This window comes from Defluviitalea phaphyphila (assembly GCF_001466305.1).
Taxonomy (GTDB): domain Bacteria; phylum Bacillota; class Clostridia; order Lachnospirales; family Defluviitaleaceae; genus Defluviitalea_A; species Defluviitalea_A phaphyphila.
Genome location: NZ_JWID01000001.1, coordinates 173,015 through 230,685 on the forward strand (window position 1 = coordinate 173,015; position 57,671 = coordinate 230,685).

Below are 57,671 nucleotides of genomic sequence, written 5' to 3' on the forward strand. Positions count from 1 at the left end.
TAGCATATCCATAGGCAATATGACTTACAGGATTCTTTTTATCAGAACCCATAGGGTCAGTAATTGCTGTAAATTCATCATAATATTCTTTTCCTTCTAATTCTTCTAATGAAGCATTTTTCAAATCTTCTTTTAATTTTAACGAAACTCTCCTTGTTGCTTCTCCAGTAATAAGAGTTTGTCTTGAAGCCGTACTTGTCCCAGAATCAGGAGTAATATCTGTATCTGGCTTTTCTACTATTACATCATTAATATTAATTCCTGCTGTCTCACAACATATAGCTCGCATTGTTGAAGCAATCCCTTGCCCCATACATGCTGCACTAGTTCTAAGACTTACCTTGCCATTTACAATTTTAAGTTTAACTCTTCCCGTATCAGGTATTCCAACCCCTACTCCTGTATTTTTAATTGCACAAGCAATACCAGCATTTTTCTCATTACTATAATATATTTCTTTTACAGCTTCTAATGTTTCTACCATAGCTGTCCCTTCATCTGCTATTTGTCCATTGGGCAATTCCTGGCCTGGACGAATTGCATTTAAATGTCGTATTTCATAGTAATCTAATCCTACTTTTTCTGCTAACATATTAATATTACATTCTGTAACAAAAATTGTCTGAGGAACACCAAATCCACGAAATGCCCCAGAAGGTACATTATTGGTATATACTGCTTTCCCTACAATATCTATATTTTGATAATTATAAGGTCCTGCTGCATGAGTACACGCTCTTTGTAATACTGGCCCTCCAAGAGATGCATAAGCTCCTGTATCTGCTATTAATCTTAATTTCATAGCAGTTAATCTTCCTTTTTCATCACAACCAGTAGTAATTTCTATATCCATAGGATGTCTTTTAGGATGTACCATTAAACTTTCATTTCTTGTTAATGTAACTTTTACAGGTCTTTTGCATAAATATGCTAATAAAGCTGCATGATGCTGAACACTCATATCTTCTTTCCCACCAAAGCCTCCACCTACATAAGCACTTTTTATATGGAGTTTTTCAGGTGGTATTCCGAGTAATCTTTGTATTTCTCTATGTTCATCATAAACTGATTGTCCTCCAGTATATACTATAAGTTCATCTCCTTTTGGTATAGCTAAAGCACTTTCTGTTTCTAAAAAAGCATGTTCTTGTGGTGGCGTATGATATGTGTTAGTAACTACATAAGCTGAATTTTTTAATGCTGTATCAACATCGCCACGTTTTATTCTTTCAGTTCTATATATATTACCACTTGGATGAATCTTATAATCTTTAATCTCCATAGCTTCCTTTGCAGAAAATACTGGTTTTCGTTCTTCATAGTCAACTTCTATTAAATCTTTTATTTCTTCTAGTGCTTTTTTAGACTTTGCAGCAACTAATGCAATAGCATCTCCACAATACCTAGTTTCTTCACCTACTTTAATTAATGCAGGCCAGTCGTAAGTTATATGTCCAATAAACCTTTCTCCTGGAATATCTTCTGCTAAAACTATTTTTATTAATTCTGGATGTTTAAGAGCTTTATCAATATTAATTCCCTTTATTAATGCTCTTGGATATTTAGAACGAAGAGCACTACCATATACCATTCCTGGTACCTTTAAGTCATCAACAAATTTACTACGGCCAAGAATTTTATCTATTGCATCTGGTCTAATACTTCTTTCTCCAACTTTACCTTTACCTTCCTCTATAATAGGTTCTTCTTCTCCTCTAAAACATTTTGCTGCTAAATTAATTGCTTCAATAATTTTTTTATATCCAGTGCACCTACAAATATTGCCTTTAATAGCATTTTTAATATCTTTTTTAGTAGGATAAAGATTACGGTCTAATAAAAATTTTGCACTAATTACCATACCAGGAATACAAAATCCACATTGTACTGCTCCAGCTTTTGAAAAAGCATAACTATATACCTGTTTTTCTTTAGAAGAGAGTCCTTCAACAGTAGTAATCTTTTTACCTTGAACTTTTTTCGTTGTAAGTCGGCAAGCTGGGATTTTTTTGCCATCTAATAGAATTGTGCAACTACCACAAACTCCTTCATCACAACCTTTTTTAACTGATGTTATATCTAAATCATCTCTTAAAAAATCTAATAATTTTTTATCTTCATTTGAGGTAACTTCTTTATTATTTACAATGAATTTATACATAACCATCCATTCTCCTATCTTTAAATTAATTTTTATAAGTAATAAAATCATTTAATAAATTAAGGCATGCTTTTTTTCTATATTTTGCTGTTGAACGTTGGTCATCAATAGGAATAATAAGCTTATCATAAAAATTAATTACTGCCTCTTTCTTTTCTTCTATATCACTTATTTTGGTACCAATTAATATTTTTTCTCCTTCCCTACTTCTTAAAGCAGTTGGTCCAACAGCGCCAAAAGCCATTTTTACATCCTTAATTATATTGTTTTCTATTTTCATAAGTCCTACAAAAGAAAGTTTTGAAATAGCTGATGATTTTCTCCCTCCTACTTTTTTATAATAGGAATAAGTCATATTTTTATAAGATTCTTTATCTATTTCAATAGCTATAACCATTTCATTTTTTTCTAAAGCAATTTTTCTTACTCCTAAAATAAAATCACAAATAGGCACACGTGTTATGTATAAATTACCATCTTTATTTATAAATGCTTTTACTATAATTGCATCCATAGCATATAAAACTGGAAGAGTATCTCCAGCTGGAGAGGCATTACATATATTTCCACCTATAGAAGCTATATTTCGTATAGCAGGAGAAGCTATATGTTTAATAGCTTCTCGAAGAACTTCAGGAATTATTTCATTATCAATCATTTCTTTATATACACATCCAGCTCCAATATAAATCTTATTACTATCTTCTTTTATTTCTTTTAATTCTTCTATTTGATTTATAAAAATCATATTTTGAGCAAATTTTTTGGTAACCATTAAATCAGAACCACCACAAATAAGCATATGTTCTTCTTCCATACTTAATATTTCTAATACTTCATTAATCGTTTTGGGATAGTATCCTTTTACCACAGACCTTTCCCCTCCTTTGAAGCTATCATTATAGCATCTACTATCATATTATATCCTGTACAACGACATAAATTTCCTGAAATTGCTTCCCTTATATCTTCATATGTAGGTCTTGATTTTTTAGAAAGTAGTGCATGAGCTGCTAAAATCATTCCCGGTGTACAAAAACCACATTGTACTGCTCCAGCTTTTGCAAACGCTTTCTCTAATACTTTATATTGTTCTGTTTCTCTAAAACCCTCTATTGTCACAACTGTCTTCCCTTTTATAGAACCAATAGCTGTAATGCAAGATGTTACAAGATCTCCATCAATAAGTACTGAACAAGCTCCACATTCTCCCTCTCCACATCCTTCTTTAGTTCCTGTTAAATTAAATTCATTTCTTAAAACATCCAACAGTCTTGTTGTCGCATCACTATTAGTCGAAACTAAATTTCCATTTAAAATAAATTCTATCATTTTTTATGACATGAACTTCTTTAAAGAAGTTCATGTGCCGTTTCACCACCTTTATCATTTAAAGTTTTTCCATTAGTTTTTCAGGAGTTAACGGAATTTCCGTAATATTTTTATTAATTGCATTTTCCACTGCAGCCACATAAGCTGGGGCTACTCCCACAAGAGGAAGCTCTCCTGCCCCTTTTGCTCCAAATGGTCCTCCTTCATATGGATTATCAATCAATTCAATATTAAAAGGTATGGTATCCTTAGCCGTAGGAATCATATAATCTGTCATATTGGCTTGATAAATTTGACCATTTTTATTTTCCATTTTTTCCATAGAAGCATATCCAATACCTTGAAGCATTCCTCCTTGTAACTGTCCCATAATAATATTTTTATCAATCGCCTTACCAACATCAAATATTCCCCAAACTCCAAGTAATTTTGTTGTTGCTAAAAGCATATCTACTTCAACTTCAACAACATTTAATCCATAAGAATAAGCTGGATAAGCATCTCCTTGAAACTTTTCAATATCCCAAGGTATCAAATCAATATGTTTATAATGTTCAATAATCGTCAAAGGTTCATGAGGTTTCCATTGTTCTTTCATTTTTTTTGCTGCTCGTTCTAATAATTTCCCTACAATCATGATAGATCTTGATGCAACTGTTGGACCAGAATTAGGAACTTTATCTGTATCTGGATTGTTAATATAAACTTTCTCTAAAGGTATTCCCAAAGTATTAGCCACAATTTTGCTAAATGTAGTATGCAATCCTTGACCCATATCTGTATTACTAACAAATATTTCTACTGTATCATCTTCATTCTTTACTAATTTTGCTATAGATTTTATATAATCTCTTTCAGCTGAACCCGTAAATCCACAACCATGTAGAAATAATGACATGCCTATTCCTCTTCTATATCTCCCAGTTTGAGGTTTGGAATATTTTTTATATTTTTTAGAATATCCAGATATTTTTTCTGCCTTGTCAATCATTTCATCAAGTGGTACATGGTAATGATATTTTCCATTTGTTGCTGTGGTATCTCCTTTTTTAGCAATATATTTTTTCTTAAATTCTAATGGATTCAATCCTAATTTTTCCCCTATATGATTCATTAACATTTCTATGGCAAAAAATGTTTGTGGTGCTCCAAATCCTCTATATGCCCCATTTGGTACAGTATTAGTTTTCATAGCTGCACCTGATACATATAAATTTTCTATCTTATATACACCTATTGCGGCAATTAATGCTCTTTGTAACACTACTCCAGATAATCCCAAATAGGCTCCAGCATTAGTCCTTATATCTGCTTCTATAGCAGTAATTTCTTTTTTATTATTAAGAGCAACTCTATACTTTAATCGTGCTGGATGACGTTTTGGAGTAACAAGCATATCTTCTTTTCTATCAAGAATTAATGCAACAGGACGTTTTACTTTTTTTGCTGCAACAGCAACTTGACAACCTATCATTGAAGGATAATCTTCTTTTCCTCCAAATCCACCACCAGTAACATTTTGAATAACTTGCACATGTTTATCATCCATACCCATAGTTAACATAACTGCTTCTTTAACATAATAAGGACATTGCATTGAACCATAAATTGTAATTTTATTATTTTCATATATCCCGATTACTCCTTGAGGTTCTATATAAGCCTGTTCTTGATAACCTGTTATAAATGTTTCTTCTAAAATTTCATCAGCATTTTGAAAAGCTTTTTTATAATCCCCTTTTTCATAATGATATGATACAAGTTTTTCATAAGCTTCTTCTATAGTAAAAACTGGTTCTTCTTCTTCGTAAGTAATCTTAATTTTTTCTGATAATTCTTCTATTTTTCTTTTATCTGGCCCTACAATCATCATGATTGCTTCACCCATATATTCGATATTCCCTTCAGAAAAAATAGGTTGTTCACTTTCAACTATTTTTAAAGCATTTTTCCCTGGAATATCTTTAGCATCTATAATATAATAATTATCTGGTATATTAGGTAAACTAATTTCTTTTATCTTTCCTTTAGCAATCGTAGAACGAATTACTTTAGCATAAAACATTCCTTCGAATTTCATATCTGCTACATATATAGCACGACCAGAGGTTTTTATTTCATGGTCTTTTTTCTTAACAGATATACTAATATCTTTCATTTAATGAGCTCACCACCTTATATTTTCTCAAATATTCTACTTATTAACGTTCTTCTCTAAAGTAAGCTTGTCCTAAACTTTTAGGAGGTTGAGATTCTCTTTTATTTCTCATACTTGTAATAATCAAAACAATAATTGTAACGACATATGGTAACATTTTAAATAATTCTTGACTTCCTCTACTTAACCCTTCCATATAAAGATATAATATGTATAATGCTCCAAATAATATTGAGCCCCGAATAGCATTATAAGAATTCCAAACAGCAAATATAACCAACGCAATTGCAAGCCATCCTCTATCTCCAAATCCGTTATTAGTCCATGTACCTCCTAAATATTCCATAACAAAATATAAACCACCAAGGCCTGCAATCCCTCCGCCAAGCATTGTAGACAAATATTTATATTTAGCTACATCTATCCCCGCAGCATCAGCGGCAGCAGGGTCTTCTCCTACAGAACGTAAATTTAAACCTATTTGGGTCTTATTTAAGAAAAAAGTTGTTAAAATCGCTAATATAATCCCTAAATATGTCAAAAATCCATATGAAAATAATGTCTGTCCTATAATAGGAATTTTTGATAATAAAGGAATCTTAGTTTGATATGCACTAGCTGTTACTGCAACAGATATTTGTCCAACTCCTCCTGCAATTTTTGAAATAGAACCACCAAAAAAATTACCAAATCCTACTCCAAAAATTGTAAGTGCTAAACCAACTACATTTTGGTTAGCCCTTAATGTAACTGTAAGAACACTATATAAAAATGCACCTAATACAGCGCAGATGAATGCACAAATAAAGGAAATAATAAGACCTTTAAAAGGGCTTGGATTTTCGACTCCTTTTTCGTACAAAAAAGCCCCCATAAGTCCCGCAATACCTCCCATATACATTAATCCTGGTATTCCAAGATTAAGATTTCCTGACTTTTCAGTGATTATTTCTCCTACTGCTCCAAATAAAATACTTATTCCTTGAGCAATTGCTTTTTGTATAAATATTAAAATTACATTCATCATTCTGCCTCCTAATCTAATCTTTTTTTAACTTGATTTCATAATTAATAAAAAATTCACATCCTATCAAAAAGAAAATGATAATACCAGTAATAATGTCAGATGCATTTTCATTTAATCCATATAAAGAGGCAATTTGAATAGACCCTTTCTCCATAAATATCAATAATCCTGAAACAAATATCATGGCAACAGGATGAAATTTTGACATCCAAGCTACAATAATAGCAGTAAAACCCCGACCTCCTGCTGTTGCAGTAGATATAGTATGACTTGCTCCACTTACAATAATACTTCCTGCTAATCCACAAATTGCTCCAGAAAGTGCCATTGTCCTAATAATAACTTTTTTTACATTAATATTTATATACTTAGCTGTATTTATACTTGAACCAACAACAGCAATTTCATAACCATGCTTTGTGTATTTTAAATATATAAAAACTAAAATTGTTATTATTAATACCAAAATAATATTCATTCCATATGTTAAATTAAATATTGGAGGAAACCACCCTTGCTTAGTGGCACTATTAATAATACCAACAGTATTGGAACCCTTAGGTTTTTCCCAAAAGATAACGCAAAATGCGACAATTTGTATGGCAATATAATTCATCATTAGAGTAAATAAAGTTTCATTAGTATTAAAGTATGCTTTAAATATTGCAGGAATAACTCCCCATATCATTCCAGCAATCGAACTAACAATAAAAATTATTACTAGTAATAGCCAATTAGGAAAATAGTCGCCATAATAAATCATAGCTGCTGCAGTGGCAACTCCTCCCATTAGGATTTGCCCTTCTGCTCCAATATTCCAAAATTTCATTTTATAAGCAGGAACAAGTCCAACTGAAATAATGAATAATATCAAAATGTCTTTAATAGTAACCCAAATACGTCTTTTATTTCCTATAGCTCCATTAATAATCTCTAAATATATTTGTAAAGGATTTAAATGCGTAATAGGTATAATAATTAATGCACAAAAAATCAATGCCATGATTATAGCTATTATTCTTATCCCTATAGACTTTTTCATTGATATTTGATCTCTTTTTTTAAGATATATATAATTCTTTTTTCTTTTCCCATTTATTCTTATATTCATATGAGCCACCTTCTACATTCTTTGTCATCATTATGCCAATTTTTTCTTTAGAAATTGTTTTTGCATCCTCTATTCCAGTTATTTTCCCATTATTCAAAACCATAACCCTATCACTAAGAGCTAGCAAAACATCTAAATCTTCTATAACGCATATAACAATAACTCCTTTCTTTTTTTGTTCATTTAATAAGTTGTAAATCGTATAAGATGAATTAATATCTAATCCCCTAACAGGATACGCTACCATTAATACTCTTGGATTTTGCAATATCTCTCGTCCTACTAATATTTTCTGTATATTCCCTCCGGATAATCTTCTAATAGGCGTTTCTATTCCCGGCGTTACAACCTTTAATTGATCAACTATTTTCTTTGCTATTTTTTTTGGTGAAGAACGATCTAAAAATATAGACCTACCTTTAGAATAATTTCTTAGCATTATATTGTCTGTAATACCCATATCCGCTACAAGTCCCATTCCTAATCTGTCTTCTGGTACAAAGGATATATCTATTTGAGAAATATCTTTTGAATTCCCCTGTTCATCAAAATATTTAATTTTTCCACTTTCTATTTTTTGTAATCCTGCTATAGCTTCTAAAAGTTCTTTCATACCACTGCCAGAAATTCCTGCTATTCCAAGAATTTCTCCTCCTTTTGCAGTAAAGGACACATTATCAACTACTTTTCGACCATCATTGTTAATACAAGTAAGATTATTAACTTCTAATCGAGTTTTTGAATCCTTTACCTCTGCTCTTTTTATATCTAAATTAATTTTTTTTCCCACCATCATCTCCGTTAAATATGATATATTTGCTTCTGATGTTTTTATAGTTCCTATGTATTTCCCTTTTCTAAGTACTGCTATTCTGTCAGATAAATCTAATACTTCCTGCAATTTATGCGTGATAATAATTATAGATTTACCTGCTTTTTTCATATTTCTTAATATAGTAAATAATTTTTCAGTCTCTTGAGGTGTTAAAACTGCTGTTGGTTCATCTAAAATAAGAATATTGGCACCTCTATAAAGTACTTTTATAATTTCTACAGTTTGTTTTTCAGAAACAGACATATCATAAATTTTTTTATCTAAATCAAGTTCAAATCCGTACTTTTTAATTAGTTCTTGTAATTCATTCTTAACTTTAGCTAAGTTCAACATACGATTATTAGGTCTACCAAGAATAATATTTTCTGTCGCTGTAAATATATCAATCAGTTTAAAATGTTGATGAATCATTCCAATTTTAAGTGCAAAGGCATCTTTGGGAGAACGTATAATAACTTTTTTCCCATTTATTAATATTTCTCCTTCATCCGGTGAATATATCCCAGAAAGCATATTCATTAGTGTTGTTTTTCCACTTCCATTTTCTCCAAGTATCGATAATATTTCTCCTTTTTTTACTTTAAGGTTCACATTATCATTGGCGATCACTTTCCCAAACCTTTTTGAAACATTTTTTACTTCAACAGCATAATTTTCTACCATAAATTAATCCTCCTTAATGTAAATGCAGAACTGTATTTAACAATTCTGCATTCACTGTATAATTAAAGGCTATTATATAATTTTGTTACATTATTTATTAATCAGTTGTTAATTCAGTAATACCATCTATCCTAAGGTCAAAGGAAGGTGCTGATTTAAGTTCAGATTCATGAAAATAACCATCAAATACATATTCTTTATATTTTGCATAATTTTCATCTGTTTCCATTAAATCTTCAATTGAAGAACCATTTATGGTAAATGTAGATGTATCAAACACATGTAATTCTCCTGACTTAATTGCTTCTTCCACTTCTGCAACCTTTTCAGCTGTACCTTCAGGAACTATATTTTCATTTAATTCTGTAATTGACACTGCTCCTTCAGCAAATCCTTCAGACCAATCTGCTGGAAGTTTTCCACCTTCCATTACTGTTTTAACTGCATATGTATAATAAACTCCCCAATTATTAGCAGCTGATGTCAAAGCTGTATTTGGAGCAACGGAAGTCATATCTACATTATATCCAACTATTGGAACTCCATTAGCTTCACATGCTGTAGCTCCTCCTGTTGTATCAGCATGTTGACTAATTAATACACAACCATCAGCAATAAGTGCTTCTGCTGTTTCTTTTTCTAATGTCATATCTGCCCAACTATTTGTATATTGTACTTCCATTGTTGCTGTTTCACATACACTTCTTACCCCTAAGAAAAAGGCTGTATATCCACTAACTACTTCAGCATAAGGATATGCTCCAATGTATCCTATTTTACACTCATCTTCTGTAATAATTCCATCTGCAATCATTTCATTCAATTTTAATCCAGCTACAACACCTGCTACATATCGTGCTTCATAAACATCTGTGAAATAATTACATATATTATCCAGTCCACTTGCTGCCGCTTGATAACCTGTCGCATGAGCAAATTGAATATCTGGATATTCACTTGCTGCCTGAATTGTATAATCTTCATGTCCAAAACTTGTAGTAAAAATAATGTCACAACCTTGTTCTGCTAAATCAACTATTGCATCATAACATGTTTCGTTTTCTGGAATATTGGTTTTTTCAATAATTTGTTCATCGCTTAATCCTAAAGCTTCTTGCATACTATCTATACCTTTCATATGCGCTTCAGTATATCCTTCATTTTCATCTCCAATATAAACAACCCCTACCTTAAAATCATTAGAAGAATCAGAGACTTCAGATGAATTATCTGCAACGTCAGATTTTGTTGTTTCTGATGAATCTGATGTTGATGAATCTGACGTTGATGTGCTTGTTCCACATCCTGCTAATGTAATCACCATTAATATAAATATTAAACCTACAGATAAAATTTTCTTTTTCATAATATTTTCCTCCTTTTAATCTTTATAAAAATTCATAAATAAAAAAGGAGTCACGTATTTTTCACACGTAACTCCTTTGTCACTTTGCTACTTATATTTTATTCAAACCTATTTTATTAAAAAGTATTTTATCATTTGATAAAATATTTGTCAATATTTTTATTAATTATTTGTATTTATTACTTTATTTAGATATCTATTTTACTGCTATTGCTTCAATTTCTATAAGTGCATTTTTAGGTAATTTAGAAACCTCAACAGCACTTCTACAAGGATATTCTCCATCAAAAAACTCAGCATAAATCTCATTTATTTTTGAAAAATTATCCATATTAGTCGTAAAAATTGTAGTTTTAACAATATCTTTAGATGTACAATTTGCCTCTTTCAATATTTCCATAACATTTTTTAAGGATTGTCTTGTTTGTTCTTCTATTGTATTAGGCATTTCTCCGTCTATAGGATTAATTGGAAGTTGTCCTGAAACAAACACTAAATTTCCTACAATTTTCCCTTGTGAATATGGTCCTATTGCAATAGGAGCTTTATTTGTCGAAATTATTTTTCTCATAATATATAGCACATGGACTTTAATATACAAAATCCATGTCCATTTTCACTCCTTTCTTTATTTAGTAGACAAATAAGAGTAAGCACCATTCCAAACAACATTTCTATAATTAACGGGATCTGTATCTCCCTCTGTTGAAAAAATTAAAACTTTTGAATCTTTATTTAGTTTAGCTTCTTTTCTAAAAGATAAATATTTTTCATCACTCATTATTGTACTAATTAGTCCCATACCAATTGCTCCGGATTCTCCAGATATAATTTGTTTATCTCCTTTTAATGGAGCTCCTAACATTCTCATTCCTTTAGCTGCTACCCAATCTGGACATGATACAAACAAATCTACATGATTTCTTAAAATATCCCAAGAAATTGTATTAGGTTCTCCGCAAGCAAGTCCTGCCATAATTGTAGATAAATCTCCTTTAACTGTATGTATTTCTCCATCTGCTTTTATTGCACTTTGGTATAAACAATCTGCTGCTTGTGCTTCCATTACAATGAAAATAGGTGGATCATCATAAAATAAATTTGCAAAATATCCTACAACAGCTCCAGCCAAGGAGCCAACTCCTGCTTGAATAAAAATGTGGCTAGGTCTATTAATTTCTAATTCTTTCATTTGTTCATATGCTTCTTTTGCCATAGTACCATAGCCCTGCATAATCCATCCAGGAATTTCTTCATATCCTTCCCAGGCAGTATCTTGAATTACCACTCCTCGTTTACTCATCTTAGCTTCCTTAGCAACTAATCTAACACAATCATCATAATTTAAATCTTCTATAGATACTTCTGCATTTTCTTTTTTTATATTCTCTAATCTTGCTTTTACTGTTCCTTTGGGCATACGTACCACTGATTTTTGTCCTAACTTATTTGCTGCCCAAGCTACTCCTCGTCCATGATTTCCATCTGTAGCGGTAAAAAAAGTAACTTGTCCAAATTCATCTTTTAGTTTTTGTGATGTTAAAAAATTATAATCTACTTCTAAAATATCTTTTCCTATTTCTTTTGATATATATTTTCCTATAGCAAATGAGCTTCCTAATACTTTAAAAGCATTTAATCCAAAACGATAAGATTCATCCTTAACTAATAATTCACCAATTCCTAAGTATTCAGCCATCTTTTTTAATCTTATCAAAGGAGTAGCATTATATTCTGGAAAACTTTTATGAAACTTATATGATATTTCAATATTATCTTTAGACATTAATTTTAAATATTTATCTTCAGTTTTTGGTATAGAATTTTTTACCCACTTTATTTCAGACATTTTGTTACCTCCAAATATAAACACTAATCTAAATAGATTACATTTTTATTTCTAATTTTATCTATATATAACAGACCCATTCCTTTTACCAGTGTGATTACTATTCTCTACTTCTATAATTCCATTTACAAATACATAATCAATCCCAACTGGAAATGCTATTGGATTTTCAAAAGTTGCAACATCAGCTATAGTATTAGGATCAAAAATTACTAAATCTGCATAATATCCTTTTTTTAAATACCCCCTCTTTTTAAGATTAAAAGTATCTGCTGCTTTACCTGTCATTTTTCGAATAGCTTCTTCTAAAGAAATAATTTTTTCTTCTCTATAATATTTTCTTAAAAATCGAGGAAAAGAACCATATACACGAGGATGGGGTTTTCCAGGTCCAAGTAAACCATCTGTACAAAGATTCATCTCTTCACACTTAATAAATAACTTAACATTTTCTTCTGTTCCATAGTAATCTACCATTCCTACGGAATTCTGTTCATCTAATATTAAATCATATGAAGCATTATAAGGATCTTTCCCTTGCATTTCAGCTATTTCTAATAATGATTTCCCTAAAAATTTTTCATTTTCTTTTTTAGTTACACTAGTTATAAATATCTTATCGAATCCTGCAAAATCTATAAAATTATCCCATTCAGTATTAGTTTTTATATCTTCTGTTATCTTTTCTCTTTCTACAGGGTCTTTTAAACGTTCCATTAATTTATCATTCCCACCATCATGTACCCATGGTGGTAAAATAACTCCTAATGTAGTGCTACCTGCAATATATGGATATTGATCAAAAGATACACTTATGCCTTCTTTCTCTGCCTTATGAATCATCTCTATTAAGTATTCTGCTTTATCCCAAAGCTTTTTTGAACAGATTTTAAAATGAGAAAAATGTATCTTAACTCCTGATTTTTCCCCTATTTCAAAAGTTTCTTCCATTGATTTTATAATATTATTTCCTTCACTTCTCTGATGAGTTACAAAAATTCCATCATATTCTTTTACAGCTTTACACAATTCAATTAATTCTTTTGTATTGGCATATGTACAAGGAGTATAAATAAGTCCTGTAGACATACCTATAGCCCCTGATTCCATTTCTCTTCTTATAACATCTTTCATTTTTTCTATTTCCTGTTCAGTAGCCGGGCGATCATCAAGTCCCATAACTTCCATTCTAACATTCCCATGTGGAATAAGATAACATAAATTAGAACCAGGTTTTACATTATATAAAAGTTTAAGATAACCTTTTGTAGTCTTATAGTTCCAATCTATTTTATCTGAGTATCCATTAATTCCAGAAATGTTTCTTCTCCAAACATCGATATATTTTTCTGGTAATGGAGCCATTGAAATTCCATCTTGTCCTAAAACTTCTGTTGTAATTCCCTGCATAATCTTAGGCAATATTCTCGGGTCTTCAAAAACCATTAAATCTGAGTGACTGTGAGTATCAATAAATCCAGGAGAAACCACTTTTCCCTTTGCATCAATTACTATGTCATATGTTAAATCTGGTACATTCCCAACTCCAATAATTAAATCATCCTGTATTGCAATACTGCCTTTATAACTTTTTTCTCCACTTCCATCAATAATTATTGCATTTTCAATTTTTGTTAACACATTATCACCTCTATTTAAGTAACGCTCTCATAATGTGATAATAACAATCAGCAGCTTTCTCTAATTGTTCTATTTCTATATACTCATCTATAGTATGAGCTAAACTTTCTATTGAGGGCCCCATTCCAAGAGTAGGAATTCCTGCTTCTCCTGCATAATGACTACCATTTGTACAGAAATTATATTGAGAAATAGCTGGACTGTATCCATTATTTTCTAATTCTATTTTTACATCTTGTATGAATTTTTCTTCTTTATCATACAGCCATCCAGGGAAAAAACGTTCACTTTCAATTTTGTTTCCTGTATAACACAACTCATTCCCTACAGCATACGAAACCTTTGCCTCTAAATTTTTGTCTTTTTCTTTTAATTTTTTTAATACTTTTTCAATGGGTTCAAGAACACTTTCTTTAGTTTCCCCAACTAATAAACGACGATCATATGTTGCTCTGCAATATTGAGGAACAACTGAAGCTCCCGGATATGGACTTGAAATAATATCAGTTAATTCTAAAATTCCTTTACCTAAAACAGGATGTTCGTTAGGAACAATATCAGAAATAGCTTTTATTACATTCATCATATTATAAACTGCATTTATTCCTTTTTCAGGATTAGCTGAATGTGCAGGTATCCCAAAAGTTTCTACAACTATTTCTGCACGTCCCCTTTGTCCAATTTTAATATCCAAGTTTGAAGCTTCTCCAATGATTACATAATCCGGTTTTACATATTTGCTAATTTCTCTTGCAGCAACTCCTTCAAAACATTCTTCATGTACTACTCCTGCCACATATATTTCTCCAGGAAAATTTCTATTTGTATCTTCTGCAAAATAGCTTGCTGCAGATACAAACGCTGCTACTGCTCCTTTCATATCACTTGACCCTCTACCATATAATTTGCCATCAATGATTTCTGGATTAAACGGGTCATGTTCCCATTTATTTTCTTCTTCTACAGGAACAGTATCTACATGCCCATCAAAAAGAATTTTTTTACCTGGTAATTTCCCTGATATCTTACCTATAATACTTCCATAATCATCAATAATTATTTCATCAAAACCTTTTTTTATCATAAAACTCTTTAGTATATCAATGACATTTTTCTCTTCTCCTGAATAACTTTTTTGGGAAATTAATTTCTTACATAATTCAACTACTTCCTCTTTTCTTTTATTAGAAAGCATCTTTTTCACCTCTAGATTTAATTAAAAAGGAGTAATCTTAGACCTTATCTAAGATTACTCCCTTGTAATCATTTGTTTGACAATCTATTATTACAATATGTCAACTCCAAAACATATAAAAATTTTAAAATAATTTTATCATATAACCAAATTTTTTTCAATATAAACTCTTTAATAATTTTCAAATTTAAATAAATAAATTTATTTTACTTTTTAAAATCAATATTTTTAATCTCTCCATCTAAGTTTATAATTGTTTCACTTGGCTTTGTTTTTGATATAATATTCCCATTTCTAATAGAATAAAGTACTGGTACTTGACGTCTAATTGCATCATATTCATCTTCTGCTGGTAAAATGATAAAGTTGGCTGGTTTACCTTCTTCTATTCCATATTCATTTAAAATATGTAAAGTCTTAGCACTATTATAAGTAATTAAATTTATAGAATTTTTAATTTCTTCATATCCCATCATTTGACATACATGAAGACCCATATGTAATACTTGAAGCATATTAGCTGTTCCAAGAGGATACCAGGGATCAAAAATATCATCATGACCAAAACATACATTCATTCCCGCCTGCATTAATTCCTTTACTCTTGTCACTCCTCTTCTTTTTGGATAAATATCAAATCTACCTTGAAGATGTATGTTAACTAAGGGATTTGCAACAAAATTTATTTCCGAAAGTTTAAGAATTCTAAATAATTTGTAAGCATAAGCATTATTATAAGAATGCATTGCCGTTGTATGACTTGCTGTAACTCGACTGCCCATTTCATATTCATAAGCTTTAGTAGCTACAACTTCCACAAATCTTGATTGTTCATCATCAATTTCATCACAATGAACATCTATTAACTTATCATACTTAGCAGCAAGTTCAAATATTTTTTCAATTGATTTTACTCCATATTCTCTTGTAAACTCAAAATGTGGAATAGCACCTACTACATCTGCTCCCATTTTTAAAGCTTGCTCTAATAATTTTAGTCCTTTAGGATATGAAATAATCCCCTCTTGCGGAAAAGCCACAATTTGAAGAGTAACCCATTTAGATATTTCCTCTTTTACTTCTAGCATTGCCTCTAATGCAGTTAATTTAGGGTCGGTTACATCTACATGAGTCCGTACAAATTGAATACCATTGGCAATTTGCCATTCTAATGCTTTTTTTGCTCTTTTTTTTACATCATCCTTAGATAACATTTTTTTTCTTTCTGCCCAACGTTCAATTCCTTCAAATAACGTTCCGCTTAAATTCCAATTAGGTTCACCAGCTGTAAGCGTAGTATCTAAATGTATATGAGGCTCTACAAAAGGAGGAATAGCGATTCCACTTTTTGCATCAATAATATTTTTGTCATTTGGATTATTTATTTTTCTTGCTATTTGTATAATTTTATCGTTTTTTATTAAAATTTCCCATAAACCATTGCGTTCTTTCAATCTCACATTTTTAACAATCATTTTTTCACCTTCTTTAAGCAATTTTATCTGCTAACTTTTGGTGTTTCATTAATACTATTTTTTTCTAACATTGATATAACCACATAACACAATGCTGCCCCTATAATACCATTTAAAGTTGGTATTCCTGGAACAAATTTTGCAACTATAATACCTAATGCCCATGCAACTAGCCCAGTCCATTTTACATCTTTAAATTGAATTGATGTAAAATCTGGATATTTCATTTTTTTGACAATAAAATAATCTGCAATAATAATACCGCCTATTGGTGGAATTGCAGACCCAAGAAAAGTAAGCCATCCTACAAAATTATTATACAACCACATAGCTCCAACTGTTCCTACAACTCCATTAAAAATAACTAATTTATTTTTAGCTATTTTTGTAATATTAGAAAATCCAAGACTAGACGCATATAATGCATTATCATTTGTAGTCCATATATTTAATCCTAAAACAATAATTGCTGGTAAAATTAACCCTTGCAAAAACATTACTTCTGAGATATCTGATTTTCCCGTAACTGCTGCTCCTACAGCGCCAAATAAAAACATTAGTGAATTCCCTAAAAAGAAAGCAATTACTGTCGTAATAACACCTATTATTTTAGTTTTTGAAAATCTTACAAAATCAGGTGTTAATGTCCCTCCACTTGCAAAAGACCCTACACACATAGTAAGTGCTGTTGCAATAGGTATTGTTTGTGCTGGACTAATACTTAAAAGTCCTTCTAATCCATTAACTGAATCAATTGCTCTAAATACTGAAAAACTTCCAAGCAATGCGATAGAAGGAACCGCAATAAAACTTAATATAGTTAATGTTTTTATCCCAAAATAAGCAGTAGATGTCATTAAGATTCCTGCTATTGCAATTAGTAAATACTCATTAATTCCTGTTACTTTTTGAACAGGAAGAGCAAACATAGCTACCCCAACACCAAACCAACCAACTTGAGTTGCTCCTAATAGAAGCGAAACCACATAGGACCCTTTTTCGCCAAAAGAATATTTAGAGAGCAAATGAGTAGATAATCCTGTTTCAGAAGCAATATATGCCAAAGCACCAGTATAAGCACCCAATATTAAATTCCCAAATAATACAGCAATTATAAATTGTCTAACATTAAGCCCAGTTCCTAATTCTCCTCCAGTCCACATACTTGCTGAGAAAAAAGTAAAACCCATCATTACTACAAACATTGACCAAAATCCCTTTTTTTGATTTTGCGGCACTGACTGCAGTGCATAATCATGATCTTCTATTTTTACATTCGTATTCATATAAATACCTCCATAAACTTAATAATATTTTGTAATCTTAAAATATTTAGGACTAGCTTAATTTTTTAAATTAAAAATTAGACCTTATAAACTTTTTTGTAATTATTTATTTGTTTTTGTTATTTTTTATTTTATCTACCACCTTTTGTATAACAAAAAGGCCTGTTCTATTGCTAGAACAAGCCTCTTTGCCGTATATTTAAATTTTTAAATAATTTAAACACATTATAGCATATAATTTATATAGAACAATTAGCTTTAGCACAAAATAAATTGTACTATCGCACAATATTCTTTTTTAAATATTTACTTATTTACATATAATTTCAAAATCACATTCTTTATTAAATATATCTTTTAAATAAAAAACTCTTTTCTAGGTTAATTTTTTATAACCCTAGAAAAGAGTTTTTGTTTAAGATAGTCCTTGTTAATTATATTATATTGAAAATTTTTAAATAAATCAAATTTTTGTAAATAACCTCTATACCATACATTTAATATTTTCTATAAATCCCTGTCCAATTTCTATAGAAGCACAGTATTTATCTACAAAACAAACTATAAAAGATTCTTTATATCTAGGAGGACTTATTGTAAGTGGCCACATATGCTTAATTATAATATCCTTTTCTATTTCATTTAAGTCAAATAATTTAATGGCATTTTTAAGTGCTATTTCTGGATGTTTAAAAGCATGTTTTCCTTCTTCTAGTGTTTTAGTCCTCCAATCATATAGAAATAAATCATGAAGTAAACCACCTCTTGCAGCAGAAATATAATCTAATCCTAAATATTTACAAATAATGAAACTATGATATGATACGTTTAAACAATGTTCAAAACAGGTCGTTAAAAAATGATGTCTATATCTATCCATCTTTTTTACATTTTCATCTACTACTAAATCTTCAATATAACTTTTATATTCATTATAAATATCATCATCTATTTTCTTTTTTAACTTTAATTTTAATCCCTCTAAATTAATTTTTTTCATGTCTTCTAATCTCCTGATTAAGTTTGTAATTTCAAATCTTAATTTAGAAAATTTTTGAAAAATCCTTTTATATTATGTAATTTAACTATAGAAGTTACACAATGTACACTTTTATATTGTTGCAACACAACCTCCTTTAAATTGATAATTTCTGTTACTGATTTTATAGTATCAAAAATAAAATAAAGAATTATAAATATACTAATAATAACTTTTTTTTGTGTACTTACAAAAGAAATATATTTCATAATTACAGGATGTATAAATGTAATAAAAATATACGATAATATTCCCCAATATATAGAATATTTCAAACATATTCTGCCATGTAAATTTAAAAAGAAGTCACTATAATCCCACCATCTATAATTAAATAATTTTTCTAGAATATATCCCGTATTATACTCAAGTATTGTTGTTAATAACATGGCTACAAATATTTTAATAAATATATTATCTGAAATAAAGTGAAAATTATTATTTAAAAAAATAAATGCTTGAATAATTAATATTGCCCCAAATCCATATATTGGACAAAAAGGACCATTTAGAAAACCCCTATTAACAAATTCTTTTCTATCTATACTATTATAAATTGTTTCAATTATCCAGCCTGAGAAAGAATATAGGGCAAAATATATTATAATATCAACAAAATTTTTTTTCATAATCTTCTCCCCTATAATCTCATATTTTTTAATATCAGATTAATGAATCTCATTACTAAAAATATATGTATCAAATATAATTTTCTGATAAATTTCTTCATCACCCCCTGCTTCATTAGCTATATTATTTCATAAAACATTATCTAAAAAGTATGTATTTAAAAGCAGCAAGTAATATCTTATTATTTTAATTTGCTAATTTTATCTATTATATAATTTATTGCCTTTTTTTATTCATACATCCGAACTAATGAAAAATATATCATACTTACAAAATTTTTTCAAGTTAATGTTTTTTTGACATTAATTTATTAAAAAATATTCTTTACCAATAATTGTTCTATATTTTGTATAATAAATATAAAAATAATCATATTGCTATAACTGGATCTATCGCTGATATCATAGGATTATTACATGGTATGAAATTAAAAAAAACAAAGAAATAGAAATGAAACAGAATCGAATAATAAGAATTGAAACTAAAACAAATCCAGCAGTTAAATTTTAAAAAATTTAACTGCTGTAATATTAAGTAATTTTTTAAATAAATTTTTTTAAATGCTCTATTATATTGCCTTTATAAAGAATATGTAAATAATGCATAGGTCTGGTTACAGCTACATACAAAATTTTTAAATCAAAATCTGTATAACTAAAATTTTTATCAGATGCATTCCATAAAATAACTGCATCAAATTCTAACCCTTTTGATAACACAATTGGAACAATTGAAATTCCTCCATTATACTTATCCGTGGTATCATTTATAAGATTTATATTTTCAAAATTATCTTCTATTTTTAAAAGGGCAGAATAAATAGCTCTACATTCTTTTTCCTTTTTTGCTAAAATTCCTATTGACTTGCAACCTTTATCCTGATAATATTTTATAATTTTTATAACCTTAATTATTCCATCTTTATAAGATAAAAATTTTTCAATAATAGGGTCTTCTCCATTTCTATCAACAGGTATTGCTTTAGAAAAATTTTTAGGTATTAACTTATTTGCAAATTCTACTATTTGCTTTGTAGATCTATAACTATTAAGTATTTCAAAATATTCTGGCTTTAATTCACTATAAATATCTTTAATTAATTCTTCCCAACTTTTTATACCTCTATGAGAATTTATTCCTTGATTCATATCTCCCATAATTGTCATGGAATTATTTTCTAAAACAAGTTTTAAAACAATAAATTCTAATGGACTTAAATCTTGCGCTTCATCAACAAAAATATGCTCATACTTCTTTTTATAATTAATACCATCAAGCTTATATTTTATATAGCATAGAGCAGCTAAATCTTCTCTTTCTACACCCCCTGCTTCTAATATTTTCAATGTATATTGAGCAACAAAAGAGAAATATCTATTTTTATAAAGTATTTTATAAACATAATCATCTTCATATAATTCTTTATAAAGGGAAATTACTTCTATTTCTTTTATATTTTTTAAATAACTATTTAAAAATTTAACAGCCTCTTGTCTTAATTCCTTTTCTTTATTTGTAAAAAATGTTTTCTGTTCAATAAAGACTTTTACTCTAAACTCAATTACCCTTTTTAAAGTCCTAATTTTATTATTTAATGGTTCACTAGTATTTAAACAACTAATTTGCTCATCTTTGCTAATTTTTAATTCTCCTTCAAATAAATCTATATCTTTTAGTTTACTAATAATTTCTTTACTCTTTTTATTTATAATATATTCGATTAAATTAATAAAAGATAAATCCCCTTTAAACTTAGATACATTAATCATTGCTTCCTTTAAAAATTGATAAAGATTCCCTTTCTCATTATTTACAAAAAACTCAATTTTTTCATCTTTTACAACATTTAAATTGATTCCTATTATATTAAATGCAAGTTGTTCAAAAGTTAACTGTTTTATCCCTTGAGCATCTATATCAGGTAAAAATTCTGATATATAATCAAGAAAAACCTTATTAGGAGCAACTACTAATATCTTATTAGGCTTTATACTTCTATTATTATATAATATATATGAAATTCTATGTAATCCAACGCTACTCTTCCCAGAACCAGCAACCCCTTGAACAACTAATACCTTATTTAAAGGTTGTCTTATAATTCTATTTTGTTCTGCCCTAATTGTTTCAATAATATCTTTTAACTTTTTATCAGAATTTTCCTTTAATTTTTCAATAAAAATAGCATTATCATTATCTTTTTTATCTATATTTATATTATTATCTTCTTCCTTAGAAATAATTTTACCTATTTTTTTAGCAATTCTATCTGCAATAAAATCATCGGAAAAAGAAATTAGTTTAGAATTTTTTATTTTATATTGTCTTTTTAATTTAACATCTACTAAAAAAGTTCCTCCAGGTGCTTCATAACTTGCCACACCATTTTCACAATCATAAAATATAGATGCTATAGGTGTTCTCCAATCAATTACTCCATACTTTGACTCCTGATTAAATCCTACTTTACCTATATATAATGTTTCTATCTCATCACTATCTTCTTCCTTAAAATCTACTCTACCAAAATAAGGACTATCAATAGCAGATTTCATATCTTGTAATGTTTTAGATATACCTTTTTGCACATTAGAATATACATTTAAATCCATCATAGCTTGTCTATTATTAGTTGCTAATAATTCCTTTTGCTTTGAATATACTTGACTACTATTGCTTTCAAGATTTTTTATTTCTTGTTTCATTTCATCTATAGTTCTCTCAAGATGCAGCACTTCATCTTCATAATCTGGATGATTTAAAATATTATTATCTACTTGAAACTTCTTATCACTATTTAGAATTTCTTTTTTTATCTCTTGTAGTCTCCCCCTATGCACAAAACATTACCCCTTTATAATTATTATTTAGAGTAAATTTGACTTAGGCTTTTCTTTTAAAAATTATATCATAATTTGTTATACTTTGTAATAATTAATAATATTCTATCATTTTATATTTTCTTCTTTCTTTTATTCCTATATAACCTATGAATCTAGAAAATATAAAATATTCTATTTATATATTAAAATATAATAAATAGTAAAAAATTGAATAATAATATTGCAAATAATCAGTATTATATGTATAATAATGTATAAAATATAATAATTAATAAAATATATAATAAAATGAAAATAAGTAATTTAAAATTATTATTTATTTTATGAAAGGAGAAGAATGTTATTATGGGAGATCCAACGTCTGTAGATGTAATTTATGATTCATTTGTTTATATTATTACATATATTGGTGCATTATTTATTTTTTACTCTGTTTCATTCTTTGGAACAAAACGTTTTGGAATAATACAAGGTATTATATTTTACATATTGTTTTTAATTATATCATTAACAATATTTTATCCGTCCCCATCAGATAGACATATTGCTATAACAGGGTCTATAGCTGCTATCATAGGATTATTACATGGTATGAAATTAAAAAAACAAGAAGATAAAAATAAAAGTATCTCAAATGATAAGAATTGATATAAAAACAAATCCAGTAGAATTAAATTCACTAATATTCTACTGGATTTTATTTTTTATTTTATTATTTGTGTAATAATTCAAACTTCAATCTTTCAAAGGAATATCTTTTATTATTTTTTATATCTATTTCATCTTTGTATATTTTATACTTATTTAACATATTATTTAATTTATTTCCGTCTATAACTTCTATACCATTATAATTTTTAATTTTATCAGGAATTTTAATTACATTAGTTACTATTATAAGCTTATAATCAAAGCCAATGTTTTGTCTATATACATTTTTTGCATAAAGTAAATCTTTAATTGTATTTATACTATCTAATCTTTTTACCTTTTTACATTGTATAAGTATTTTTTCTGTATCTTTAACACATACTACATCAACACCATTATCATTAGATCTTGTGGTTAAATATGTAGTATAACCCTTTTTTTCGTATATCACTGCTGTTAAAGCTTCAAATTCATATTCATCAATTAAATTATCTTGAATATCTCTAAATTGAATTATATTTTTTTCTCTTTTATTTTCATTATCCAACCTGAAAAACTCTTCTTCACTTATATCTCCATTTTCTGCAGCAAGGAAAAAATTTAAAAGCATATTCTTTTTTCTTGCCATCAAAATATTTAACTTTTCTTCTGGAGATAAATTATCTGATTTAATTTCTATATTTTGATTAACATATTCTCTTACATCATTATATTCATATGTGTTATCTTCTGTAAAAGATAACATAGGATAATAAACTGTAACTTCTTTATCTTGTCCTATTCTATATACTCTGTCTGTAGCTTGGTCTTCCTTGGCAGGATTCCATAATCTCATATAATGTATTACATGATTTGCTTCAGTTAAGGTAAGCCCAAAACCTGCTACATCAGGAGATAATATTATAACATTAAAACCTTGTTTTTCTCTAAAGTTATCAATTAGTTCTTTTCTTTTATCTAAATTTGTAATTTTACCATTTACAATATTAACCTTTATATTAAACCAATAATCAATACATTTATAAATTAAATGCTGCATTTTTATAGACCTTGCAAAAATAATTGCTTTTTCTTCTCTTTCTTTAATATCCTTTAATATTTCATATAATATATTTATTTTAGTTGATTTTTCTTGTATGGTTTTTGCATCTGTATTTAAAATATCATCATTTGAAAGTAAATCAATATGCGAAGATATAAAAAGCATTTTTTGTATTAATGCTAGGGCACTGCTTTCAGTTTCTATAAGTCTATTTATATATTCTTTTTCTTTACTATTAGCTTTTCGTTTATAAATTTTTATTTTCTTATTAGGCAATTCCTTAGGTAGTATATCCTTTTCTCTTCTAATATAATAATCTTTAAGTTTAATAAATATTTCATCATTTATAGACTTTAATTCATTTTCTTCTGCATTCTTTGCTCTATCTACATATTTACGTTTAAATTCTTTTAATGAGTTTAATAGACCAGGCTTACTATAATCAACTAAATTCCACAAATCCACTAAAGTATTTTCTATAGGGGTTGCACTACATACTATTTTAAAATTAGCATTTTGTGCTTTAGCAGCAATGGAAACTTTAGTAAATGGATTTTTAATCTTTTGAGCCTCATCACAAATCATTACATTCCAATTTATTGTTCCTAATTCTTTATTATTCATTCTAAGTGATTCATAAGTTGTAAAAACAATATCAAAATCCTTAAGATTTTCTATATCTTCTTTAGAAATTCTTCCTCTTACTTTTATAGTTTTAAATGCTTTATTAATAAAAAACTTTTGTATTTCTCCTTCACCATTTGAGTTATCCCAATTATTTAATAGACTGGTTGGTGCTACTATTAAACTAGGAGTTAATTCTTGACGTTCTTTTAACCATGCTAAAAAACATAATAACTGTAATGTCTTTCCTAGGCCCATATCATCACAAAGCAAAAATCCATTTACGCTATTAGTTAAATATAAATTTTGTAACTTATGTAATGTTTCTTTTTGATAATCAAAAAGTGTAATGTTTTTCTTTAATAAACTTGGAATTTGTACTTCATCTAAAACTGGTTTTGTGTTTTTATCATTCTCTACATACTCTAATTTTTCTGCATTTTCTATAATAAGCAAATCCATTTTTTTTAAACTATCCTTCTTACTACTTTTTTCTTTATTCTCTAATTCATAAAGCCTTTCTTTAAAATATTCTTTAGGATACTTCTCTATGTATTTCCCATTAATCTTAATATAATTACTTTCTTCTTTGTCATATTTCTCTAATATTTCTTTTATAATATTTTTACTTTTTATTTCTGTTGGGCTTACAATACTATTTTTAATCTTTATAATTTCATTTTTAATCTGTTCTTTGTTCATTGTTGTTCTAACTTCATTACCATCTTCTGTTTTAAAATTCAACTCTGCCTTTTCTTGACCTTTTTCATTCATTTCTTTTAACTTATTTTCAAAAATCTTTAAATTCTCCGGCCCTAAAATTACTTTTTCACTACCACAGAAAAAATAAGGTTCATCTATTTCTTTCTCAATCCATTTAAGGTCACTAGTTTTAGACATTGCTGGATAACTTCTATATGGTAAATATCCTAACCCTATAACTCTTGGTCCAAATATAGAAAGATCTATATTATTATCTTCAAAAATTTCACTATCTCCTGATAAAATATCTAATCTCTTTTGCCCCGTTACTTTTCTATTTTTTTTGATAGTTTTAATAGTGCCTTTATTTTTCATGACAAATTTTACTTTTTTCCCATTTATCGTAGCACTATAAAAATCTTTTATATCATTATTCTGATCTAATTTTGTAAGAATTTCATTATTGACATTATCATTATCAGAAAAAATAGGAATAATTTCTAAGGTTTGTCCATCGTCTTTTAAATCTATTTTTACCTTATCAATTATTACTGGTTTTTCTTCATCTCTAAGACGTTTATTTAAAATTATATTTGTTTTTTCAGCATACTCTTTGATAATCCTTAGCATTTCAAATTGTGATGCAACATTTTTTCTTTTTTCAATATTACTGTTATATTCATTCAATTGTTTTAAAATTGCATAAATGTCTTTAGAAAGTATCTTAATATCTCCATTTGAAAAACATTCTACTATGTTACCATATTTTTTGTCATACTTCCCTGCACCTCCTTCAAATTTATAACTAAATTGTACTTCTTCATCTTGAATAAAATTATTAACATTTTCGATTTTAAGAAATCCTTTAAATAAATCCGGTAGGTTAAATTTTTTATATATTTGTATTTCATTATCATTTTCATCATAATATAAATCATATACTTCTTCATATTCGATACATAATTTATTATCTATAATCTTAATATTATACATTTTAATTAGATCCACAACTTTTTCATCTTTATCTAAAGATATATTCGGTATCATTTCTATGTATTCTGGATTATAATTAATGGTAAAAAAAATTGATTGATTCCCTATTTTTAATACACGAGTTAATTTTTTTAAGAAACCCATTATGACCACCTACCTTTTTTATAGCCTAAGCTATTTATTATATAATCAAACTTATATTCCCATTGACCATAATGACGTATCCAATCACTGCCATGTTTTAAATATCTTTTTTTATCTGATTTACTTATAAGATTATTTAATTCAGATCTAATATGATTAATATTTAGTTCCTTTTTATCATAAAAATAGCAGGCATTTCCACTATCTGCAAACTCAACGAAGATATGGTCCTTAAACTCCATTACTAATGCTTTTGAAATTTCCTCAAAATATTCAATCCTATATATATTATTAATATATGCTTTCCAAAATTCTTTTCTTCTTTTATCTCCTCCAACAATTTGTTCGAAAAATTTTTCTATATTTTCTTCTATATTCCATCTTCTAAAAATCTCTTTTACATCTTCTAAACCGTACCATCTTACATTTGCAGGATCATATGGATCTCCTAGTTCTGTATATATAAATGAAAACCAATTTTTAGGATATTCTTTTATGTTTAGATTATCTTTATAAATTAATAAAATTTTTTTAAATATTATTTTCTTTAATTCTAACTTCATTACTTGAATTGTTCTTTTATTATATTCCCATAGATTTTCATTTAAATAATTACTATATATAAAATTTATAATACATTCACCATAAAGAACATCAGTTGACCTAATAAAAAATTTTTCACATAGATTATCAATGTGTTCCTTTTTATGTATTTTTAAAAATTGCTTTTTTATATTTTCTAAAAATTCAATAGAATTTTCACTCTGATTAAATAACTCTATTATGTATTTATAAACTTCTTTTCTTCTTGTTATATGATTTCCTATTATTTTTACAAGCCTATATATTTTTTCTTTATTCTTAGAATCATTATATAAATAATTTAAAAGTGGTCTTATAAAATATGCTTTATTTTTTATATCATTTATTCTAGTTACTAAAATTCTATAATAGTGATCAAATAATCCTAAGTTTTCTATAATATTTACATAATGAGATAAAACTTTTATATCTCTTTTAGAAAAATCTACAGCATTATCAAAACTTTTTAATTTATTTAATGCTTTTTCATATCTTGTATTATCACGTTTATTACCATAATTAGCATTATATAAATAAGATTTCTTAATTTTTTTTATACTTAAATCTATAAATTGAGGAGAATAATCATCAAAATTAGGCAAAATATACTTATTCATTATACTGTTCACCTTTTTCTAACTGTGTCTTTATCTGAAGTAATGTTTCTTCTTCTTTTAACTTAAATTTAAATTCTACCCTTCTACTACTATCTCTATCTACTTCTCCATTATCTTTATAAATTAAATCAGAAAAGCTCCTTCCATTTGCTGTTAAGTATTTTGTAAGAAGTTCTTTGTTTTTATATTCAAATTCATCACTCATTAAAAAGTTTACTACACTAAATGACCTATCCTGACTCAATTTTAAATTATATATGTATGTACTAATATCATCAGTATGTCCTTCTATAATAATTTCTCCTAATTCTTTTCTAATTTCCTCATTCCCCAATAAAATATCAAAATATATTGGCATAAATTTTTGTAAAAATTCTTTTCCCTCAGGTTTTATATCGCTTTTTGAAGTATCAAATAAAATACCTTCTTTTAGCTTTATAGCCCCTGTATTTTCATCAATAACTATATCAATATTTTCTTTTTCAAATTCCTCTTTAAGTAATTGAATAATTTTTAATCTAGTACTACTTAATTCTATAACTTTTTCCTTCGTCTGCTTTAACTCCTCTTGTAATTTTTCTAATTCACTTGTTACTATTTCTTGTTTTTCTATTTCTCCTTGATAATCTAACATTTTAAAAATAAATAGCAAAATAAAAATAATTAGAACACTTGACATTAAATCACTTATAGAAATCCAAAAACTATTTTCTTCTTGATGTATTATTTTTTTAAGCATCTAATCACCTCAAACCTATGAAGCCTCATTTATTTTACTATTCATTTGCTCAAGCATATCTCCAAAAATTTCTCCAAGGTCTTCTAGGGTATTATCTATACTTTCAATCATACTTTGCAAACTTCTAACTGCTTCAGCAACCTTTTCATCATAATTCTTAAAAATATCATAAGTACCTTTTTTAATTAGAGATGTATAATTAATAATGCCGTCATTTATATTTTCATTTAATTCTTTAAAATTCTTTTCATAATTCATCCAAACCTCTTGTGTACTCTTTTCTACTTCAGTAAAATGTTCAAATTTATTAGATAATCTTTCCATATCATCACATAATTCACTTAATCTTTCGCTAGTAGAAGATATCCTATTTCCAAGCTCGCTAACATTAGAAACTATGTCTGTATCAACTTTTTCAATACTTTCATTAAGAAGTTCTGAACTATCTTGTAATTTATTTATTATATCTGTATAACTATTATTTAATTTTTCTGCAATATTTAAAGTAGTATCTCTAATAGACTTAAAGTTATTATCATATTCTTTTATATTTTCTGTTATTTCTTTTATATATTCCATAGAATTTTTAATACTACTATCAATAGTCGCTGTCGTTTCTTGTAGACGTCCCATATATAATTCTTGCATTTTTCCATATTCGTGAGCTTTATTTATCATTTCACTTAATTCCATTGATAATTTTCCTTGTTCTGATGATAATACTTTTAATTTTTCATAAAGATTGTGAATATCTTCAATAGAAGTACTACTACCTCTATGTAAAGCTTCCATATCAGTTAATAAAATATTTAAACTATCTTGTAATTCATTTATATTTTGAGTTGTAATATTAACACTTTTTGCAGAATTATTAGTATGTTCTATTAACTGTTGTTGTGATTGAAATAATTTTTCAATACCATTCATTCCATCAATAAATTTCATAATAAATTCATTATTTTTTTCAGTCATTATTTCCATAGTTTGTTTAAGCTTTGTTATCTCATTTTGAGTTCCTGCACTTATTACTTGCTCTATCCTAGATATAGCATCAGTAATAAATTGATTAGTTGATGTTTGCTGCATCTTTCCAAGTTCTTCTGAGACAATACTTAATTTATCTAATGCCGGTGCAATTTTATCAATTACTGACCCTTCAAAACTCTTTTTAATTTCTTCCGTTAATTTAACTATATTTTCACTAATTAAATTCATATTTTCCTGTAGAGAATTATCTATTTTCTTTCCTAAATCTTCAGATATATCTGTAGCTAATCTTTCTACAGCAGCTGTTTGCTTTTCTAATTCCTTTTCTAATTCTTTTAATCCTTCTTTTTCATTATTTTTATTTAAACTGCTATCTATAATTTTATTAAGTTTTATAATTTTTAAATTCATCCAATCAAAAATAAGTTTTGTGACAATAGTTAATGCCAAGGAAAATGAAATACCACACAAACTTGTTGTAAAAGAAACTTTAACTCCTCCAAGCAATGTCCCAATAGCCCCTTGTATTTCTGTGCTTGTCATTTCTCCACCTAAGTCAGAAACTCCCTGCACTATTCCTAAAAATGTTCCAAATATACCTAATCCAGTAAGAACCTGTGGCATAAAATTAATTGTTTTTGAAATTATGTTATCAAAAATTAAGGTCTGTTCATTAAAATAATTTTCTGCTTCTACTGTTGCATAATAATCTGTTTTAACAGCACCAGCATTTTCTTCACTATCTATTCCAATTTCTATTGGCCTTAAGGATTTTTTAAATTGAGAAAATAAAATATTTAAATAATTAGTACTACCTATAATAGAAGCAATCTTTTGAAAAGAATCATTATATTCTATTTGAGTTAAAACATTATTTAGTTCTTTATTAATTTTAAAAATAGGGATAAGAACTTTACATAAAGCCCACATGTATATCCCAAATATCAATAATGAAAAAAATCTAGTTGTATTATCTTTAAATAATTCTATTCCAAAAAATTCTAATATCATCATTGGTAGTATGCTTATAACAATAATTAATATTAAATGTACAACATCTTTTCTTTTCAAAATATCCACTCCTTATTCTATTCTTTAATCATTAGTTCTAATCCTAGAATTAATTAAACATAATAATTATTTCGAATTAATAAAAAACTACAATTATTATACACCATATGGAAGTATTTTGTCATTTCCCCACGAAATATGATAGTTGATTTAATTTTATTTTAAAATTATCTGCAATCTTTTCAAGATGTAATCTTAAAATTAAAAAATCCAGTAGAAATAATATTTTTAATTATTCTACTGGATTTTTTAATTATTATTTTATTAAAAGTCTAATGTTTGTTGAATTCCTTCATAATTTTTTATTCTAAATATTGCTTTATCTAATGTTTCTTCTTTTATATTATTTTTTTGTTCAATAACATCAACATATTCTTTATTTTTATCATTAGAATAAGGTTTTATTTTTAGAAGATAAATTAAATTAAAACACTCATATATGGCATGCTGTTTTAAGTCACTAAAACAAATTAATTGTGTTCTATATTGTTTTGCAATTTCAAATAAAGGCTTTAATAAATGCTCCGATGTTATAGGTCCAAAGGGATTATCCATTATTATTACCTTATCATCTTCATCTATATTATTTGACCTTATATAAGATAAAATTGTTACAAATACAGTAAAATATACTATAAATTTTTCTCCTCCTGAATTATCAACGATAGCTTCTTCCCATAATTTTGTACCTGAATTTTTAGGATTAATATCAATTTTATATGTTTTAATTCTTACATGAGATAGATTTGATACCTGATTTAAAAGCTCCTTAGTAGACATAAACATTTGAATTCTTTTTCTTATTTTACTATTATCTTCATTTTTCTTTTTTAAATCTTTTATTATATTAGAACACTGCTCTATATATTGTTTTATAACTTCTTTCCCCTTAGAAGCTATTTCATCCATCTCAACTAATAACATATTTCTTTTTCTTCCATGTATCATTATTCTAGCGTTTTTATTAATTTTCATTATTTCATCATAAACAAGTTTAGTATAGTCAAAACACATTCTTGCAATGCTCTCTTTATTGTCCTCAAGCTTTTGTTCTGTTAATTTAATGGCAGCAATTTTGTCATTTAATTTTTCTATACAACTATTAAAATGTTTTTGTACGTTTATAAACCTATTATTATCTTTTGTATTATTAATTATTTTTTCAGATATCTTCAAAATTTCTTTTATAGATGATATCTTATCCTGATATCTTATATTTAATTTTTCTAAAAACATACTTATCTCATTTTTTTCTTGGGATATCTTATTATTAAGATCATTATATTTATATAATAGTTTTTTAATATCTTCTTCTACGTTCTCTATTTTATAATTTAAATTGTTAATATCTAAATCATCTTTTAATATTTCAATATTGCTTTCTATAGTTCCTAAATTTGTTTCTAAATTTTTAATTGTTTTATCAATTTCTTTAATTTTTCCTTCTGTCATATGGATATTTTCTAGAATATCTTTTTCTATCTTATGAAAATCAATATTTCCTATTTCTGATTTTGGTTTAGGTTCTCTATTATATTGTTCTTTTATGGTACTTCTAAATTTATCTACTTCTCCTTCTTTTTTAGCTCTTTTTTCAGACACATCTTTTAATTTGAAATTATACTCCTCTATTTCCACTTTTTTATTTTTAATCATTGACAATACTTTATCATATTTTTCTTCATCATAAGTACCATTTTTATAATCTTCTTTTTTAATTGGTAATCTACTTAATTTTTTATAATATTTTTCTTTCTCTTTTCCCTCTCTTTTAATATCTTTTTTTAAGCTCTCTATTTCTCCTGTATTAATTTTAGAACTCCACTCTTTAAGTTCACTTTCTAAAACTTCTATTTCTTTATCTGTTACTTCATCTATATTCCCCTTTGCTTCTTTATATTCTACATATTTTTCATTATTTCTTTTTATATCTTCTGATATTTTTTGCTTTCTGAATTTTTGTTCTGTAAGAGTTTGTTGTAAATTATTATTTTCTTCTTTTAATTTATTTATTTCTATATCTATTTGTCTTAATCTTTCAGTATATTTATTAAGATGATTTATATTTTCTAAATACTTTTCATTTTGCACATCAAATCTCTTAAGATCTTCTACAATCCTCTTTTCATTGTTAATATTATCAATAATATTTGACTTTTTAATAGTAAGATTATTAAACTCTTTATCCTTATCTGCTATAATTTTTTCAATTTCTTTTATCTTTTTCTTTAAATTATCTATTTTTATATTAATGTTTTCAGCTTCCCTTTCTTTTTCAGTTATATATTCCCTATCATATGAAAAGGACAGCAAAATATCCTTATTAGATATCAATTCATTTATAGTTTTTTCTACTTCTTGCTTTTTTGCTTTTATATCTTCTAATTTTTTTTCTAGTTCTAATTTATAATTTTTTAATGATTCATTTTCTAATACTTGTTTATTATAGGATAAAATAAATTTTACTTTATCATTTAGTGATATAATATTTTCTGTATGATTTATAGATATGGTATCTAATGCTTTCTTTGAAATAATAGGTATTATATGGGAAGTGTAAATATCTAAATCTAACTCTATTATTTCCTGTAAATTTTTCTCTGAAACCACAATACAATAAGGTAAAAATGGAATATTATATAGAATTTGTTCCTTAAATTTTTTATTTTTAAATGCTGTATTATTGTTTATAAACTGTACTCCTGTTTCAAATTCAATCCCATTTTTTCTTAACATATCTAAGAAAGTATCATCAATATAGAAATTATTATTTCTAATATTTTCTAATTCCTTTTGAATATGAGCCATATCTTTAATAAGGTTTTCTTCCATCTCTTTATAATGTTGTATTTTAAAATCAAAATAATTATTTAATTTTTCTTTATTAAATATATCTTGAATATCTAAATCTTTATATTTATTTAAATATATTTTACAGTTGTCTAAGGCCTTATTATAATTTTCAATATCTGATTTAATCTCTGCTAATATAATACTTTGTTTGTTTAATTTAGAATTTAATTCTTTTAATTCATTGGTTTTATCTTTTTTATAAGAACTAATATTATCTATTTGTAGAGCTATTTTATTTATTTGATTTATAAGATTTTGAATTTCTTTTTCTCTATTATTTATTATTTCTTTTATCGGTACTATAGGCTCATAGGTTAAATATCTATCAATAATAATATTGTATTTTTTATTTAATTCTTCTTCTAATTCTTTAGTATCTTCTATAATTTTTTTAGCCACAGATTGTTTAGCAAACACATCATTTTTTTCATTTAATAAATTTTCTAGATTCTCATTATTACTATGTAATTTATTTTCTAATTCTAACAATATGCTTTTACAATCTTCAAATCTTTTATTTAATTCTTTTATTATATTTTCATATTTTATTTTTAAATCATATTTTATTTTATTGATTTCTCTACTTATATTTATATTTGTATTTTCAATTTTATTTAATCTAATTTTTTTACTATTAATATTGCTTTCTAAATTAATAATCTGATTATAACAATCAATTGCTTCTAATAAATATCTTTCAAATTCTAATTTTTCTAAGGTTTGTTTAGTTTTATTTATGATTTCTTCTAATCTATTTTCCTCTTCCCTAAGTTTTAAAAGCTTATCATTTTCTATATGGTATTTATAGGATTCCTGTGAAAATCTAATGTCTCTTAATTTTATATTTAACTCTCTAATAGTTTCATTTAAAAAATCTCTTTTATCTTTTATTTCTTTTATTTTTTGATGTAAATAATTATATATCCTATTAATTTCTAATTTTATGTTTTTAAAGTCTTTTTCATCTTCGATTAAAATATCTATTTTTTTATTAAATTCACTAATATCTTGAATAAAGTCTTCATATATTTTTTTATTTATTAATTCTTTTTCAACTCTTATTACTTCATCTACATATACTTCCAAGTCTTTTGAATAATTACTAATTTCTACATTAAGATTTTTTTCTATGGCATCTAAAATCCAATACTCTAATAACTTTTGGGATGTCTTAGCATTATCAAATATTTCATTAATTCCACTTTCCTGTTCATTTATTTTTATCATTAGGTCTTTCCATTCATTAGGATATATCTTAAAATTTGTTAATTGATTGTAATATTCTTTTTTCTCATATCTTCTAAAACATTGTATCTTATAGATTCCCTTATTTTCTTCTTTCTTTAAAATATCCAACATATCTTTGAAATCCCTAACCTTTATGGATCCTTTTTCTTCATAAACCACAGGAAAATTTCTTATATTATATTTATTAGGTTTATCATAGGGACCAGATATAAAGGTGAAAAATTCCATCTTTTCATCATTTAAATTATCATATCTTATGCTAGAATAAATCCTCTTTTTTAAGCAAATCCCTACAACTAAATATCCACTGATATTATCGAGCTTAAATTCTAGCATTACATATGTAGGTCCCCTATTAGTACTTTTAAAAAAGCTTTCTATTTTTCTGTCTTTAATATTTTCAAGAGGTAATATTGGCTGTTTTAAAAATTGAATAATTACAGATTTTCCACCCCCATTTTCCATATTAATAAGTGCATTTTCTCCATCATAAAAATCAAAAGTTTCATCATGTATATGTCTATGGTCGTTATTATATATAAGATTTACTAATCTAACTGAATTTAATTTTGGCATTTTTTATGCACCACCTAAAATAAAGAATTTTTCGATTTCTTCTTTTCTTTCAATATCTAAATAGAAAAAATTCATTATATCATCTAGTTTTTTTGTAGTTCTAATATTTTCCTCATTATCTAAATACATTAGTCCTTGTCTTTCTAATAATCCTATAATCTTTTTAATTACTCCCTTTTTAGTTTTAGTTCTAGTTTCATGGTCATCTAATAAACTATCCCATTTATAATAAACTTTAATAATATTAAAACTATGTTCTTCTTCTAATTTTTTCTTATCTTCTTTACTTGCTATCTCCTCTAATCTATTAGATATAAATTCTTTTAAACTATCTACAGGAACAAAATCAACTACTTTAGCATTTTTATTTTTAGAGGAATAAAATTTATATAATATACAAACTATAATATAGCAATATAAGTAGTAATCAATCATATTAGCTTCACCACCAAAAATATTTTTAATTTCTGATGGTTTAAACCCCAAAAATTCATTATTTAAACTTGGTATTAGATATATGGAATTATTAATCTTTAATATATTACAATTTGCTTCTCTTTCAATTATATCTAAAAGTTGCCTAACTTCTTCTTGACTATAGTCATAAAATAATTCTGGTTCATCTACTATATTAATTTCTCCCTTTTCAATAAGTTTATTGTATATTCTTATAGCTATTAAAAAATCCTTACTATTCATTAAATTCCCACCTTAAATTTAAAATCTGATATTTCAACTTCTTTTTTTATCTTAATATTTTCATCCTTTATATCTTCATACTCTACTTTAAGAGTTTTATCATTATCTTCTTTTTTTATTTCTATATTTGAAACAACTTTATACTTAACTTCATTTAAAAGTAAAGAAACAACGTAGTTAATGTTAAAATCCTTTGACTGATATAATATAAAACTTTTATTTTCTTTTAATATATTATCAAAATTTATATTCCCTATATCGTATAAATATAATATAGTCTTAAAAAATAAAGGCTCTGACACAAGCTTATAATAATAAACTGGGTCATTAATTTTTATCTCTTCAAGTATTTCACTTAAAAATAATTCTCTATTTTCATTTTTTAATAATATATCTATTAAAATTTTTAAATACTCTAAATATTTATTATTTATGGCTTCTATTTCCTTAGCCTGAATATCTTCTACCTCATCTGTATCTATTTCTAAAATATTATTGTCTTCTGTTTCAATATCATTATCTACAAGAATTGTTTGCCTATTATATGCTTTAAATATATTTAAGTGTTTATTAATATTAGGTTTAAATAAAGGAATGAATAACTTATATAAATTATTATTTATAAAATCTATATTTTTAATTTTCTCAAATTTTTCTAATAAATCTTTTTCAATATCTAAACGTTCTCTTAATGCATAAGTTAGACTATTTTCTATGGCTTCATCATATAACTTTAAAACTGGCTGTTGTGTTCTAAATAAAGTTTGATATTCTTTTATAACATTTTTAATATTTAGTTTGATACTTTCTATGTCCTTTTTTGCTCGTAATAATTCCTCATTATCTTTATCAAATTCTAGCTTATCTAATATGTTTTGCTCTGTTTGCTTTATAGTTTCATAAAGTTCATTATAATTTTGATATTCTTCATTAAGTACTTTAAATGTCGATTCAATTGTCAATCTACACTCCTCTAAAGATACATTATTAATATTTTCTTTAATTCTTCTTATAAATAATTCTATATCTTTTCTTTTATGTCTTATCCTATTTAACATCATTTGACATTGTTCAGTAGCTTTTGAAAACTTCTTCCTTTTTAATAATTCCTTTAATCTTATTTGTTCTATAGATATTTCTAATTCTTCTTCAATATCTGCTATTCTAAATAAAAATTCAAAACCTTGCTTTGATAATAAATATCCATTTTCTTTATTAGTGGAATCACTAACTATATAATCCTCTATTATTTTGATTCGTATGGGATATATAGAGTTATCCATATCAGTATAATCCTTTGTTTTAAAGATATAGGGTTGTCCATTATTTTGAAGAATCTCAATTACTATAAATTTAACTAAATTAACTATTTCTTCTTCATCAAAATCTTTATTATAATAATCTTTTAATATATTCTTTAGAAAATCTGAAATATTATTTATTGTACAATTTTTATCCTCTGAAAGTGTTTTCTCCATGATATAATGCAAAACAGTAAAAACAAGATTAATTAATTCATGATTTTTTAATTTATCATTATATTTTTGAGAATTATTTACTTTTGTTATTATAAGTTCTAATACTCCTACCCATTCCATCTTTTTATGAAATTTATCTAAAAAATTAAACATTTATCTCACCATCACTATTTAAAAAATATCTATAATTTAAAATTTCTTGTGGTATATATTTTCTCATTTCAAGAATTTTTACTATTTGTTCCTGATATCCCTTTGAAAAATATTCTAAAAATAAGCTTATATCTATTTTCTTTTGTCCTTCTTTCATAGTCCCCAAATTAAAATTTTTTGATCTTAATATCATTTCTTCATATATAGGAGTAAATATATCTATTTTATAATCTTCATACTTTCTTTTTAATTTCTGAAAAATATCAATTCCCTTGTAATCTATATCTCCCATATAAATATATTTTAACTTTTTATCTTTAAAATAATCTGCTTCCTTTACATATTCAAAAGAATCTAATATCTTATTCCCTTCTCCATAAATAATTGCTGAAGTTAACACATTACATATTGATTTTTTTTGATTTAATACTTTTTTTAATGTATACCAAGTGTCCTTGTTTTCAACAATTAATACATTTTCATATTCTTTATTTACCATATGATAAAAAAAAGGTTCTGGAGTATTATAGATATTTAAATCATTATAATCCAATCCTAGATTTTTAAATATAGTTTTAATAATACTTTCTTTAGATTTTAATAATTTTTCTTCATGAAAAATTTGATAAGACCGCTCATTTATTGAAGCTGGATACTTTAATTGGTCTTTATGAGAAACATAAAAATTATTTAGCCTATCTATATATTTTTTATGCTCTAGATATTTTCTCGGATTCTTATAATAATAACTAGTATCAAAATCAAAATATAATGTTTTAATTTCTTGTCTTGCTTTGGAATAATCAATAGTTTCTTTTAATATATGAAATTTCTTATACATAGGGTCTCTTCTACCATTAAAACCTAATGATTTTACTCCCTTAAGTACTCCTTCTTCAATAAGCATAGAAACTATTTTATAATATTTATCATATTCATTATATTTTAACCCCAACAACTTCATTAACTCTTCTTCAAATATTTTACTTTTAGGATAACTTAATACTTTTTCTTTATAATTCATAATAATCATCCTAATCTTTTTAATCTTATAATCTAATTTTAAACTTTTTTGATAATAACATCCAATAATTGTTAATAAAATATATTTTTACTATTCTTGTTTTTAACATTATAACATAATTAACTTTCTTTTTTATATCTTTAAAAATAATATAATTATTAAAAATATATTTTAAATTTATATATCAACATTTTTTGCATAATAAATGCACTTATGAAATAAATCTACCTAAAAGGAGATTTATTCATAAGTGCATTCTAATTATATAAATAAATCATGGCTGCATTTGCAATACCTTTTTTGTACGTTCTTGTGATAAATGAATTCTATCATATTTTTTTGCACTTTCAGAAACTTTCACATACTCTGGTTTAAGTGGTTTTTTATTACTACTAGCAATTCTTTTAATTTCTTTCATAGTTAATTTCTTCTCCATATATATCACTCCTTGACAATTATATTATATCATGATATCGCATATTTTTACAATAATTGCAGTAAATCGTCTGCAAATTTTATAAGTATATTACGAATAATATTACTTTCAGCCTCTACACTAATAGGTGTTTTAGCTTCTAGTACGATATATACTGGTTTTTTCTTTTCATTTAATAGTTCCTCGAATATATAACAAAAAGGAATGAATAAATAATAGGTATTGTCTAATTCTGTACTATACAATTCATTATTTTCTAACTGACATTTTAAAGTACATATTTCATCACTTTTAAAACCAAAGTTTTTTCTTAATTCATTTTCATCTAATTTTTGCAAAATTGAAACTTTAATTTTATCTTTTTGTCTATTAAAATATTTTGTTAATAATATTTCATATTCTGTAGAAATATAGGTTCCTTTTTCATAAATTCTTTTTCTTACTTTTTGGCAGTATTCTTTCATATTATATATGATGTATCCTTCAGCCTCTATTTTTTTTAATAATTGATTAGTATTTTTAAAATGACTATTAATTTCTTCTTTATATCTTTCCTTTAACATGGAAATCTTAGTATTACCAAAAGAAATTTCTGAAATATTAAAATCTGAAATAACTATAATATATATTATGACTGAAATAATAAAAATTACAACAGCTGTTGAAACTATTTCATTTAAATTAAAAATCCCTCCATTTCCTTCCCATATATTATATTCTTCACTTATTTTAGGGAAAATATATAATAGAAAAAAATAAGTATATATAAAATAAATTTTCCTAATAATTCCTTCTATTTTATTATTTTTATCATATATACAAATTAAATATACATACAATAGTAAACCAAAGCCTAATATATAAAAAATCCAGTTTTTTTTGATAAATGTTGGTTGTGTGAATAAATGAAGTATCACTATAAAAATTGGAAACAAATAGATAAATACCCATTTAAACCTTTTATCCACTTATATCAATCCTTTATCATTTTATTACAGTATAATAATAAATTTTTCTTATGTAATTAATTTAATTTTAAAAGTATAATTAATTATCATAGGTATTAATATAATATGAAATATGATATACACAGTGTTAATTAAGATTTGAAAAATATTCAAAATTTTTAATAATTTTAAAATTAACCTGGACATAACAACAATATCATTTTAAATATCCTTAAAACATAGTATAAAAAACAGCCAATAATAATTATATCATTTTTGTAAAAAATATAAAATATTGTAAATAAATTTAAATAAAAAAATCCAGTAGAAAGTATCCCCTTAATCATTCTACTAGATTCTTTTAATTAAAATTCTAATATTTAATAAATTTTTTATAAATATTAATGTGAAATTATTTGACTTTTACATAAAAAATAGGTTCTATAATAAATGTTGGAATGTATCAATAAATTACTAAATTTAAAAAGGGTAAAAGAAGGTAATGGTCCAACTAGGGCTTTAATAATAAGGAAATTTGATTTTTGTTTGTAATTTTTCTCCTTAATTTGTATAAGTGCCTTATTAAGAGCAATATCTAAGGTTTCTTTTCTTATTGTATTAACTTTTTTAAATTCAATAATAATTCCTGGTAAACTTTCTTTTTTAGGTATCATCATAATGTCATATCTACCATAGCCGCTTTCTCTATTAGAGTTTATTTCATAATCTTCACTAAGGGATATTAACATTCCAAGTACAAAGGCCTTCTTTAAGTTCTTGATCTACAGCTTTTAAATATCCACTAAAAAGAAGAAAACTCCATATGTTTTCAGAATCCTTATCAATTTCATTCATAACAATATCTTAAGTCATTTCCACTGCTATTTACCCAATAAGCCCTAACCCCTTCATAATCCTCCACTTAGTAAGTTCCTCATAAACTCAATAATTTTATTATAATATCCTTTAGTATAACCTTCCTGAATAGGAACATCTTCTAAATATAGTCTACTAAAAAGGTTAGAAAAACTCTTTTTACAATTTTCCCATTCTGAATGTTTTTCATCTTTAAAGGTTAGGTATATAACTGGGTGTTCCCCTTGTTTTTCCATAATATCTTTATAATTATATATCTTTAACTCCTTAAATAGAAATCTATTATTTTATAATATTATACCATTATAAATATTTTTGAACACACAAATAAATCCAGTAGAAAGTATATTTTAATATTTCTACTGGATTGTTTTAAAATTATGAAAATATTATCAATAATCTAAAGTTTTATACCAAGCATCTTTATACATTAATCTACCTATTATTACTGCAGTTTGTGACCTAGTTACAGGTTGTTTTGGTTTAAAAGTGTTATCTGCATTTCCACTGAATAATTCTAAAGCAACTGCTTTATAAACTCCGTCTACAGCCCAGTTACTAATTTCATTATGGTCTTTAAATTTCTTATCTTGTGCTTCTACTTCTCCAACTATTTCATAAGCTCTAATAGCTATTGTTGCCGCTTCTTCTCTAGTCAATTCTTTGTTTGGCATAAATTCTCCATTTGAATCATTTATAAGTCCTAAATAAACTGCTTTCTTTAAAGCATCTAAATACCAAGCATTATCTTCTACATCAGTAAATGATATTTCAGCTTTTTCACTATCAATATATAGATAGTCAAGAAGTCTAATCATTATTGTTATAAATTCTGCCCTTGAAATATTCTTATTAGGCTTAAATTCATTATTAGCATAACCGCCCATAATTCCTTTAGAAGCTAATATTTCAATATAATGCTTAGTCCAATCATATGAAGCTACATCACTAAACTCAACTTTATTATCTTTTATAATATAATTGCCGTTCTCTTTTATATAAGCAGTAAATTGCCCATCATCATACCCGGTTTTAACTAAAGATAAGGAACCATCATCATTAATCTTATATACATTTGTACAATTACCTATAAAAAGTCTATCTATTCTAATAGGAATTACTTTTTTAGGCTGTATAAATTCTACAGAAAACTCTTCATAATTTTTCACTTTTATTTTTGCATTATATCCTTTATCATATATGCGAAGCTCATCTCTTGGCTTATCTGTATCCTCTTTATCATCTTCGCTATTATCTACAATAGAAGAATTAGAATCAGATTCACTTCCTAATACTGTAAAACAAATCGGGTCTATGTAGTAAATATAAGAATAGTATTTATTTTCTTCTTCATTAAATATTGAAACGGAATAATTGGATTTAATCATATATTCCTGACCTGATTTTAATAAATCCTTCTCATCTAATATTTTAAAATAAGCTTCAAAATTATCATTAAAGTATTCAAAATCACTATATATTTTACTCCTTGGAAAACCTTCTTTCACTTCATAAATACTATATACAACACGGTATTCGTTATCTCTTAAATCCTTTGGTAAGGTATATGTACCTAATAATATATCTTCTAAATTTTGTATATTTGATAAATATAATATGTTTTTCCCTTCTTCATTAGTTTTTACAATATCACTATTAAAACTAAATGAAGAATTATCTATAATTCTTTCATTGGTAACATCTAATGCATTAGCTGTTACTACCATCCCTAAGTTAGAGAAAATTAAGGATAATATAAAAATAAAACAAATATTTTTAAATCTTTTCATTTTTTCTTCCTCCTATTAATAATGTATTTATATCAATGTAATCAAAGTATTTTTTATGATTTTATTGTTATTTTATCACATTTTATCTTTTTATTCCAGTTAATTAAAATAACATCTTGTTATTAGGAGATTAAAGCAAATTTAGTAGATATTAAATCTTTTTAAAATCTTTTTATTATACTTCCAAGCTGAATATGATTCTTATTACTTAATTTACTATCTAACCTCATATACATTTTTCTAATGTTATTAATCTGTTCTTTTCTTGGAAAAGTAAAACTCCTATTAAATTTTTGAATCCACACATCTATTTCATGGTTAATCATTTTAATATAAGTATTATTTGATATTATTAAAATTTTTAAAAACTGTTCTAGCGATATCCATTTAGGATAATGACTTATTAGCTTAATTAAATTTATGTAAACATGACTTTTATATCCTTCTCCTTTAAATAATTCAAATATTATATCTTCATCAACTGATAATATGTCTTTTTCTAAACATCTTCTTGCATTATTTGATTCACCTACATTATTTGAAGTTAACTTATCAATAGCATATTTTATTCCTTCTTTTATATCTAACTTACATATAGTAGATAATACTATTTTTCTAATTTTAACCTTTTCATGGTTAAGATATTTTAAAATAAACTTAGTATCTTCTTTTATTCCAGTATCTTTAATTCCCGATAGTATTCCATATAAATTATAATTATTCTTATCTATTTCTCTTAAATACATTTCTCTAAAGTTTGTAATTCCCAAATTCTTTAATTTATATCTAGTATAATCCCTAACGGTAAATGAATTATCATATAAAAATGGTATAATCTCTTTAACAAAATTTTTATCATTTATTCTTTCTAATATATTAATAGCTGCTAATTTGCATGGCACATTTTTATTTTTCTTTAATGTTTCTAAAATCATATCTATATTATCTTCATTTATAATTTTATCAATTTCTTTTATTGCTTTTCTAATAATAATAACGTCTTTGCTCCTTAACCCTACATTAATAATTAAATCATCTGTTGTATTAATTTTAAGTAAATAATCAAATAAAATTCTTTTAATTAATATATCTTTATTTTTTTGATAAATATCAAGAAGTATATCGTAGTTTCTTTTATTAGCAATAAAATTTTCTAATTTATATAATATATCTGAATAATCATCCCTTTCCCAGTTTTTCATTCTATCTATAATAGGCATACATTCTATAATATCTTTTAGATACTTATATTCTATACATTTTAAAATTTCTTTTTTTGCAACATCTCTAATCTCTCTAACCCAATCATTAATTCTTAGCATAATAAATTTTATCTTAAAGCCATTTTCATACTTTGATAGTTTCTTTAATGCATCTTCACGTATATATCCATTGGGATGCAAAGTTAAAACTGATAATATATAAATCCCTTCTTCATTAAAACGATTTATTAAATCCAATTTGTAATTATTAGCCTCTTTGTATTTTTTTTCAACCTCATTATCAATATAATAATAAAAATAACTACTTCTAAAATATTCTGCAAAAAATAATAATTCCTTAATAGTTAAATTATCTATTATTCTTTTTAAATGATTTAATGCCTTTAAAGCAATTACAAAATCTTTATCAAAAGATAATATAAGTAAATATTTTATAATTCTTATGTTATTGACATTTTGTATTTTATCTAGTTCTTCAATAAATACATTTCTTCTCTTTTTAGATAATACTATTAATCTTTTCTTATCATAATTTAATATTTTTCTTAATGATTCATAAACTTTAGGGCTCATATCTTTGTAAAGTTTATCCTTCATATCCCACTTCACTCCAACTAGAAATATCCATTTTTTTATTTTTTAATAATTTATATATAATTATACAACATATGGAATCATATTGTCATTCCTTTATATTTCCTTAATATAGACAAATAATAGATACTCATATATGATAATATATAACAGGGGGTAGTATAGATGTATGAATCAAGGGAGAATTATTTAGAAACTATATTAATCTTAAAACAAAAAAAAGGTTCTGTAAGGTCTATAGATGTAGCACGAGAACTAGGATTTAGTAAACCAAGTGTTAGTAGAGCTATGGGGATTTTAAAGGAATCAGGACATATAAAGATTGACTCTAGTGGTGAAATTATATTAACTGAAAAAGGATTAAATAAGGCAAATGATATTTATGAACGACATAAATTACTTACAAAATTTTTAGTAGATGTAATCGGTGTTAAGAAAGAAATTGCTGAAAATGATGCATGTAAAATGGAACATATTATTAGTAAAGAAGTATTTGAAGGTATAAAAAACTATATGAAAAAAATAAAAATATCCAGAAAAAAATGATAATAAATTTCATTATCATCTTGACAAGATTCTTGAAAAATGATAATTTATAGTTACCATATGCTAACTCATGTTTTTACTAATGCTTTTAAAATTTTTGTTTTTTATTTTGATTTTAAGTTAGCTTTTGCTAACTAAATGGAGGGAGGTTTATGATAAATAGTTTTGATGAACATATTGCAAAGTATTGTTCTCCTACTCTAGGTGGATTAAAACCATCAAATTTATTTTCTTGTAATAAAGAACAATATTTAAATTGGTCTTTAAAAATTAAACAATTCAATTTATATTCCTCTTCTAATAAATTATGTATTACTCCTGTATGCAAATGCAAACATAGGATTTTACTTTTAGTATATAATAAAAAATTACTATTAGAATATATAAGTGCCCCCAACGTTTATGAATTTTTACATAATATAGGCTACCCATTAAACGGAAATATCGACTCTATAATCAGACATTTTAAAAAACGTATTAATCAATCTCAATGCTTCCCCCATGAAATAGGAATTATCCTAGGTTATCCTCTAGAAGACGTACTTGGCTTTATAAAACATGGAGGAAAAAATTATAAACTAAGTGGTCCCTGGAAAGTTTATGGAGATGTAGAAAAAGCCAGTAAACTATTTGAGGAATATAAAATATGCAAAGAAAGATTTTGCAATTTGATTTCTAAAGGATTTACTATTACTCAACTATTAAATGTAGGGTAAAATAATAAATTTATTTATTGAAAGGAGAATAACTGATGGATAAAATTGCTGTTATTTATTGGAGTGGAACAGGTAATACAGAACAAATGGCTAAAGCTATTACAGATGGAATAAAAAGTAATGGTGCAAATGTAGATTTATTTTTTGTTTCTGACATTTCTGCAGAAAAAGCTGCAACATACGATAAATTAGTTCTAGGATGCCCTTCTATGGGAGATGAAGTTTTAGAAGAAGGTGAATTCGAACCATTTTTTAGTGAATTAGAAGGAAAGATTAAAGATAAGAAAGTTGCCCTTTTTGGTTCCTATGGCTGGGGTGATGGACAATGGATGCGAGATTGGGAAGATAGAATAAAAGCTTCTGGAGCTATATTATATAAGGAAGGTCTTATAATTAATGAAGCTCCTGATGATGAAGGAATAACTAACTGTAACAACTTTGGTAAAGAGTTTGCTAGCTATTAATATTAGGATAAGACAAAGCCGTGCTTAAATAGCACGGCTAATTTTACCAGTCATTCCATTCGTCAAATCCTTTTCTTTTCCCCGTAAAGAAAAACTCTGTATGTCTGCACTTAGGGCAAACATATACATCAAAGGTTAAATGCTCTTCAATATCAAATAATGCTCCTAATAATCCTCTATTATTATCTTGAGAATCAAAACGATATTCTTTTAAATATTTCATTTGCTCTTTACATCTTAGACATTCAAATTGTTTTTCCATTTTGGTTAGATCCTTTCTTATTTAATTATAACTTTTATTATATTTTACTTACATAATTCAACTAATAAACTAACTGTATATAGCTAAAATATTAGCATTATTTTTTAGTTTTATATATTTCCTATTAGTTATATCATTTTAAATACATATTATTAATAAAATACAAACCTCCTTTAGTCTTAAAATATTTTTGCTTAATGGTTTCTATATTATTTATAGACATATTATCTTCAAAAATGTTTACAAGAAAATCTGCTTCTACAAGTATTTGAAAATCTATATCATCTATTTTATTATATGTATGATGATTGCCTATAAGATAGCAAACCCTGTCTATAAATTTATCATCTAAACTAAATTCTTTTAAAATATTTCTTGCTACAGGAGGTCCTTCTATTTCTTGATACTTGCCAGCAGATGAAAAATATTTCTTTTCACTTTCTTTAATTCCTATATCATGTAAAATAGCACTTACTTCAAGTATTTCTAATTTTTCTTCTGAAATGTTTTCAATCTCTCCTATACTTTTTGCAAATCCATATACTTTTATAGCATGATTAATTCTTTTAACATCACCGTTAAAATATTCTATCATCTTCTTTATAATATCACTTACAATTTTTTTCATATTCTTCCCTCCTAATATATTATTAAAGCTATTTGTTTAATAATTTTCACATACAATTATATTTTTAACTTTATAATTTCTTATCTTAATAAAATTCAAGTAATTACATGTAACTTTTTTTATGTTTATTAATAACTAAATATATAATTCCTAATATTGTTAATAACAAAAAGATAATAGTAACTAAATATAAAGAAGACTGTCCTGATATATATATTGCTGTTGGGCCGTCTGCTCCACCAATAGTTTCTACTATTTCTGACTTACTAATATCATCTTTTAATTTAAAAGATAAGTATAAAGGCAATAAAAAACTAAAGAAGGCACTTATAAAAGTTATTAAAGCACTTAGAATAGTAAATATAGTAATTATCTTTATTAATTTTTCTTTTTTCATATATTTTCACTCCTATTTAAAAATAAATAGCCTCTTTAGGACAACTTTTTACACATTCCATGCATAAAATACACTCTGTTCCATTTTCTCTACTTCTTTTATTATCTAGCATATTCACATTCATAGGACATACCTTTATACATTTACCACAAGAAATACATTTCTTGCTATCTGTTTTTACTCTTAACAGTGAAAAATAACTTGTTGGTTTTAAAAATATAGTAATGGGGCATACATATTTACAAAATGCTCTATTATCTTTTAATATTAAAGCCATTATTATTCCAACTATGTAATATATAATATTTCCTATAATAAAACTCCAAAACATAATATTTTCTATATCATCAATTTTTAATAAAAATAATATACTTACAAATAAAATAGAAAATAAAAACACTATATAACGTACAAAAGATAACTTTTTGATACGAGAATTTTTAGGTTTTTTATAAGGTAATAAGTCCAGAATAGCTGCAGTCCAACAGGCGTATCCGCACCATCCTCTCCCAAATAATAATGGGCCTATAATTTTGGCAACTACATAATGAATTACTGCTGCCTGAAACACTCCTAAAAATAAATAGTACCAAAAACCTTCAATCTGCATATTTTCCCGGGAAATAACTCCAAGATAGACAAGCATATATATTCCTACACCAAATTGTACGAACTGTCTTGAATATTTATATTTTTTCCCCATCAAAAAAGTACCCAAAGATACAAAAAAACCTATATATATAAAATTAAAAAAATAAAAAATGTTATCAAGCCATATCCACAGTCCAATAGATATAAAAATAAATATACCAAATATATATAGAGGTATCTTAAATTTTTTCACTTTATTTCCTCCTAATAATTCTCCTCTTTTAAATATCTAAGAATTCTATAAAATTACCATGTTCCTTAATTATTTCGACTAAATCTGATACATTAAGCCATACTGTTGCTGTATTTTCATTAGGATGAACACCTATAAGTTTTTCTTTAAAGAAATTATCTATTATTACCTTTACTTTTCTTTCTTTGTCATTGATTATTCCAAAAGGTGTTACAGAACCCTTAGAAAGTCCTAAAATAGATTCTAAATCTTTCTCTGAAGCAAAACTAAGAGGTTTTGAACATAATTTTTCTTTTAAAGCTTTTAAATTAACTCTTTTATCTTTACACACTACTAATAAATAATAATTTCTTTTTTTATTATCTCTTAAAAATAAATTTTTTGCTATAACATCAGCATCTGGTAAATTAAGTTCTAACATTTCATCAATAGTATACACTGCTTTATGTTCAACTAAGTTAAAATTAATTCCCTTATTATTTAGCAAATCACAAACTTCTTGGACTTTTTTAGTCATTTGTATTTTCCTCCATATATTTAAACAATTAAATTTTCTATATAATAATATTTTACTTGTTATTATTTTATCATAATAAAGTTAATATAACATATCCTTGTATTGAAATACAAATTAATTTTATATTTTTAAAATATTAAAAAAACCGGCAGAACATATCTGCCGGTTTGATTTCATCTATATATTTTATGCTTCTACTGCTACATCTTTTTGACTAGTTTTTCTTGCTTTATAAAGGAAAAATATAATGGCTATTACTGCAGCTCCAATTCCTATAGGATATCCTATGGAACTAGATAACCTAAATCCTTCTTCTGCAATCATTATATAGGTGATGGTTACTGCTGTCATAAATGTTGCTGGAATAGTACAAATCCAGTGAAATTTCCTGTGTTTTACTAAATATTGAGCTGCTGCCCAAAGCATAATCATTGCTAATGTTTGATTAGCCCAAGCAAAATATCTCCATATAATAGCAAAATCAATAAAACATAATGCTATACCAATTACAAATAAAGGAATAGATATTAAAAATCGATTCTTAATTTTATCTTGTTTAAGTCCTATTGCATCTGCTATAGCTAATCTTGCACTTCTAAAAGCTGTATCTCCTGAAGTAATAGGACAGGCTACAACTCCAAGAATTGCAAGAATACCACCTGCTACTCCTAATAAAGAAACTGAGATTTTATTTACTACTACAGCTGCTGCTCCAGCTTCTGCTAATGCTTCTGTGCTTCCAAAAAAAGCCATTGATGCAGCTGCCCATATAAGAGCTATAATCCCTTCTGCAATCATCGCTCCATAAAATACTTTTCTACCTTCTTTTTCACTTCGAATACATCTAGCCATTATAGGTGATTGTGTAGCATGAAAACCACTTATTGCTCCACAGGCAATAGTAATAAATAAGAATGGAAAAATTGCTTTTCCTGATGGATGTAAATTTTGTAGCTGAATTTCTGGAATCGTATATCCTTTTGCAAAAATTCCAACTATAATTCCTACTCCCATTATAAGTAGAGCCGCTCCAAATATAGGATATATTTTTCCAATGATTTTATCAACAGGTAATACTGTAGCTAAAATATAATATACTATAATAATTCCTACCCAAGTATATTGATTAATTCCTGTTATGTCAGCCAATAATCCAGCTGGTCCATTTACAAATACTACTCCTACTAAAATTAATAGTATAACAGAAAAAACACGCATTACCATTTTAGCTGAAACTCCTAAATATCTTCCCACAATCTCTGCGACAGTTTCTCCTTTATGACGAAGCGATAACATTCCAGCAAAATAATCATGTACTGCTCCTGCAAAAATACTTCCTAATACAATCCATAAAAATGCAGCTGGCCCCCATAACGCTCCTGCAATTGCTCCAAAAATTGGTCCTAACCCTGCAATATTTAAAAATTGTACTAAAAATGCTCTCTTCCAGTCTAATGGAACATAATCAACTCCATCTTCCATTGCAATAGCTGGTGTTTTACGATTGTCGTCCGCTCCGAATATCTTTTCTACTAATTTTCCGTAAAAGATGTACCCCAGTATTAAAATAACAACTGATAAAAGAAAAGAAATCATATTATTCCCTCCCTTAAATTTATATTATTATTTTATTATTTTTTTGTATTTTTTTGTGCATTTTTTACCTAATATACAAAAAAAACAACCTAAACGGTTGTTTTTTTATGATAAACGGATTGATATAATATTAATAATTTTCATATAAATTACTTAATATGAAACATCTCTTTTAAAACCTTACTATGCCTTCTGCTAACAGGAATTTCTTCATCTCTGTTTTTCATTTTTACAGCATAGGTATTATTAAACCATGGAATAATTTCATCAATATACTCTGTATTTATTAAAAAACTCCTATGACATCTAAAAAATCCTTCTAATTCTTCTTCTAAATGGCTTAATGTGTCTGATATAAAATATTTTTCTTTTTCAGTTACTACATAGGTTTCTCCTCCTTCAACGGTACAATATAGAATCTCTTTAGGGTCTAATAAAATAATACGGTCCTTTTTCCATACAGGAATTCTAATCAATGGTTTTTTTAACTGACGTACAACTTCCTGAATAGAATTTATTTTTATTGCATCTTGTTTAATGTTATCTCTAATCCTGTTTATCGTAGAATCTAATCGTTCTTCACATAACGGCTTTAAAATATAATCAACAGCATTTATTTCAAAAGCACTTATAGCGTATTCGTCAAATGCGGTAACAAAAACTATATTAACTTTAAAATTTAATTTTATAATTTCTTTTGCTAAAGAAAAACCATCAATCTCAGGCATACTTATATCTAAAAATACTACTTGAGGTTTTTTTCTTTTTATTTCTTTTAAGGCTATTAACGGATCTGTATAAGTACCTACCACTTCAATATTTTCATATTTCTCTAACATATATTCTAATTCTTCTAAGGCCGGTCTTTCATCATCTACTAAAATAACTTGTATCATTTTTCCACCTCACCCATAGGAATCTTAATAGTAACTACTGTTCCTCGCCCTTTATCACTACAGATTTCTAATTGAGTTCCATATATACTTTTTAATCGAGCATTTACATTGGAAATACCTATTCCTTTTTCTTTATTAGAATTATTTAATAAATCAGATATCTTAGAGGAGTCTATTCCTACTCCGTTATCTCTAATCTGTATTAGTACGTTATTTTTTTCCTTACGAACAATTATTTTTACTATTCCTCCTTCTTTTTTTGACAATAACCCATGTTTTAAAGAATTTTCTACTATAGGCTGCAATAACAAAGGAGGAACTTTACATTCAATATCAGAATCTATATCATAAATAACTTTTAAACGGTCAGAAAAACGAGCTTCTTCAATAGATAGATAAGCTTTAATATAATTAATCTCCTGTTCTAAGGGAATAAATTCATCTGTATTTTTAAATTGTGTTCGCAAATAATAGCTAAGCTTTAAAAGCAATTCCCTAGCTTTGCTAGGATCAGTTCTACAAAAAGATATAATAGTATTTAAGGCATTAAAAAGGAAATGAGGTTGTATTTGAGCTTGTAGCGCTTTTAATTCTGCTTTATTAAGTAATTCATTTTGGTAATCTATTTTACTTAATTCAAGTTGAGTAGAAAATAATTCTCCTAAACCTTTTGCTAATTCTACATCAGATGAAGTAATACTATTTTTTTTATTTTTATATAATTTTAATGTTCCAATAGGTATATTATCTACTGTTAATGGTACGACTATTACAGCCTTTAATGGACATTTGGGATAAGGACATTCAATACTTTCTTTTTCTTGAGCTATAATATATCGCTGTTCTTTTAATGCTCTCTTAGTTAATTTAGTACATATGGGTTTATTAGGAATATGATGGTCATCTCCTAGTCCTATGTGTGCTAATATATTTTCATTATTAGTAATAGATACTGCAGAAACTTGTGTAGCTTCATATATAATTTGGGCTGCTTTTTTAGCAGAATTTTTATTTAATCCCTTTCGTAAAATCGGTAAAGTTTCCGAAGCAATTTGCAAAGCTAACTGGGCTTTTAGTGCCCCTGCTTTTTCATGATCATCATAAATTTGGCGAATAATCATTAAAAATATTCCTACTCCAAAAGAATTTATGAATGTCATAGGAATAAATATAAGTTTAACTAATTCTAATGCTTTACCAAAAGGCTTAGAAATAAGCAAAATTAAGCCCATTTGTAAAATTTCTACTCCTGCTGTTACAAAAATTCCCCACATCCACCTATCTTGTTTTTCATCAATATACTTTTTGGATAATCCTCCAAATAAACCACCTGTAATAGTTGAAATTCCACAAGCAACTGCAGTAAACCTTGCAATTGGGATTAACATCCTATGAATTCCAGCAATTAATCCTGCTCCTATTCCTACAGCCGGTCCCCCAATAATTCCTGCCACAACAACTCCAATACTTCGTGAATTAGCAATAGCATCATTAACAGGGATTCCCCAATATGTTCCAATAATACCTACAGTGCCGAAAAATAAAATAAAAAAAGTTTTCTCTATACAATTTAATTTTTCTTTTAAAATATAATTTTGAAATACACTAAATTTAGAAATAATAATAGCAGCTAAAACAATAACTCCCAACTGATTAAATAATCCAGAAATGAGCTTTAAAAGCATTTAATCATCTCCAAACTTCATACTTTTTAAATCATATATAATTTATTCTATCATAATTTTAAAAAGTCCGTAACTTATTCTAAACATTAAAAATGCCGTCAACCAAAAAGTTGACGGCAAAATTTATATATTCTATAAAAAAGTTTTATTTATTAATTAATATAATCTATTATCCAAAAATCATATTTAATACTAAAACTCCGACTACGCCTGTAGCCCATGATAATGTAGATGTAATTGACCAAGCACGTATTTGTTCTTTTGTATCACTTATACCTAAAGTTCTATTAACTACCCAGAAATAACTATCATTGAAATATCCAAAGAACACTGAACCTACACACGCTGCAAGGGCTGCAAATACTGGATTAACATCCATAGTCGAAAGAATAGGTGCGCAAATGGAAGCTGCTGTAATCATAGAAACTGTTCCAGAACCTTGAATAAATCTTACAAGAGTAGCAATAATTAATGGAAGTAGGATTGCTGGTAATGAAGAATCTGCAATTAATTGAGCAATATAATCTCCTGCTCCACTTGTTCTTAATACAGAACCTAATGCTCCACCACCACCAGTAACAAATATAATAATACCTGCACTTTTCATTCCTTTTTCCATTTCTTTAATTGTTTCTTCTTTAGAAATTGTTTTAGTAAGACCCAAAATAGCTATTATTAATCCTATACCAACAGCAATAACAGGGTTACCTATAAATGTAAATAATGCTGAAATACCACCTGTAACTTCAAAAAAGTCTACCAATTGTTTCACTAAAATAAGTATTATAGGAATTACAATTGGTCCAAATGCTATAAAGTTTGATGGTAACTTTTCAGTATTATCATCAATATGGTCGTAATTTAATTTTATATCAGCAGCATTAACTCTTTTATATCCTGTTTCTGACTCTTCATCAGGTAATTGATATAATTGTTGACCAATATATTTAGCATAAATTAATCCAACTATAGTCATTGGTATTGCAAGAACTATACCCCATAATAATAATGATCCAACACTAACTCCAAAAATACCTGCTACACCTACAGGCCCTGGTGTGGGTGGTACAACTGAATGAGTTACCACTAAACCAACTGCTAAGGAAATACCAAGTCCAACTGCTGATTTTCTTGTTTTTCTTGAAATCGCTTTAACAAGTGGGGATAAAATAACAAAACCTGAATCACAGAAAATAGGAATTGAAACAACAAATCCTGTGATTGCTAATGCAATTTCTTCTTTTCCCTTCCCCAACATTTTAATAAATGTTCTTGCCATCCGCTCTGCTGCCCCGGATACTTCAAATATTTGCCCCATCATAACACCAAAACCAATAATTATACCAATACTTCCAAGAGTTCCTCCAAATCCTGATGTGATAGAACTAACTACTTCTCCAGATTCCATTCCTCCTATAAGTCCGATAGTTGCTGCAGAAATAATTAAAGCTAGAAATGGATGCACTTTTGTTTTAAGGATTAAAACTAATAATAAAATAATACCGATAATTAAACCTAGAATCATTTGACTTCCATTCATTTTTTGACCCCCTTAATTTTATAATACATTTGTAAAACTAGAATGTTTTTGTGTGCTTTACTGTGATTTTAATGTTTTTAGTTTTGCTTATTTGTTTGTTTTTGTTATCTTAATTATATACAATATAACTTCCATTGTCAATACTAGTTATTTTTTTATCAATTTTTTTATTTTATTTATGCAAATTGCTCTATATTGCCAATTTAAAACAATGTTTTAAACACACATTATCAAACAATAATTAACATAAATTATTTACTATCTGCATAATTAATAAAATAAATATTATTTAGGCTGAAAAATCATACTATAACTTATTAAATAAAAGTATTTCACATTTTTTAAAATTTATTCATAAATACTAAAATATATTTGCACTATAGTTTTTATCATCATTAATAAAAAACCATAAATAAAAAATCCGAAGAAACCATACTATGATAATCTTATTATCAAAATGACACTAAGATTATCACCTTAATTTCTCCGGATTATTATTAAAATACGTAGCTAATCTTTATATAATTATTTATATAATTATTTATATAATTTATTTCTTCTTGTAATTCTGTCTATATTTTAAACCATACTTTGCCGCTAAACGTATAGCTTCTGCCATACTTACTTCACTTGCAATACCTTTACCAGCAATATCAAAAGCTGTCCCATGATCCACTGAAGTTCTTAAAAAAGGCATGCCTACTGTTAAAGAAATAGTTCTTTCAAAATCCAAAGTTTTAGTAGCAATATGTCCTTGATCATGATATAAAGATAAGACTGCATCATAACGTCCCTGAAGAGCTAAGTGAAATACAGAATCTGCACCTATAGGGCCAACTACTAAGTACCCTTTTTCAGATGCTTCTTTAATAGCTGGAATAACCTCATTTACTTCTTCCATACCAAATAAGCCCTCTTCACCACTATGAGGATTTAACCCTGCAACAGCAATTTTTGGATTTTCTACTCCAAGCTTTATAAGTTCTGCTGTACAACGTTCAATATAATCTAGAAGCCTCTCTTTTGTAACCATATCGCACGCTTTTCTTAGGGAAACATGCCGACTTAAAAAGAATACCCTCATTCCCCTTACTTCAAACATTGTTAAAGGGTCATGTGTATTTGTTAATCCTGCAAATATTTCAGTATGCCCTATATATGGTACTCCTGCTTTTTTTAGTGACTTTTTATTTATTGTACTTGTAGCAACTACATCGATTTTCCCCTCTAAAGCTAACTGAATACATTTTTCTATATATTCATAGGCTGCTCGTCCACACATTGCCTGTTCTTGACCCATTTGCAACTTATCAATATCCACATTCTTTAAATCAATAATATCAATAGTTCCCGGAATATATAATCCTTCTTCAGGTGTGTTAACTATATTTATTTTTGCAGTAATATTACAAAATTCACATGCATATTTTACAACATTTACATCACCTACTACAATTGGTCTTCCCACATCATACAAGTCTTTATTCATCAAACTTTTTACAACTATCTCTGGCCCAATACCTGCTGGGTCTCCAATAGGAATCCCTATTAGCGGTTTATTATTCATACATTTCTCTCCTTTACTGCTATTCTTTCCATTAAATAATCTACAACTTTAACTAATCCATCTTCTTCTCCGATCATACCACCTTTTGTTATAACATCTAAAATTGCACCTTTTTCATTTATTAAAGTACCAGATACTGCTAGAGGATAAACTTCTCCTTCAATCTCTAATGCTTCCGAATTAAAGCTATTAGCAATTGCTAAAGTAGTATCTCCACCGCTCGAAAACAGTCCTTTAAATCTTTTATCTTCATTGATAAGACATTTAGTTATTTGAGCTAAAACATTATTTATTCTTTTAGATATAGATTCTACAGTTACATTTAATCTTTTGGCTTCTTTCTTTAAATCTACATGATATTCTCCTTTTAAATCTGTTGTTGTTAAGCATACTAATGAATATTGGTCTAACTTATTTTTTATACTATTTACTATTTCTTGTATTATTTGTTCATCAGAATTAGCATATAACATTTCTTTTACATCTAGTTTTTGATATAAAACCTTTTTCTTATTCATCAAATAACAGATTTGGTCATGACTTAATTTTGTTACACTTCCTATAGTTAATAATATTTTTGCTTTATTTTCTACACGTCCTTTTTCTTTTACACAACGTACAGTCTCTCTTATAAAAGGTCCAGGACATACAGTAAAATAAGGTATATTAAGTCCTGTTACTGCTGTTGCAACTTTTTTTATATGCTCATCTGTCATTGAATCAAAAATAATAATTTTTGCACCACTATTAATATTTTTATTAATTTCTGAAACCAAATAGTCATACCCAGTTTCTATTACATCGATACAAATTTGAGCTGTTTTTCTTTTACTTTGAATATTCACAATTTTTCTAACATTAGATTCATAAACTGGACTTTTAGGGTCTTTAGCTACATCTGTATTTTGCAATATAACTCCTTCTACTAAAGAAAACCCTCCCAAACATTTTCTATCAGATTTCGGATATGCTGGTATAACAAATGCCACATAATTCTCACCTAACGCATCCATCATACCATCTATTTCAGCTCCTATATTTCCCCTTAAAGTGCTATCTATCCTTTTATTAAATAAAAAATTTCCATAATTTTTAAGTATCTTTGTTGTTTTATAAACCTTATCATATGCAATTTGCGGCTCATCACCTCTACTATCTGTAGATATGACGATACCATCATAGTCTTTAATTATATTTTCCCATTTTACTTTATCCGTATCTGATAAAATAGTTAATACTTTTTCTCCAAGATTTTTTAGCAATACTCCAGTAGCATTTGCTCCTGTTAAATCATCTGCAATTACAATTGTAGAAAGCATTCTTATCCTCCTATTAATCGAACTTCTACTCCTT

At 26.4% G+C, this 57,671-nt stretch carries 48 protein-coding genes (2 of these 48 running past the window's edge); 4 read left to right on the forward strand and 44 right to left on the reverse strand.

Going from position 1 to position 57,671, the window contains the following annotated elements; genetic code table 11:
- The 17 genes from xdh to OM90_RS00830 all read right to left on the reverse strand — a co-directional run.
- A protein-coding gene (gene xdh / locus OM90_RS00750) for a selenium-dependent xanthine dehydrogenase (protein ID WP_058485031.1) crosses the window boundary here: on the reverse strand, nt 1-2,161 show its 5' portion. It extends 392 nt beyond the left edge of the window; only the first 2,161 of its 2,553 coding nucleotides appear in the window; its start codon is at nt 2,159-2,161; its stop codon lies beyond the left edge, outside the window.
- Nucleotides 2,162-2,186: 25 nt separating this feature from the next.
- A complete protein-coding gene (locus OM90_RS00755) occupies nt 2,187-3,032 on the reverse strand; it encodes an FAD binding domain-containing protein (protein ID WP_058484969.1) in 846 nt (281 codons plus the stop codon).
- Nucleotides 3,026-3,493 carry a (2Fe-2S)-binding protein gene (locus OM90_RS00760; RefSeq protein ID WP_058484970.1) on the reverse strand — a complete coding sequence of 156 codons (468 nt, stop codon included), beginning with the start codon at nt 3,491-3,493 and terminating at the stop codon, nt 3,026-3,028. Before OM90_RS00760 ends, OM90_RS00755 begins: the two co-directional genes overlap by 7 nt.
- 58 nt (nt 3,494-3,551) lie before the next feature.
- Entirely contained in the window at nt 3,552-5,651 is a 2,100-nt protein-coding gene (locus OM90_RS00765) for a xanthine dehydrogenase family protein molybdopterin-binding subunit (RefSeq protein ID WP_058484971.1), read from the reverse strand.
- Between the two features lie 43 nt (nt 5,652-5,694).
- On the reverse strand, nt 5,695-6,675 hold the full coding sequence (locus OM90_RS00770; protein WP_058484972.1) for an ABC transporter permease: 981 nt from the start codon (nt 6,673-6,675) through the stop codon (nt 5,695-5,697).
- A 16-nt stretch (nt 6,676-6,691) separates the two neighbouring features.
- Nucleotides 6,692-7,789: an ABC transporter permease gene (locus OM90_RS00775; RefSeq protein ID WP_058484973.1), complete on the reverse strand. Its 1,098-nt coding sequence runs from the start codon at nt 7,787-7,789 to the stop codon at nt 6,692-6,694.
- Nucleotides 7,740-9,287, reverse strand: coding sequence for an ABC transporter ATP-binding protein (locus OM90_RS00780; RefSeq protein WP_058484974.1), 1,548 nt, complete (start codon nt 9,285-9,287; stop codon nt 7,740-7,742). Before OM90_RS00780 ends, OM90_RS00775 begins: the two co-directional genes overlap by 50 nt.
- A 97-nt stretch (nt 9,288-9,384) precedes the next feature.
- Nucleotides 9,385-10,653, reverse strand: a complete 1,269-nt coding sequence (locus OM90_RS00785; protein ID WP_058484975.1) for a BMP family ABC transporter substrate-binding protein — start codon at nt 10,651-10,653, stop codon at nt 9,385-9,387.
- Between the two features lie 196 nt (nt 10,654-10,849).
- Complete coding sequence (locus tag OM90_RS00790; RefSeq protein WP_058485032.1) at nt 10,850-11,224, reverse strand: RidA family protein; 375 nt, start codon at nt 11,222-11,224, stop codon at nt 10,850-10,852.
- Between the two features lie 57 nt (nt 11,225-11,281).
- Nucleotides 11,282-12,502, reverse strand: coding sequence for a diaminopropionate ammonia-lyase (gene dpaL, locus OM90_RS00795; protein WP_058484976.1), 1,221 nt, complete (start codon nt 12,500-12,502; stop codon nt 11,282-11,284).
- Nucleotides 12,503-12,559: 57 nt separating this feature from the next.
- A complete protein-coding gene (locus OM90_RS00800; protein ID WP_058484977.1) occupies nt 12,560-14,143 on the reverse strand; it encodes an N-acyl-D-amino-acid deacylase family protein in 1,584 nt (527 codons plus the stop codon).
- Nucleotides 14,144-14,153: 10 nt separating this feature from the next.
- On the reverse strand, nt 14,154-15,338 hold the full coding sequence (locus OM90_RS00805; RefSeq protein ID WP_058484978.1) for a YgeY family selenium metabolism-linked hydrolase: 1,185 nt from the start codon (nt 15,336-15,338) through the stop codon (nt 14,154-14,156).
- Between the two features lie 206 nt (nt 15,339-15,544).
- The gene (locus OM90_RS00810; RefSeq protein ID WP_058484979.1) at nt 15,545-16,813 is read right to left on the reverse strand and encodes a cytosine deaminase; all 1,269 of its coding nucleotides are present in this window, start codon (nt 16,811-16,813) and stop codon (nt 15,545-15,547) included.
- Between the two features lie 23 nt (nt 16,814-16,836).
- A complete protein-coding gene (gene codB / locus OM90_RS00815; protein WP_058484980.1) occupies nt 16,837-18,099 on the reverse strand; it encodes a cytosine permease in 1,263 nt (420 codons plus the stop codon).
- Between the two features lie 484 nt (nt 18,100-18,583).
- Entirely contained in the window at nt 18,584-19,099 is a 516-nt protein-coding gene (locus tag OM90_RS00820) for an HD domain-containing protein (RefSeq protein WP_058484981.1), read from the reverse strand.
- A 38-nt stretch (nt 19,100-19,137) separates the two neighbouring features.
- Nucleotides 19,138-19,767, reverse strand: coding sequence for a putative ABC transporter permease (locus OM90_RS00825; protein ID WP_058484982.1), 630 nt, complete (start codon nt 19,765-19,767; stop codon nt 19,138-19,140).
- A 543-nt stretch (nt 19,768-20,310) separates the two neighbouring features.
- On the reverse strand, nt 20,311-22,608 hold the full coding sequence (locus OM90_RS00830) for a HelD family protein (RefSeq protein WP_058484983.1): 2,298 nt from the start codon (nt 22,606-22,608) through the stop codon (nt 20,311-20,313).
- A 348-nt stretch (nt 22,609-22,956) separates the two neighbouring features.
- Between OM90_RS00830 and OM90_RS00835 the strand changes: the two genes are divergently transcribed.
- Entirely contained in the window at nt 22,957-23,259 is a 303-nt protein-coding gene (locus tag OM90_RS00835; protein ID WP_058484984.1) for a hypothetical protein, read from the forward strand.
- 64 nt (nt 23,260-23,323) lie between these two features.
- On the opposite strand, the gene OM90_RS00840 is transcribed toward OM90_RS00835, so the two are convergent.
- The 15 genes from OM90_RS00840 to OM90_RS00900 form a co-directional block, all read right to left on the reverse strand.
- Nucleotides 23,324-26,767 (reverse strand): SNF2-related protein, encoded by a 3,444-nt coding sequence (locus tag OM90_RS00840; protein WP_058484985.1) that lies wholly within the window; start codon nt 26,765-26,767, stop codon nt 23,324-23,326.
- Nucleotides 26,767-27,966: an EH signature domain-containing protein gene (locus OM90_RS00845; protein WP_058484986.1), complete on the reverse strand. Its 1,200-nt coding sequence runs from the start codon at nt 27,964-27,966 to the stop codon at nt 26,767-26,769. The genes OM90_RS00840 and OM90_RS00845 overlap by 1 nt, the downstream gene beginning before the upstream one ends.
- Nucleotides 27,959-28,705, reverse strand: coding sequence for an OmpA family protein (locus OM90_RS00850; RefSeq protein ID WP_058484987.1), 747 nt, complete (start codon nt 28,703-28,705; stop codon nt 27,959-27,961). Before OM90_RS00850 ends, OM90_RS00845 begins: the two co-directional genes overlap by 8 nt.
- Nucleotides 28,706-28,720: 15 nt before the next feature.
- Nucleotides 28,721-30,763: a methyl-accepting chemotaxis protein gene (locus tag OM90_RS00855; RefSeq protein WP_058484988.1), complete on the reverse strand. Its 2,043-nt coding sequence runs from the start codon at nt 30,761-30,763 to the stop codon at nt 28,721-28,723.
- 264 nt (nt 30,764-31,027) lie between these two features.
- Nucleotides 31,028-35,440, reverse strand: a complete 4,413-nt coding sequence (locus OM90_RS00860) for a coiled-coil domain-containing protein (RefSeq protein ID WP_058484989.1) — start codon at nt 35,438-35,440, stop codon at nt 31,028-31,030.
- 3 nt (nt 35,441-35,443) lie between these two features.
- Complete coding sequence (locus tag OM90_RS00865; protein ID WP_058484990.1) at nt 35,444-36,139, reverse strand: DUF6063 family protein; 696 nt, start codon at nt 36,137-36,139, stop codon at nt 35,444-35,446.
- Complete coding sequence (locus OM90_RS00870) at nt 36,139-37,770, reverse strand: hypothetical protein (protein WP_058484991.1); 1,632 nt, start codon at nt 37,768-37,770, stop codon at nt 36,139-36,141. Before OM90_RS00870 ends, OM90_RS00865 begins: the two co-directional genes overlap by 1 nt.
- On the reverse strand, nt 37,763-38,794 hold the full coding sequence (locus OM90_RS00875) for a Wadjet anti-phage system protein JetD domain-containing protein (protein WP_058484992.1): 1,032 nt from the start codon (nt 38,792-38,794) through the stop codon (nt 37,763-37,765). The genes OM90_RS00870 and OM90_RS00875 overlap by 8 nt, the downstream gene beginning before the upstream one ends.
- Before the next feature lie 274 nt (nt 38,795-39,068).
- On the reverse strand, nt 39,069-39,230 hold the full coding sequence (locus OM90_RS12715) for a hypothetical protein (protein ID WP_160323627.1): 162 nt from the start codon (nt 39,228-39,230) through the stop codon (nt 39,069-39,071).
- A 47-nt stretch (nt 39,231-39,277) separates the two neighbouring features.
- On the reverse strand, nt 39,278-40,069 hold the full coding sequence (locus OM90_RS13100) for a hypothetical protein (RefSeq protein WP_242860834.1): 792 nt from the start codon (nt 40,067-40,069) through the stop codon (nt 39,278-39,280).
- Between the two features lie 509 nt (nt 40,070-40,578).
- The gene (locus OM90_RS13105) at nt 40,579-40,926 is read right to left on the reverse strand and encodes a PD-(D/E)XK nuclease domain-containing protein (protein WP_058484993.1); all 348 of its coding nucleotides are present in this window, start codon (nt 40,924-40,926) and stop codon (nt 40,579-40,581) included.
- A complete protein-coding gene (locus tag OM90_RS13305; protein ID WP_278335767.1) occupies nt 40,910-41,032 on the reverse strand; it encodes a hypothetical protein in 123 nt (40 codons plus the stop codon). Before OM90_RS13305 ends, OM90_RS13105 begins: the two co-directional genes overlap by 17 nt.
- 53 nt (nt 41,033-41,085) lie before the next feature.
- Nucleotides 41,086-41,289 carry a hypothetical protein gene (locus tag OM90_RS13110; RefSeq protein ID WP_058484994.1) on the reverse strand — a complete coding sequence of 68 codons (204 nt, stop codon included), beginning with the start codon at nt 41,287-41,289 and terminating at the stop codon, nt 41,086-41,088.
- Between the two features lie 156 nt (nt 41,290-41,445).
- Nucleotides 41,446-42,843, reverse strand: a complete 1,398-nt coding sequence (locus OM90_RS00895) for an S-layer homology domain-containing protein (RefSeq protein WP_058484995.1) — start codon at nt 42,841-42,843, stop codon at nt 41,446-41,448.
- 161 nt (nt 42,844-43,004) lie between these two features.
- Entirely contained in the window at nt 43,005-44,663 is a 1,659-nt protein-coding gene (locus OM90_RS00900; RefSeq protein WP_058484996.1) for a hypothetical protein, read from the reverse strand.
- Nucleotides 44,664-44,825: 162 nt separating this feature from the next.
- Here OM90_RS00900 and OM90_RS00905 point away from each other — a divergent pair, with 162 nt between their 5' ends.
- The 3 genes from OM90_RS00905 (at nt 44,826) to OM90_RS00915 (ending at nt 46,386) form a co-directional block, all read left to right on the forward strand.
- Entirely contained in the window at nt 44,826-45,206 is a 381-nt protein-coding gene (locus OM90_RS00905) for a metal-dependent transcriptional regulator (protein ID WP_058484997.1), read from the forward strand.
- A gap of 152 nt (nt 45,207-45,358) precedes the next feature.
- On the forward strand, nt 45,359-45,922 hold the full coding sequence (locus OM90_RS00910) for a DUF3793 family protein (RefSeq protein WP_058484998.1): 564 nt from the start codon (nt 45,359-45,361) through the stop codon (nt 45,920-45,922).
- Between the two features lie 35 nt (nt 45,923-45,957).
- A complete protein-coding gene (locus OM90_RS00915) occupies nt 45,958-46,386 on the forward strand; it encodes a flavodoxin (RefSeq protein WP_058484999.1) in 429 nt (142 codons plus the stop codon).
- 43 nt (nt 46,387-46,429) lie between these two features.
- Here the strand turns inward: OM90_RS00915 and OM90_RS00920 are convergent, their stop codons facing one another.
- The 12 genes from OM90_RS00920 to OM90_RS00975 form a co-directional block, all read right to left on the reverse strand.
- Nucleotides 46,430-46,648, reverse strand: a complete 219-nt coding sequence (locus OM90_RS00920; protein ID WP_058485000.1) for a zinc ribbon domain-containing protein — start codon at nt 46,646-46,648, stop codon at nt 46,430-46,432.
- A gap of 133 nt (nt 46,649-46,781) precedes the next feature.
- Nucleotides 46,782-47,276 carry an HD domain-containing protein gene (locus tag OM90_RS00925; protein WP_058485001.1) on the reverse strand — a complete coding sequence of 165 codons (495 nt, stop codon included), beginning with the start codon at nt 47,274-47,276 and terminating at the stop codon, nt 46,782-46,784.
- A 103-nt stretch (nt 47,277-47,379) separates the two neighbouring features.
- Nucleotides 47,380-47,673, reverse strand: a complete 294-nt coding sequence (locus tag OM90_RS00930; RefSeq protein ID WP_058485002.1) for a hypothetical protein — start codon at nt 47,671-47,673, stop codon at nt 47,380-47,382.
- 16 nt (nt 47,674-47,689) lie between these two features.
- Nucleotides 47,690-48,517, reverse strand: coding sequence for a 4Fe-4S binding protein (locus OM90_RS00935; protein ID WP_084757901.1), 828 nt, complete (start codon nt 48,515-48,517; stop codon nt 47,690-47,692).
- A 28-nt stretch (nt 48,518-48,545) separates the two neighbouring features.
- Nucleotides 48,546-49,034 carry a prolyl-tRNA synthetase associated domain-containing protein gene (locus tag OM90_RS00940; RefSeq protein ID WP_058485004.1) on the reverse strand — a complete coding sequence of 163 codons (489 nt, stop codon included), beginning with the start codon at nt 49,032-49,034 and terminating at the stop codon, nt 48,546-48,548.
- Nucleotides 49,035-49,220: 186 nt separating this feature from the next.
- Nucleotides 49,221-50,630, reverse strand: coding sequence for a carbon starvation CstA family protein (locus tag OM90_RS00945; RefSeq protein WP_058485005.1), 1,410 nt, complete (start codon nt 50,628-50,630; stop codon nt 49,221-49,223).
- Between the two features lie 149 nt (nt 50,631-50,779).
- Nucleotides 50,780-51,526, reverse strand: coding sequence for a LytR/AlgR family response regulator transcription factor (locus OM90_RS00950; RefSeq protein WP_058485006.1), 747 nt, complete (start codon nt 51,524-51,526; stop codon nt 50,780-50,782).
- On the reverse strand, nt 51,523-53,211 hold the full coding sequence (locus tag OM90_RS00955; RefSeq protein WP_058485007.1) for a sensor histidine kinase: 1,689 nt from the start codon (nt 53,209-53,211) through the stop codon (nt 51,523-51,525). Before OM90_RS00955 ends, OM90_RS00950 begins: the two co-directional genes overlap by 4 nt.
- 169 nt (nt 53,212-53,380) lie before the next feature.
- Nucleotides 53,381-54,751 (reverse strand): GntP family permease, encoded by a 1,371-nt coding sequence (locus tag OM90_RS00960; RefSeq protein WP_058485008.1) that lies wholly within the window; start codon nt 54,749-54,751, stop codon nt 53,381-53,383.
- Nucleotides 54,752-55,301: 550 nt separating this feature from the next.
- The gene (gene pdxA / locus OM90_RS00965) at nt 55,302-56,318 is read right to left on the reverse strand and encodes a 4-hydroxythreonine-4-phosphate dehydrogenase PdxA (RefSeq protein WP_058485009.1); all 1,017 of its coding nucleotides are present in this window, start codon (nt 56,316-56,318) and stop codon (nt 55,302-55,304) included.
- On the reverse strand, nt 56,315-57,637 hold the full coding sequence (locus OM90_RS00970) for a four-carbon acid sugar kinase family protein (RefSeq protein ID WP_058485010.1): 1,323 nt from the start codon (nt 57,635-57,637) through the stop codon (nt 56,315-56,317). The genes pdxA and OM90_RS00970 overlap by 4 nt, the downstream gene beginning before the upstream one ends.
- A gap of 2 nt (nt 57,638-57,639) precedes the next feature.
- On the reverse strand, nt 57,640-57,671 hold the 3' portion of the coding sequence (locus OM90_RS00975; protein WP_058485011.1) for a DeoR/GlpR family DNA-binding transcription regulator. The gene runs 733 nt beyond the window's last position; 32 of the gene's 765 nt are visible here — the last part of the coding sequence; its start codon lies off the right edge, out of view; the stop codon is at nt 57,640-57,642.

Bases quoted from the DNA above. Each gene is read 5' to 3' on its own strand.
- OM90_RS00760 (WP_058484970.1), bottom strand. From the start codon at position 3,493: ATGATAGAATTTATTTTAAATGGAAATTTAGTTTCGACTAATAGTGAT.
- OM90_RS00765 (WP_058484971.1), bottom strand. From the start codon at position 5,651: ATGAAAGATATTAGTATATCTGTTAAGAAAAAAGACCATGAAATAAAA.
- OM90_RS00770 (WP_058484972.1), bottom strand. From the start codon at position 6,675: ATGAATGTAATTTTAATATTTATACAAAAAGCAATTGCTCAAGGAATA.
- OM90_RS00775 (WP_058484973.1), bottom strand. From the start codon at position 7,789: ATGAATATAAGAATAAATGGGAAAAGAAAAAAGAATTATATATATCTT.
- OM90_RS00780 (WP_058484974.1), bottom strand. From the start codon at position 9,287: ATGGTAGAAAATTATGCTGTTGAAGTAAAAAATGTTTCAAAAAGGTTT.
- OM90_RS00785 (WP_058484975.1), bottom strand. From the start codon at position 10,653: ATGAAAAAGAAAATTTTATCTGTAGGTTTAATATTTATATTAATGGTG.
- OM90_RS00790 (WP_058485032.1), bottom strand. From the start codon at position 11,224: ATGAGAAAAATAATTTCGACAAATAAAGCTCCTATTGCAATAGGACCA.
- dpaL (WP_058484976.1), bottom strand. From the start codon at position 12,502: ATGTCTGAAATAAAGTGGGTAAAAAATTCTATACCAAAAACTGAAGAT.
- OM90_RS00805 (WP_058484978.1), bottom strand. From the start codon at position 15,338: ATGCTTTCTAATAAAAGAAAAGAGGAAGTAGTTGAATTATGTAAGAAA.
- OM90_RS00810 (WP_058484979.1), bottom strand. From the start codon at position 16,813: ATGATTGTTAAAAATGTGAGATTGAAAGAACGCAATGGTTTATGGGAA.
- codB (WP_058484980.1), bottom strand. From the start codon at position 18,099: ATGAATACGAATGTAAAAATAGAAGATCATGATTATGCACTGCAGTCA.
- OM90_RS00820 (WP_058484981.1), bottom strand. From the start codon at position 19,099: ATGAAAAAAATTAATTTAGAGGGATTAAAATTAAAGTTAAAAAAGAAA.
- OM90_RS00825 (WP_058484982.1), bottom strand. From the start codon at position 19,767: ATGAAAAAAAATTTTGTTGATATTATAATATATTTTGCCCTATATTCT.
- OM90_RS00835 (WP_058484984.1), top strand. From the start codon at position 22,957: ATGGGAGATCCAACGTCTGTAGATGTAATTTATGATTCATTTGTTTAT.
- OM90_RS00840 (WP_058484985.1), bottom strand. From the start codon at position 26,767: ATGGGTTTCTTAAAAAAATTAACTCGTGTATTAAAAATAGGGAATCAA.
- OM90_RS00845 (WP_058484986.1), bottom strand. From the start codon at position 27,966: ATGAATAAGTATATTTTGCCTAATTTTGATGATTATTCTCCTCAATTT.
- OM90_RS00850 (WP_058484987.1), bottom strand. From the start codon at position 28,705: ATGCTTAAAAAAATAATACATCAAGAAGAAAATAGTTTTTGGATTTCT.
- OM90_RS00860 (WP_058484989.1), bottom strand. From the start codon at position 35,440: ATGCCAAAATTAAATTCAGTTAGATTAGTAAATCTTATATATAATAAC.
- OM90_RS00865 (WP_058484990.1), bottom strand. From the start codon at position 36,139: ATGAATAGTAAGGATTTTTTAATAGCTATAAGAATATACAATAAACTT.
- OM90_RS00870 (WP_058484991.1), bottom strand. From the start codon at position 37,770: ATGTTTAATTTTTTAGATAAATTTCATAAAAAGATGGAATGGGTAGGA.
- OM90_RS00875 (WP_058484992.1), bottom strand. From the start codon at position 38,794: ATGAATTATAAAGAAAAAGTATTAAGTTATCCTAAAAGTAAAATATTT.
- OM90_RS12715 (WP_160323627.1), bottom strand. From the start codon at position 39,230: ATGGAGAAGAAATTAACTATGAAAGAAATTAAAAGAATTGCTAGTAGT.
- OM90_RS13105 (WP_058484993.1), bottom strand. From the start codon at position 40,926: ATGTTAATATCCCTTAGTGAAGATTATGAAATAAACTCTAATAGAGAA.
- OM90_RS13305 (WP_278335767.1), bottom strand. From the start codon at position 41,032: ATGAATGAAATTGATAAGGATTCTGAAAACATATGGAGTTTTCTTCTT.
- OM90_RS13110 (WP_058484994.1), bottom strand. From the start codon at position 41,289: ATGGAAAAACAAGGGGAACACCCAGTTATATACCTAACCTTTAAAGAT.
- OM90_RS00895 (WP_058484995.1), bottom strand. From the start codon at position 42,843: ATGAAAAGATTTAAAAATATTTGTTTTATTTTTATATTATCCTTAATT.
- OM90_RS00900 (WP_058484996.1), bottom strand. From the start codon at position 44,663: ATGAAGGATAAACTTTACAAAGATATGAGCCCTAAAGTTTATGAATCA.
- OM90_RS00905 (WP_058484997.1), top strand. From the start codon at position 44,826: ATGTATGAATCAAGGGAGAATTATTTAGAAACTATATTAATCTTAAAA.
- OM90_RS00910 (WP_058484998.1), top strand. From the start codon at position 45,359: ATGATAAATAGTTTTGATGAACATATTGCAAAGTATTGTTCTCCTACT.
- OM90_RS00915 (WP_058484999.1), top strand. From the start codon at position 45,958: ATGGATAAAATTGCTGTTATTTATTGGAGTGGAACAGGTAATACAGAA.
- OM90_RS00920 (WP_058485000.1), bottom strand. From the start codon at position 46,648: ATGGAAAAACAATTTGAATGTCTAAGATGTAAAGAGCAAATGAAATAT.
- OM90_RS00925 (WP_058485001.1), bottom strand. From the start codon at position 47,276: ATGAAAAAAATTGTAAGTGATATTATAAAGAAGATGATAGAATATTTT.
- OM90_RS00930 (WP_058485002.1), bottom strand. From the start codon at position 47,673: ATGAAAAAAGAAAAATTAATAAAGATAATTACTATATTTACTATTCTA.
- OM90_RS00940 (WP_058485004.1), bottom strand. From the start codon at position 49,034: ATGACTAAAAAAGTCCAAGAAGTTTGTGATTTGCTAAATAATAAGGGA.
- OM90_RS00945 (WP_058485005.1), bottom strand. From the start codon at position 50,630: ATGATTTCTTTTCTTTTATCAGTTGTTATTTTAATACTGGGGTACATC.
- OM90_RS00950 (WP_058485006.1), bottom strand. From the start codon at position 51,526: ATGATACAAGTTATTTTAGTAGATGATGAAAGACCGGCCTTAGAAGAA.
- OM90_RS00955 (WP_058485007.1), bottom strand. From the start codon at position 53,211: ATGCTTTTAAAGCTCATTTCTGGATTATTTAATCAGTTGGGAGTTATT.
- OM90_RS00960 (WP_058485008.1), bottom strand. From the start codon at position 54,751: ATGAATGGAAGTCAAATGATTCTAGGTTTAATTATCGGTATTATTTTA.
- pdxA (WP_058485009.1), bottom strand. From the start codon at position 56,318: ATGAATAATAAACCGCTAATAGGGATTCCTATTGGAGACCCAGCAGGT.
- OM90_RS00970 (WP_058485010.1), bottom strand. From the start codon at position 57,637: ATGCTTTCTACAATTGTAATTGCAGATGATTTAACAGGAGCAAATGCT.